The organism is Mycobacterium sp. 852013-50091_SCH5140682 (assembly GCF_001665685.1).
In the GTDB taxonomy this organism is placed as follows: Bacteria; Actinomycetota; Actinomycetes; order Mycobacteriales; family Mycobacteriaceae; genus Mycobacterium.
Genome location: NZ_LZTB01000018.1, coordinates 113,629 through 171,299 on the forward strand (window position 1 = coordinate 113,629; position 57,671 = coordinate 171,299).

The following is a 57,671-nucleotide window of genomic DNA, read 5'->3' on the forward strand; positions in this document are numbered from 1 at the left end:
CGGGCTGATGGACGCCCGTCTGCTCGGCTCAGCCTCCGCACGCCAACGCCTGGCCGCGGTGAGCTGGTCGGACGTACAACCCGCCCTGCACCGCGCCATCATCACCAGCGCGCTGACCGTCAGCCACTCCGGCGCCTACGCACCCGTCATGACCGAAGTACAGGCAGTACAAGAGGCCGACCCGATGTTGCGCTGAGCCACGCTGCTTTACAAATTATCCAACAACTGTCACGCTGAATTTCGTTGCCGCCCCGCGGAAGGAATGCACGTGACCGTTGCCGGATCGCCGCAGGCACGCGAATACAGCCTGTTCGACATCACGTCCCACGACTTCTGGAGCCAACCGTTCGCCGAACGTGACCACACCTTCGCCCGGTTGCGAGCAAGTGACGGATTGAGTTGGCACCAGCCGCTTTCGACGCTTTTCGACATCTCCGAACCCGGGTTCTGGGCGCTGACCCGCCGCGCCGACATTCAGTTCGTGAGCCAGCGCCCCGAACTGTTCACCTCCGCGCAAGGGGTAGCGCTGGACCCGATGCCCGCCGACGTGCAGCGGTTCGCGTCGTTCTTCCTGACCATGGACCCGCCCGAGCACACCACCTACCGCCGGTTGATCAGCTCGGCGTTCACGCCCCGCAACGTACGCAGGATCGAGGAGCAGATCCACCGCAATGCCGTGGCGGTGGTCGACGACCTGATCGGGGCAGGGGATGTGGACTTCGTCGAGGCCTGCTCGGCGCAGCTGCCGATGAGAACCATCTCGGACATGCTCGGGGTACCCGCGGCCGACCAACCCGCACTCGCCAAGGCCGCCGAGAAGTTGTTCAGCATGAGCGATGACGAGTACTCCAGCATCGAAGAACGCGCTATGGACACCATCAACGAGATCATGCTCATTTCGTCCACGGGCGTCGAGCTGGCGAAGTTCCGCCGGGCCAATCCGGGTGACGACCTGATGACCAGCATCGTGGGCGCCGAAGTGGATGGTCACCGGCTCACAGACGAGGAGATCGGGGCATTTCTCATCCTGCTCGCCTCGGCAGGCAACGACACCACGAAGCAGACCACGACCCACGCCATGATGGCCCTGGCCGCCCACCCGGACCAAAAGGATTGGCTGCTAGAGGATTTCGACGGGCGGATCGGACTGGCGGTCGAGGAGTTCGTCCGGTGGTCGACGCCGGTGTTGCAGTTCGCGCGATTCGCCACCGAGGATGTCGAGATCGCCGGCCAGACGATCAGTGCCGGGGACAAAGTCGGCCTGTTCTACTGTTCGGCCAACCGGGACGAGTCGGTGTTCACCGATCCGCAGCGGTTCGATCTGAGCCGGTCACCGAATCCGCAGATCGGCTTCGGGGGCGGCGGGCCCCACTTCTGCCTCGGCAACCAACTCGCCAAGACCGAACTGCGGAATCTGTTCCGCGAGTTGCTGACCCGCATCGAGACCATCGAATTCGGGGAGCCCGAGCTGCTCTACAGCAGCTTCGTCCACGGCATCAAGCGTGTGCCCGCCCACGTCCGATAGGGGCACTTTTTCCCGCCGAGCAGACGCCAAAGTTCGCGAAACGCGGCGTGTCGCGGACTTTGGCGTCTGCTCGCGCTAGGAAAGGTGGGCGCTAGGAAGATGGGCGCGGGCGGACCAGGACGGCCTGCTGGATGGCGCCCACGGCGCCGGTCTGGTCGAAGAGCGTGCCCACCGTGGTGCCGATGCCGTCGGGCCCGTAGTTGGTGTCGGCCCTGATGCCGATCCAATCGCCTTCGGGTAGCCGGTGCACGTGCACGACGAGATCGGTGTTGAGGAACGTCCACGCGCGGATGTCGATCTTGGAACCGATACCGTTGGCGTCGTCGGCGACGGTGAACAGCCGCTGCAGCGGTGTGAGGGCTTCGCCTTTGACCAGGTCGACCGTGGGCTTGAGCCACGATTCGCCGGGCCCGGGCGCCTGCGGCACCGTCAGCCACCGCCAATCCAGGCTGTGCAGGTAGTTGGGCTCCCAATTCTTGGCCAGGTCGCGGCGGCGGGCCTGCTCCACCGGGGGCAGTGGCGCGGCACACGCCTGCGTCAACACCGTGGTGTCCAGCTGCAACATCCGCCAACTGCTCGCGCGCGCAACGGTTCTCGGCGTGCCGTCGGGCGCGGGCGCGAGCATCTCGGCGCTTACCAGCTCGATCTGCCTGCCAGGACGCTGCACCTGTGCCGTCACCCAGAGATCGCCTTCGGACGGCACGCCACCCATCAGGTCGACCACCACCCGGCTGCACCGCGTGTCCGCACGCGGCTCGCAGCGCTCCAGCGCCCGCACCAGCAGGGCTGATACCGGTGCAGCGTGTTGGATGGCGGCCGACCACGTGCCGCGCACCATGTCGGTGGCCCGGAACTTCTCGCCGAGCTGATCCTCGTCGATCAGCTCGTAGTACGAATCCGACATGACGGCCCTGTTAGTGGTGGTGCCCGTGGTGGTGATCGCCCGGCGCGGGCACATCGACCACGAGCGCGTCGACACGGGACAGTTTCGTGCCGATCAGCCGTTGCGGATACGCGTCGGTGGTGGTGACCAGGAACAGGGTGCGTCCCTCCGGGCCGCCGAGCGCACACGCGATGGCAGTGCGCTCGCCGACGTCGACACGGTCGGTGACAACTCCACCCTCGACGATGCGCTGGAACTCGTGCGCGAGCGTCAACGCGGTCCACACACCGCCTTCGGCGTCGATCGCGATGCCGTCCGGCGGCCCGTCGAGCCCGTCGGCGAAGGCCCGGCGGCCGCTGAGCGTGCCCTCGGCGTCGATGGTGAACGCGGTCAGCCGGCGTCCCGTGGATTCCGCGACGATGAGGGTGCTCCCGTCGGGCGTGATGGCCATGCCGTTGGGAAAGTCGAGCGCATCGGCGACGACGTGCACCGTGCCGTCCGGGTCGACGCGGACGATGACGCCGCCGCGAGAGTCCCCGTCACTGCGTTGGCTCCCGAGTCGTGCTTGCGAGCCGACGTATGCCCGGCCGTGCTCGTCGATCACCATGTCGCCGAGTGCGGCCGGGGCCACGGCGCTGAGATCGGCGAGCAGCTCCACGCTTTCGCCGTCGTAGGCCAGCACCTGTCTGCGCTCGGTGGACACGATCAGCAGAGTGCCATCGGGCCGAAAACCCAAGCCGGAGGGCGCATGTCCGGGCAGCGGCAGCGTCGTCAGCGCGCCGCCCAGGGTGACAGTGTGTACGGCCTCGCCGAGCATGTCGGAGAACCACAGCAGCCCTTCGAACCAGCGTGGACCCTCGCCGAAACAGAATCCGGTGGCCAGTTCTGTGGTTCGAACCAGCCCGGCTTCCACCGTCATTCCCACCCACCTTTACAAAACACGCCTAGAGTGTCACGCTCGCAGGGTGTTGCTGTCAACCACGGGTGCGCGTCGATGACGAAGTTCGCGGAGATCGTCACCTGGATGAACGTCGCCCCCGCACCCCCGTCCCTGCAGTAGGCGTGCGATGACCCAGTCGGACTTCGCCTACGACCCGTTCGACCCCGAGGTGATGGCCAACCCGCTGCCGTACTACCGGACACTTCGGGACGAATACCCCGCGTACTACATCGACAAGTGGGACACCTACGCGCTGTCGCGATTCGACGACATCTGGACGATGCTGGGCGTCACCGACGGAACGTTTGTCGCGTCCGAGGGCACCCTGCCCGCCGCCACCGTGCTCGCCCACCACAACGACGGTCCGGTGGCCGACCCGCCGTTGCACCCCATGCCTTTTCACGCCAACTTCGATTCGCCGATCTACGAGAACGTGCGGCGGTGCACGTCGGCGCCGTTCCGGCCACGTTCGGTGACCAAGCTTGCCGACCGGATCCGCACCCTGGCCAACGAGCGCCTCGATGAATTGCTGCCGCGTGGCCGGTTCGACCTCACCCAGGATTACGGGGGCATCGTCGCGGCCGCGATGGTGTGCGAATTCGTCGGATTGCCTGCCGATCTCGCGCCCCAGGTGCTGGCCACGGTCAACGCGGGCAGCTTGGCGCAACCGGGGGAGGGCGTCGAGATCGGCAATGCCCGCCCCGGCTACCTGTCCTATCTGGCCCCGGTCGTCGAACGCCGGCGTGCCGATGGTGCAGACGGGAGCGTGCCGATCGCCGACAGTCTGATCGGCTTCAGATTGCCCGACGGCTCGGCCCTCACCGACATGGAGGCCGCCGTGCAGATGCTCGGGGTGTTCATCGGTGGCACCGAAACCGTGCCGAAGATCACCGCGACCGGGCTCTGGCAACTGCGTCGCCACCCCGACCAATTGGCAGCCGTACGTTCCGATCTCGCCGGCAACGTGCCGATCGCCCGCGAAGAGATCATCCGGTACGGCGCGCCGGCGCAGTGGTTCGCGCGAACGGTTCGGCGTCCCTACACCATTCACGACACCACCATCAAACCCGGCCAGCGCGTCATCACGTTGCTGGCCTCGGCGGCGCGCGACGAACGGGAGTATGACCATCCGGATGACTTCATGTGGAACCGACCCATCGCGCGGCTCTTGTCGTTCGGACGGGGACAACACTTCTGCCTCGGTGTGCACATGGCGCGCCTTGAGATCACGATCATGATCGAGGAATGGCTCAAGCGGGTACCCGACTATCGCATCGACGAACAGGCGGCGTCGCGCCCACCGTCGAGCTTCCAATGGGGCTGGAACAGCATTCCGGTGGAGGTCTAGCTATGTGGTGTCATCGCTTGGTCGCGCCGTACACCTTCGAACGCATCGACATCGAGGAGCCTGCCGCGGATTCGCTCGCCGAGGGGCAGGTGCTGCTGGATTTCCTGGCCGCCGGGATCTGCGGCAGCGACCTGCCCGGCTTCCGCGGCACCCAGGGCAAACTGCCGGGCGACACCGGCCGTAACGTCGCCGGGATCAACGGTTTTCCGGTCCACGAGATTGTCGGGGAGGTGCTCGCGAGCCGACATCCCGAGCATCGGCCCGGCGATCGGGTGGTCGGCTGGGCGTCCGGTTTCGACGGGCTCATGGGCCGCGTGGTCGCCGACGGCAACGGCCTGGTGTCCTACGACCCGGCTCTGAGTCCAGCCTCGGCAGTCGGACTGCAACCGTTGGCATGCGTGCTCTACGCCGTTGAGCAGCTGCCGCAGCTGGCGGGCCGGCATGTCGCGGTCATCGGTCAGGGTTCGATAGGCCTGCTGTTCTCCTATGTGGCAAAGGCTTTCGGTGCCGCGGACGTCACGGGTGTCGACCCGGTCGACCGGTCCGGGCTCGGCACGCGGTTCGGGGTGGACACCGCGGTGCGTGCCACCAGCGACCGGTGGGTCACCCACCTCGCCGGCGCAGACCGGGCCGATGTCGTCGTCGAAGCCGTCGGGCATCAGGTCGCGACGCTCAACCACGCGCTGACGGCCGCGGCGTTCGGCGGCACGGTGTTCTACTTCGGCGTCCCCGACGACGACAGCTACCCGATCAGTATGCGAACCATGTTGCGCAACAACCTCACGCTGAAATCCGGTGTGACACTGGACCGTCGACGGATGCTCCAGCGGGCCGGGGAATTCGCCGCCGCCCACCCCGACCTGCTGCCCGGCTATGTCACCCACACGTTCGGCATCGACGGCGTGCAGGACGCCTTCGAGTTGGCCTGCAGGCCGGTGCCCGGGCGGATCAAGATTGCGATCGCGGCATGAGTGGATTCTCCGACGCACTGGCCTCACATACCCACATCTGGGGCGGCTGGATCGTGGGCCCCACGATCATCGGTCCCGAAGAATTCGCCGCCGCCGGCTACCACTACGTCGGATTCGACGTCCAGCACGGCTATCTCGACGACGCCGATGTCGCGATGCTGCTGCGCCGCACCGAGCATCTGCCGATCGCGACCGCGGTGCGGCTACCCTCGGCCGAGCCCGCCCCGATCGGCCGGGTGCTCGACGCCGGGGCCGACGCGGTGATCGTCGCCATGGTGGAGAACCCCGACCAGGCCGCCCGAGCGGTGGCCGCCACGCGCTACGCGCCCGCAGGCGTGCGTAGCTTCGGCCCGTTACGCGCGAGCCTGGGCCACGATCCGGCCGCACTGCAAGCCCGGGTCAGCGTGTTCGCGATGATCGAGACGGCGCGGGGACTCGAGGCCCTTGACGAGATCTGTGCGGTGCCCGGCTTGGCCGGCCTCTACGTCGGGCCCGCCGACCTGGCCATCTCACTGGGTTTCGGGCCCGCCGACGCGTGGACGCATCCGGACGTCCGCGCCGCGATCGCCGAGGTGCGGCGGAGCGCCACCGCGGCGGGGCTGGTGGCAGGCATCCACGCCGGGACAGGGCAGCTCGGAAACATGTTCGCGCAGGACGGCTTCCGGATGATCACGCTGGCTTCGGAGTCCCAGGCGCTGCGCCGCGGCGCGGCCGACCACCTCAACGAGGCGGTCGGTGAGACCGGCCGCAGTGCCGAACGAGGAGGCTACAACTGAACGCCACAGCAGCTGACCAGGTCGCCCTGGTGACCGGTGCCGCCCGCGGACAGGGTGCGGCCATTGTGCGCCGGCTGGTGTCCGACGGCTACCGGGTGACCGCAGCTGACCTGTTGTTCGACGAATTACGGTCAAACACAGAGGAATTCGGTGACGGGGTACTCGCGGTCGAGTTGGATGTGACTTCGCCCGAGCAGTGGCGGGCGGCGGTCGACGCCACGATTGTCCGGTTCGGTGCGCTGAGCGCCCTGGTCAACAACGCCGGTGTGCTGCACCGGTCCTCGATCGCCGACGAGACGCCGGGAGCATTTGAAAACTCGTGGCGGGTCAACTGTCTCGGCCCATTCTTGGGCATCCGTGCCGCACTGGAGCCGCTGCGGCGGGCCCGCGGAGGCGCCGTCGTCAACACCTGCAGCACCGGGGCGATCCGGCCGTTTGCGCACCACGCGGCGTACGGCTCGTCGAAATGGGCGCTGCGCGGGCTCACCCAGGTGGCCGCCGCCGAACTGGGTCCCGACGGCATCCGGGTCAACGCGGTGTTCCCGGGCCCGGTCCAGACACCGATGCTCGACGAGACCACCCAGGCGCGGCTCGCGCGGCGGGCCACCCTGGGCCGGCTGGGGCAGCCAACCGAGATCGCCGACGCCGTGGCGTTCTTGCTCTCCGAACAGGCCTCGTTCATCACGGGATCCGAGCTCGTCGTCGACGGCGGCCAATGCCTGCAGATCGGCTGACGCGGATGCCCACATCGCCGTCGATCGGGATCATCGGCGCCGGTCCGGGCGGGCTGGCGCTCGGAATCCTGCTGAAGAAAGCAGGTTTCGACAACTTCACCATCTTCGACCGGGAGGACGGCGTCGGTGGGACGTGGCGCATCAACACCTACCCGGGGCTGGCGTGCGATGTGAAATCGCACCTGTACTCCTACTCGTTCGATCTCAACGCCGGCTGGTCGCGGCTGTGGTCGGGTCAAGCGGAGATCCTGGCCTACTTCGAGCGCAGCGCACGGCGCCACCGGCTGGCCCGACACCTGAAACTCAATACCGAAGTGACTGCCGCACAGTGGGACGCCGCCAGCGGCACCTGGCGGCTGACGACCGCGACCGGCGAGCAGTACCGGTTCGACGTCGTGATCTCGGCGGTCGGGTTGTTCACCCGCCCGGTGATGCCGAATCTCGTCGAAGAAGAACCCTTCACCGGCACGGTCATGCACACGGCCCGCTGGGACCACGGCGTACGGCTGGACGGGGCGCGGGTCGCGGTGCTCGGTACCGGATCGACTGCCGCGCAACTGCTACCGGAACTGGCCAAGGTAGCCGCCAAGGTGTACTCCGTGCAGCGGTCACTGACGTGGATCCTGCCCAAGCCGGACCGCGCCTATACCGACCGTGAGCGCTGGCTGTTCGCCCATGTGCCGTTCGCCAAGAAGGTCTACCGGACCCGGCTGTGGCTGCGCAGCGAGGCCAACATCTCGGTCATCGAGCACGGCAGCGACAAGACCAAGGAGTTCCGCGACGTCGCGCTCAAGATGCTGGAAACTGTTGTCGCCGAGCCGGACTTACGCTCCGCGCTGACCCCCGATCATCCGCTGGGCTGCAAGCGGCTGGTGTTCTCGTCGGACTTCATCCCCGCCCTGACGCGTCCCAATGTAGAGGTGGTCGCCAGCCCCGCCCGCGCGCTCAAGGCGCGGTCGCTGGTCACAGCCGACGGCCGCGAACTCGATGTCGATGTGGTGGTGTGCGCCACCGGTTACGCGGCCACCGACTATCTGGGGCAGATCGAGGTGGTCGGGGAGCGCGGCACCCGCCTGTGCGACACGTGGCGGGACGGCGCCTTCGCGTATCTGGGCATGGCTGTGCCCGGCTTCCCGAACTTTTTCATGCTGTACGGGCCCAACACCAACGTCGGCTCCAACAGCGTCATCTTCGTGCTTGAGGCCCAGGCGCGCTACGTGGTGCGAGCACTGAAATACCTTCGGCGCAAACGTAAACCGTACGTAGCGGTGACGCCCACGGCGACGGCGCGGTTCATCGCCGACATCGACCGGTGGATGCAGGGCACGGTGTGGCTGACCCGATGCAGCAGTTACTTCCGTGCACCCAGCGGACGGGTGGTGACCCAGTGGCCCCGCAGCGCTCGGGCGTTCTGGACGATGACGCGCCGATTCCGGCCTGCTGATTACACTTTCGACCCGCCCACCGCGTGGCCCACCGCGGTCGCGGACAGCACGTCCGTCGGCGCCCAGGGATAGTCACGTGTCCTGGCTCCGCCGCCTCGACCCGGCGCTGCATCACCTCGCCGGGGCCCGCACCGGTCTGTCGGTCGAGCATCTCGGCGCTGTGCGCGCGGCGCTGGATCAGCGGCGGCGCGCCACTGCACGAACGCTGGACACGCGGGGCGTCGCGATCACCGGTGCCCGCATCTCGGTCGGACGACGGGCGCTCCCGTTGCGCATCTACCGAGCCGGACCGTCGCCTGCGCCCGCGGTCGTCTACTGCCATTCCGGGGGTTTCGTCCTGGGCAACCTCGACACCGACCAGGTTCAGTGCGTCGAGCTCGCCCGACAGGGCCGCTGCACCGTGCTCGCCGTGGACTATCGGCTGGCGCCCGAACATCCGTTCCCGGCCGCACTCGACGACGCCATGGCGGCGCTCGCGTGGGTCAGCACGCATGCGACCCAACTCGACGTGGACGCCACGCGCATCGCGGTGGCAGGCAGCAGCGCCGGCGGTGCCCTGGCCGCAGTGCTGGCTCAACGGTCTGCCGCAGGAACAGCGCCGCCCATTGCGTTCCAGATGTTGCACCAGCCCGTACTCGACGACCGGCCGACCGGTTCGAAGACCGAGTTCGGCGATACTCCCGGCTTCGACGGGTCTGCCGCCGCCGCGATGTGGCGGCACTATCTCGCCGGACGGCCCGCGCAGGCCGCGGCGGTGCCTGCGCGGGCCACCACGCTCGACCGACTCGCGCCGGCATTCATCACCTGCTCGGAACTCGATCCGCTGCGCGACGAGGCGCTCGACTATGCACGACGTTTGCTGTCGGCCGGCGTACCGACGGAGGTCGAGGTGTTTCCCGGCACCTGTCATGGCTTCGATTCGCTTTTGCCGGACTGGGAAATGAGCAGGCAATTGCACGCCATGCAGGGCGCCGCACTGACGCGCGGGCTGTCGTGATCTCGAACCCAAGGCCGGTCGCCAGGTGGCGTTCGGTTAACGGGCTGGACAATAATGTGTCAACTACGCCGTGGGACGATGCGTCTGGCGCGACAGCCCGCCTGACCGATTGAGAGGTAGCTATGTCGGCCGACAACGACCGGCTCGGGTACTCCCGCGACCCCAAACACGCCAAGGAACCCGCACCCTACGGCGAGACCGATGCCCTGTTCGGTGGGTCTGTCACGCCGCTGACGGGTGGCGGGTCCCGGCGTGGTGACGCGCCCATGGGAGCCCCGCCGGTGATCCAAGCGCCGACCCTGTCTGTCGTGGCCCCGGACCCGACCGAGGCCGAAATCACCGCCAAGCTTCAGCCGATCCCGCCGCGGCCGCCGTGGCCCTTGCAGGACGGCCTGCAATCGGTCGACGGTTGGACCGGCCCCACCAGCGGAGTCGGCCTGAGTGAGCACCGCGCGGTCGACAATCTCGCGCGCGTCGGCGTGCGCCCGACCGTCAAGATGCACTCCCAGCGTGGCTGGCGCGGGCTGCTGTACCGCACCACCCGGCTGAATCTGGGCCTCTCGCGCGACGAGCTCTACGAACTCGAGCTGTATGCCCGCATCCGTCGTAACGCCCGGGACTCGTACCAGATCGGCGTGTTCGGCCTCAAAGGCGGTGTCGGGAAGACGGCCGTTGCCGTCGCGCTCGGTTCCACGTTGAGCAAGGTGCGCGGCGATCGGGTGCTTGCCATCGATGCCGACCCTGCCAGCGGCAACCTGGCCGACCGCGTCGGGCGGCAGTCGGCGGCGACCGTGTCGGATCTGCTCGCCGCCGCGGACCTGTCGCGCTACAACGACGTCCGCGGGTTCACGAGCATGAACGAGTCGAAGCTCGAGGTGCTCTCCGGCCTCGAGTACAGCGCTGCGTCCCGGGCCTTCAACGACGCCGACTGGAAGGCCGCCACCGACATCGTGTCGCGGCATTACAACCTGGTGATCGCCGACTGTGCCGCGGACATGTTCCAGCCCGCGGCCCGCGGTGTACTGAGCACGGTCTCGGGCGCGGTGATCGTGGCGAGCGCGTCGATCGACGGAGCCCGCCAAGCCGCGGTGACGCTGGACTGGCTGTGGCAGAACGGCTACCGCGACCTGCTCAACCGCACGTGCGTGGTGGTCAATCACGTCGGCTCACGACGGCCCAACGTCGACACCGGTGCGCTCGTGACGCAGTTCCAGAAGCACCTGCCTCCCGGTCGGGTGTTCGTGCTGCCCTGGGACAAGCACATCGCAGGCGGCACCGAGATCCACCTCGACCTGCTCCGACGGCGGTTCCAGCGGCGGATGCTGGAACTCGCCGCCGCGCTGTCGGACGATTTCGACGGTCCCGTCGCCACCTAGTCCGCGGCGAGTTCCCGCGCCACCGCGGCGTGGTAGGCGTCGATGTGAGCCGGGTTCACGATCCGGAAGAAACCGTCGGGCAGCGGCGCATGCCGGTGGGCCTCGATGGTCATGGTGCGGGTGAACAACGTCAGATCTTCGCCGGGCCGGGTGAAGTGGTACTCAACCGTCATCCGACCTTCCAGCCCGCCGGCGCCGTTGCTGTCGACGCCCAGCCGCCCCACCGACGTGAAGACCCAACGCCACGGGCGGGTCGCCACCCCGAGTTGCCAGGTGAAGATGCGATCGGCGCTCGGATGAGCCTCCTGCCAGGTGTCACCGACCCGCAACGGCAGGGCGGATGGCAGGCCGCTGATCCGAGGCTCGCCCGGGTAGGTTCTGGTCCAGTTGGCCGGATTGGTGACGAAGTCGTACACGGTCTCCGCGCACTGCCGATACACCGTCTCGGAACTGGTGGTCACGATGCCCACATATCTGCCTTTCCGTTTGTCAGAATTCGCACCCGCACGCCGTGGCGTCGCCCGATCCCGGCAGCTCGGCGAGTACCTGCACCTTGGTGGTGTCGAAGCTCAGAAACCCTTTGATGGGCAAGGACTCTGGCGGTGGATCGGAATAACTCCAGGCAACGTCGGCGATCACGGTCGCGCCGAGTGCCACCGACCAGTAGTCGGCGGTGCCTTTGTAGTTGCAATAGCTGATGCTCTGGCTGCGGTGCAGCAGGTCCATGCGGACCAGCGCCGGATTGACGTAAAGCCTTGGCGCCAAGGCGGTTTCGAACAGGATCACGGTGTCGGCGGTGTCGACCAGGACGGTCTGCTCGACCGTCACCCGGAGCCGACGGCTGGTCTGCAGGCAGTCGATGCGGTGGTACGGGTTGGGCGGATAGTGCACCAACCGGCGACCCTCCTCGAACCACGCGTCGACGGCATCCCACGGCACTGCCACATATCCGGGAGCTTCGGCAACCGGGTGGCTGGGCAGGCCGACGACCTCTTCATGGGGGAACGCGTAACTCAGTGCGTGTCCCGCGCGGTGCACCAGCACGGCGTGTTCGGTGTCGATTCTGGCGTCCCCACCGACAAACGCCTGAATCCGCCGCGGATGCGGCTCGATGTAGACCACCGGGCCGGGCAGCGGGGGAGTGAACCATCCGGCAGGCTGGCGGCCCAACGGGCCATGTCCGGCCACAAGACTCACTGGGGCACCTCCTTGCAGACACGGTTCGGACGAGGATCGCGCAGACCGATAGGAGCTTTACAGATTGACTGGAAAATGTCACGCTGTTGGATGACGGGCGACACAGCCGGAGGGTGACGAATGACGGTGAGGCCATGACGCTGTCCGATATGCCGATCGCAACACGATCACGACTACGGGTCGCCCGCGCGCTGCGATACGAACTGAACGTGGTGGCTCAGGACGCCGCCGACGTCGTCGCGAGCGTCGGCGGCTGGCTGTTCGACCGGCAAATGGCAGGCTGGGCCGTCACCGTCGCGCTGCCGGACCGTCGCGACGAGCGTGCCCTGCGCATCCTCGGCGTCAAAGCCGTTGAGCGGGCAGGGGTATGGCCCTCGACCACGTATGAGCGGATCGTGATGACGGTGGTCGCGCCGGACCTGTTCGACGTCGACGGTGACGTGCGCTCGCAGCTCTTGACGTCCATGCGGCGCGGTGACGGCGACATCGCGTTCTGGGGCTCACCTGCGCCGAGTCGATTCGGCCAGGGCCTGTGTGCCACGCAGTACCGGCTCAGCGCGGCAGCGCAGGCGTTCAAAACGCATGCTCTTGCGGCAGTGGGTAATTCGGACACGGCCGGCGGCTCGGTAGAGACACTTCTGGTGGGTGGTCGTCAGGCAAGGTTCTTCAACGGCGACCTGGCCGTCATCGGTTGACGACGGCTCGGCGGGGCGCAAGCCGCGCGGGTGCGCTCAGGTCAGCGGATCCAGCCGCGGCGGCGCAGCCACCAGTCACGACCGACCAGGAACAGGATCAGGGCCGCGAACCCGATGAGGAACCAGTCTTCGACGTGACCGACGTGGTTGCCCCGCATCATCACCAGCAGGAAGAGCGCGGAGAGCACGCCACCGATGTGGATGACCTTGATGTTCTCCTTGGACCAGCCCCATGCCGCAGACGGGACGTCCTCGACGTCGACGCCGTTGTGTCGCTCCACTTCGGTGCTGGCCACGGTTGCTCCTCACAGTCGGGCAGGGACTGCAGACATTCTGGCATACGACACTGCGTCGTATGTCGACCGGCACCGGTCATCTCAACTGCTGGTATCGGCGCAGCGCCTCGAGTCGCTCCTCGGCGTGATCGACGATCGGGTCAGGGTAGTCCGCCGGGCGTGCAGCGCCGAGCTTGTGCACGTCGGCGACCTCGGCGAGCTCGGGCACCCACCGCCGGATGTACTCCCCGGCAGGATCGAACTTCGCGCCCTGCACGGTCGGGTTGAACACCCGGAAGTACGGCGCGGCGTCGGTGCCGCACCCGGCGACCCACTGCCAGCCGTGCTGATTGTTGGCGACATCGCCGTCGGTGAGCTGGTCGAGAAACCATCGCGCACCCCACTGCCACGGCAGGTGCAGGTCTTTGACCAGAAATGACGCCGCGATCATCCTGACCCGGTTGTGCATGAAGCCGGTCCGGGCGAGCTGACGCATCCCGGCATCGACGATCGGGAACCCCGTCACCCCGGCGGTCCAGGCGTCGAACATCCGCTGCGCGTCGGGGCCGTCGTCCACCTCGATCGATGCCAGCCCGCGGTTCCAGCTCTGCCAGGCGCTTTCCGGCCAGTGATGCAGCACCGTGGCGTAGAAGTCGCGAAAAGCCAACTCCCGCAGATATGCATCGGCGTCGGCGCCGAGATCGACCGCCATGGTGCGCGGGTGGATGGTGCCGAACTTCAGATGGGCCGACATCCGGCTGGTGGTGTCGAGGTCGGGACGGTCGCGGTCGGTGGCGTAGCTGGGCAGCGACGTCCCGACGAACGCCCGCCACTGCGCCATGGCCGCGCGCTCACCTGCCGGCGCGTCAAGCTCGCTGGTGTCCGGGATCTCGGTGGCGCCCGGCAGCCCGGCCGGGTCGATCCACCGCGCCGAATCGGGACCCGAGGCAGCAGGTGCGCGCCACCCGTGGTCGCGCCAGGCCCGGTAGTACGGCGTGAACACCTGATACGGCGTCCCGTCCTGCTTGCCGATGCGCCCTGGCGCAACCAGATAGGGCGAACCCGTCGCGCACAGCGGTACGTCGCCGAGTGCGGTTCGCACGGCGTCGTCGCGACTGCGCCCGAATGGCGAGAAGTCCTGCGAGATGTGCACCGCAGCCGCGCCGACAGCCCGGGCGAGGCGCGGGATCTGCTGCTCGGGCCTGCCGTGCACCACGAGGAACTTGCCGTCGAGGCGTGCCCGCAGCTCGTGCAGCGACCGGTAGAGGTAGCGCAGGCGACGGCTTCCCGACGATGCGATCAGCCGCGGGTCGAGCACGTAGCACGCGAGCACCTCGCCGTCGTCTTGCGCGGCTGCCAGCAGGGCGGGGTGGTCGGACAGGCGCAGATCCCGCCGGAACCACAGCAAGGTGGGCATGCCTCCGATGGTGCCCGAACCGATGGGTCTGGAGCTCCGGGCAGCCGCCCCGCACCACGGTGACACTTGCGGTGACATCAAAATGATGTCACCATGACACCATGGATTTGCAGCCATATGTGGACGCCGTCCGGCACGAACTGGCCGTGGCGGCCGCCGCGGGCGGCGCCGATGCCGAGGCTCTCGCGCAGCGGCTGACCGCGCCCCTGGACTCGGCCTTGCGGCTCGCACTGCTCGAAGCGCTCTCCGAGGCCGCCGAACAGATCACCCGCGACCTCGCGCCCGGAGCCGTGCATGTCCGACTCAACGGCAGGGATCCGGAATTCGCGGTCGAACTCCCCGAACCCACCGAGTCGGCCACGCCCACGGCGCCCTCGGCCGCCGACATTCCCGACGACGACGCGGGCGGCACCTGGCGCGTGACCCTGCGGCTTCCCGAGAACCTGCGCGCCGGCGTGGAGGCCGCGGCGCGCGGCGAAGGCATCTCGGTGAACGCGTGGCTGGTGCGCTCGGCGAGCGCGGGCCTCGGTGGATCCGCCGGTCGAACCCGCAGCGGCGGCAAATCTTTCAGCGGCTGGGTCCGCTGAATCCAACCCGATAGGAGATCGAAGTGACCACATTTCACACACCAGAACCCATTTCGGCCGACGTCGAGGTGGTAGCCGGCGTCGTGCGCGTGAGTGCCTCAGACCGTGACGACACCATCGTCGAGGTCGCGCCCCGCGACCCGAGCCGGCCCTCCGACGTCCGGATCGCCGAACAGGCACGCATCGACTACCGCGACGGCGCCCTGACGGTCAGCGCGGGCCGGCGAATCCTGTCGCTCGGGCGCGGGGGAGCGGTACGCATCGACATCGCCCTGCCCGCCGGGTCCCGGCTGAAGGTATCTTCGGCGTCGGCCGACACCGAGGCCGACGGCAGCTACTCCGACTGCCGGTTCGCCACCGCCAGCGGCGACGTGCGCGTCGACACCGTGAGCGGAAACCTCAAGGCGGACAGCGCATCCGGCGACATCGCGATCGGCAGGCTGGTGGGTGACGCGCGCATCGCGACAGCGTCGGGCGACGCGCGCATCGACCACGTCGAGGGCGACGTGACATTCCAGGCGGCCAGCGGCAACCTCGGCGTCGGGACGTTACGCGGCAACCTGAAAGTCCGCGCGGCATCGGGATCTGTGACGGTCACCGTTGCCGCCGCCGGTGCGCTCGACGCACACACCAGCAGCGGCGAGGTCGAGGTCGGCATCCCGGAGGGCACCGCCGCCCGACTGGAACTCACCACCGGATCCGGTGCCGTCGACAACCGACTGGCGGCCTCCGACGGACCGGCCGCCGGCGATGAAACCCTGATCGTGCACGCCCGCACCGGCTCCGGTGACATCTCGATCCGCCGCGCGACGTCCGCGCCTGCCGGGCTCAACCCCTAGTCCGGGTCGAACCGGAACACCGTCAATCGTCCTGCCAGCGCCTCGAATTCGTCAGGTGTGCCGTCGACCACCAGGCCGCTGCGCTTGGCGAAACCGACGCCGACCGGCACCTTCACCGCGAACGTGCGCAAGATCGGGCGGGCCTCTGCGGGGCTGAGCTCGACGATGCGGACCCGGCGCGAACGCCGTCCTCGGGTGAGGGTGCCTGCCCCGGCGGCCCTGGCGTTGGCCGCCCAGTCCGACCCCGGATAGCCGGCCACGGTGTACAGGTCTCCGTCGTGGTCGAACGGGGTCATCGGAGTGCTGCGGGGTTGTCCGGTGCGGCGGCCCGGCACGGTCAGCACCATGGCAGGCCCGGTCGGAATCCCCAGGCGTTGCACCGCCATCATCACCTTGTTCATCGGCTTGAGCCAGCGGGGTGGGTTGGGTTCGGACATCGTCGCTCCTCTACTCGGAGATGAACCGGTCGCGGTTGTCCGCGGCCCAGCGGACGAAAGGTGTTGCGGGACGGCCGAGAATCTTGTCCACCTCGTGGGTGACCAGAGCCGGCCTGCCGACGGTCTCGGCCAGCAGCGCCAGATACGCGTCGGCGAACGCGGCCGGGAAGCCGACCGCGCGGAACCGATCGCGCACCGCGGCGGGCGGCACCTCGTGGTAGCGCAGCGGCCGGCCCAGCGCCGTGCCGAGGGCGACGACCAGCTCGGCGTTGGTCAGCGCTTCCGGCCCGGTCAGCGGAATACGTTGCCCGACAAGGTCGTCAGTGATCAGGGCGGTTGCCGCGACGGCCGCGATGTCGGCATCGGCGATCACGGCGATCGACGCGTCGGCATAGGGCCCGCTCACCACATCGCCTGCGGCGAGCTGCGGCGCCCACATACCCGCGAAGTTGGACGCGAAGATCGTCGGCCGCAGGCTCACCCATTCCAGGCCCGACGCCACCGCCACGTGTTCGCATTCGCGGTTGCGGTCGCCGCGCACCCGAGACGGCTGGCGGGCATCGTCGTCATCGGCATTGATCGCCGACAGTGCGACCAGCCGACGTACGCCCGCGGAGCGGGCCTGTTCGACCGTCGCGGCGAGCTCGGCGCCCAGCGCGCGGGAATTGAGAAAGACGGCGTCGGCCCCGGCGAGCCCGGCCGCCGCCGTCGGCACCACCTCGACCGCCGCGGGAAAGCCCGCGGTCGCCGGATGCCTGCTGACGGCGCGTACCCGTGCGCCCGCGCTGACGAGTTCGGAAACGAGTGGACGCCCGACGTTGCCGGTGGCGCCCGTGACGAGAATGGTTGTGTTCATGCGATCAAGGACGGGGCGGTTCCCGGAAAAGTTACAGCGCCGCGGGCGTAACTTTCCGGGCAGGCATTTCGTCGTAACGGCATGAACGATGCACTGATCGAGGCGGCGTGGCGGGAGCACCGCCCCTACCTGATCAACCTCTGCTACCAGATGCTCGGCGACATCGGTGAGGCCGAAGATGTTGCGCAGGAAGCGTTTCTGCGGCTGGCGCGCAGAGACGCCGGGCAGCTCGACGACATCCGCGCCTGGCTGACCGTGGTTGCCGGACGACTCTGCCTGGACCAGGTGCGCTCGGCGCGGGCGCGTCTCGAGCAGCCCGGGCCGGTCGAGACGACCGCATCGTCGGAGCCCGACCCGGCCGACCGCGCCACGCTCGACGACCAGGTGCGCACGGCGTTGTTCGAGGTTCTCAACCGGCTCAGCCCGGGGGAGCGGGTCGCGTTCGTGCTGCACGACGTGTTCGCGGTGCCGTTCGACGAGATCGCCGAAACGGTCGGCAGGCCGGTCGGGACGTGCAGGCAACTGGCCCGGCGGGCCCGGATCAAGTTCGCGGATGTCGCACCCCATCGGGCCGACGACTACGCCGAGGCAGGCATCACCGTCGACGAGCACCGCGTCGTACTCGAGAAGTTCATCGCCGCCTGCGCCAACGGCGACGTCCTGGCGCTCGGCGCCGTGCTCGACCCCAGCGTGTGGGGAGTGGGCACCATCCTGGCCGATCCCGCGCCGCCGCAGCAGATCAACCATGGTCGCGACGCCGTTGCCACCAACCTGCTGCTCTACCTCGGACCCGGCGCCACGCTTGTCGGCGGCCCCGCGGGCGAACCGGTGCTGCTCGCGTACGCCGACCGCAGGCTCTTCGCGGTGGTCGTACTGACAATCCGGGACGGCCTGGTGCTCAAGATCGACGCGACTGCCGACCCGTCGGCGCGCAACCGGTAGCCGGTGGTTGGGGCAGGCACCTGCGGCGCGGCACAATGTAGCGGTGACGGGATCCGGCGAGCAGGAGCGAAGCGACCAGGGGAATACGGCGCGGCTGCGCGTGCTGGTTCTCGGCAGTACTGGGTCTATCGGCACACAGGCACTGGAGGTCATCGCCGCCAACCCCGACCGCTTCGAAGTGGTGGGCCTGGCCGCAGGCGGCGGTAACCCCGAGTTGCTCGCGGCGCAACGCGCCGCAACAGGCGTCACCAGCGTCGCTGTCGCCGATCCGGCCGCCGCGGCGCACATCGGTGACGTCACCTACAGCGGCCCCGACGCCGTCACCCACCTCGTTGAGAACACCGAGGCCGACGTCGTCCTCAACGCACTGGTCGGGGCGCTCGGCCTGAAACCCACGCTGGCCGCGTTGGCCACGGGCGCCCGGCTGGCGCTGGCCAACAAGGAGTCGCTGGTAGCAGGCGGTCCGCTGGTGCTCAAGGCGGCCGCGCCGGGCCAGATCGTGCCGGTCGACTCCGAACACTCGGCGATGGCGCAGTGCCTGCGTGGCGGCGCCCCCGAGGAGGTCGCCAAGATCGTGCTCACCGCCTCGGGCGGTCCGTTCCTCGGCTGGTCGGCGACCGACCTCGACGGCGTGACCCCTGAACAGGCAGGCAAGCATCCGACCTGGTCGATGGGGCCGATGAACACGCTCAACTCGGCGACCCTGGTCAACAAGGGCCTGGAACTCATCGAGACCCACCTGCTGTTCGGCATCGACTACGACCGCATCGAGGTGGTGGTGCACCCGCAGTCGATCGTGCACTCGATGGCGACGTTCACCGACGGCTCCACCCTGGCCCAGGCCAGCCCGCCGGACATGAAACTGCCGATTGCGCTGGCCCTCGGCTGGCCGGCCCGGGTACCCGGCGCGGCAGCCGCCTGCGATTTCACCACTGCGTCGACCTGGGAGTTCCTGCCGCTGGACAACGAGGTGTTCCCCGCCGTGGACCTCGCGCGGCACGCGGGCAAAGGTGGTGGCTGCCTGACCGCGGTCTACAACGCGGCAAACGAAGAGGCGGCCGAGGCGTTCCTGGACGGACGCATCCGGTTCCCGGCGATCGTGCAAACCGTCGGTGACGTGTTGCACGCTGCCGACCAGTGGGCCGCCGAACCCGCTACCGTGGAAGACGTACTCGACGCACAACGCTGGGCCAGGGAGCAGGCGCAGCGGGCCGTCGAGCGGGAATCCACCAGAAGAGGTCTCGTCAACAAATGATGTTCGCACTGGGTATCGCGGCGTTCGCGCTGGCCATCCTGGTCTCGGTGGCCCTGCACGAATGCGGCCACATGTGGATCGCGCGGGCCACCGGGATGAAGGTCCGGCGGTACTTCGTCGGCTTCGGCCCCACGCTGTGGTCGACCAAGCGTCCCAACGCGCTGGGCGAGACGGAATACGGCATCAAGGCCATCCCGCTGGGCGGATTCTGCGACATCGCCGGTATGACGTCGATGGACGAGATCGCGCCCGAGGACCGGCCGTACGCGATGTACCGGCAGAAGGTGTGGAAGCGCGTCGCGGTGCTCTTCGCCGGGCCCGCCATGAACTTCATCATCGGACTGGTGCTGATCTACGGCATCGCGGTGGTCTGGGGCCTGCCCAACCTGCACGCGCCAACCGGTGCCGTCGTCGGTGAAACCGGCTGTCTGACAAGCGAAGTCAGCAAGGGACACCAGGGGCCCTGCATCGGCCCCAGCCCAGCCGCGCAGGCGGGTATCAAGCCCGGCGACACCGTGGTCAAGGTCGGCGACCAGGACGTGAAGACCTTCGCCGAGATGGCCGCCGCAGTGCGCAAGGCCACCGGCCCGACCCAGATCACCGTGGAACGCGACGGCAAGCCGATCACCACCACCGTCGACGTCGCCCAGACCCAGCGCTTCATCGCCAAGGACGGCTCCAGCGAGGCGACCCCGGCCCAGGTCGGAGCCATCGGCGTGAGCGCGGCCCAGTTCGGCCCCACGCAGTACAACGCGCTGTCGGCGGTTCCCGCGACGTTCACCTTCACCGGCGACCTCTCGGTCGAGCTGGGCAAGTCGCTGGCGAAGATCCCGACCAAGGTCGGCGCGCTCGTGCACTCCATCGGTGGCGGGCAGCGCGATCCCGAAACCCCCATCAGCGTCGTCGGCGCGAGCATCATCGGCGGTGAGACCGTCGAGGCCGGGCTCTGGGTGGCGTTCTGGTTCTTCCTGGCCCAGCTGAACTTCGTGCTGGGCGCGGTGAACCTGGTGCCGCTGCTGCCGTTCGACGGCGGGCACATCGCCGTCGCCACTTACGAGAAGCTCCGCAACATGATCCGTTCGGCTCGCGGCAAAGTCGCCGCCGGGCCGGTCAATTACCTCAAGCTCATGCCTGCCACGTACGTGGTGCTCGCGGTCGTGGTCGGCTACATGCTGCTGACCGTCACCGCGGACCTGGTCAACCCGCTCAGCATCTTCCAGTAAGAGAGGCACCGTGACATCGATCGGTTTGGGTATGCCCGCCCCGCCACCGCCCGTGCTTGCGCCCCGGCGCAAGACCCGCCAACTCATGGTGGGCAACGTCGGCGTCGGGAGCGATCACCCGATCGCCGTGCAGTCCATGTGCACCACCAAGACCCATGACGTCAACTCGACACTGCAGCAGATCGCCGAGCTGACCGCGTCGGGCTGCGACATCGTGCGGGTGGCCTGCCCCCGGCAAGAGGACGCCGACGCGCTCGCCGAGATTGCCCGGCACAGCCAGATCCCGGTGATCGCCGACATCCACTTCCAGCCCAAGTACATCTTCGCCGCGATCGACGCGGGGTGTGCGGCCGTCCGCGTCAATCCGGGCAACATCAAGGAGTTCGACGGCCGGGTCAAGGAGGTCGCCAAGGCGGCAGGCGACGCGGGCATCCCGATCCGCATCGGGGTCAACGCAGGCTCACTCGACCCGCGGTTGCTGAAGAAATACGGCAAGGCCACCCCGGAGGCCCTGGTCGAATCCGCGTTGTGGGAAGCCTCGTTGTTCGAAGAACACGGCTACGGCGACATCAAGATCTCGGTCAAGCACAACGACCCGGTGATCATGGTGGAGGCCTACCGCCAGCTGGCGGCGCAATGCGATTACCCGCTGCACCTCGGCGTCACCGAGGCGGGCCCGGCATTCCAGGGCACCATCAAGAGCGCGGTGGCGTTCGGAGCGCTGCTCAGCGAAGGTATCGGCGACACCATCCGCGTGTCGCTGTCGGCTCCGCCCGCCGAAGAGGTCAAGGTCGGCAATCAGATCCTGGAGTCGCTCAACCTGCGGCCGCGCGGCCTGGAGATCGTGTCGTGCCCGTCGTGCGGGCGAGCGCAGGTCGACGTGTACACGCTGGCCAACGCGGTGAGCGCGGGCCTGGACGGGCTCGAGGTGCCGCTGCGGGTGGCCGTGATGGGATGTGTCGTCAACGGCCCCGGCGAGGCGCGCGAGGCCGACCTGGGTGTGGCGTCCGGCAACGGCAAGGGCCAGATCTTCGTCAAGGGCGAGGTCATCAAAACCGTGCCAGAGGCACAGATCGTCGAGACGCTGATCGAAGAGGCGATGCGACTTGCCGAGCAACAGGGTTCGGGTGATGCGAGCGGTTCCCCGGTGGTGACCGTAAGCTGAACGTGACCTTGTGAGCAGGGTCACCACCGCCCCGGGTTGAGCAGAGAGAATCGCCGATGTCGGCTCCGCCAATTTTCCGCCTCGTCGACGAGCGACGGGTATCGGTAGCGCGCGATGCCGCCGCCGTGCTGCAGGTGCTCGACGAAGATCCGGTCGGATCGTGCATGGTGGCCTCGCGCGTCGCCGAGTTCGGGGTCGAACCCGGCGCGATCGGCGGCGAGCTGTGGACGCGGCGGCATGTCACCGAATCACTCTGTTACGCAGGCCCCAATCTGATCCCGTTGCGCGGCAGCCTCGATGACCTCAAGGCGTTTTCCGACAAGGCGATGAGTGTGCCGCGCCGGTGCTCGTCGCTGGTGGGGCACGCACAGTTGGTGTTGCCGATGTGGCAGCGTTTGGAATCGGTGTGGGGTACCGCCCGCGACGTGCGCGAGCAGCAGCCGTTACTGGCATTGACCGCCATGCCGCAGTGCCCGATCGACCCGGCGGTGCGGCCCGTGCGGATGGAAGAGCTCGACGCCTATCTGGTGGCCGCGATCGACATGTTCATCGGTGAGGTCGGTGTCGATCCGCGGTTGGGCGACGGCGGCCGCGGATATCGCCGTCGCATTGCGGGGCTGATCGCGGCGGGGCGGGCCTGGGCCCGATTCGAACGCGGCGAAGTGGTGTTCAAGGCCGAAATCGGTTCGCAGTCACCAGGTGTCGGTCAGATCCAGGGTGTCTGGGTGCGCCCGGATTGGCGCGGTCACGGCCTGGGCACCGCGGGCACGGCAGCGTTGGCCGCAGCGGTGGTCGCCTCGGGTCGCATCGCCAGTCTCTACGTCAACGACTACAACACGGTCGCGCGCGCCACCTATGCGCGGATCGGTTTCGATCAGGTCGGCGTTTTCGCGACCGTGCTGATGGACTGAGTTTCAGCCGCTCTGATCGCATCTGCCACGCCTGCACCCGCCGCGACACGCCCGCGGACGACGTCGCAACAGTGAGCTCACATACGCGTCTCGGTTCGATTACGGTGCGCCTCCAACCATTCCGGTCTGCACGTTCATAACATCAGCCTCAATGGCAACGCGAACATCATCAGTAACACGGACCGCCGGCCTGCTGACCGTGGCAACGGTTGTGGCGGCCGTCGCGCTCAGCGGGTGTACGCCGCGGCCGGACGGACCTGAACCGGCCGCCGAGAAGTTCTTCGCAGCACTGGCCACCGGCGACGCCGCGGCGGCAGCGGCACTGTCCGACAAACCGCCCGAGGCCAAGACCGCATTGACCGAGGCGTGGTCGGGGCTGCAGGCGACGCGGCTCGACGCGCAGATCGTGGGGTCGAAGTACGCGCAAGACACCGGCAGTGTGAACTACCGCTACACGTGGCATCTGCCGAAGAACCGCACCTGGACCTACGACGGCCAGCTCAACATGGTGCGCGAAGAGGGGCGCTGGGAAGTCCGTTGGAGCGCAACAGGATTGCACCCTCGACTGGGCGAACACCAGACCTTCGCGCTGCGGGCCGACCAGCCGCGCCGCGCGTCGGTCAACGAGCACGGCGGCACCGACGTGCTGGTTCCGGGCTACCTCTACCACTACGGGCTGGACGCCAGATCCGCCGGCGTCGCGCTGATGTCGACGGCCAAGGCGGTCGCCGACGCGCTGCGCCCGTTCGACCCGACGTTGGACGCCCAGCAACTGGCCGAGCAGGCGAGCTCGTCGGCTCAGCCATTGAGCTTGATCACGCTGCGCCAATCCGACCATGACCGCGTCGCCCCGGCGATCGCTGCGCTGCCCGGCGTCGTCGTCACGCCGCAGGACGAGATGTTGCCCACCGACGAGACGTTTGCGCCGGCGATCGTCAACGAGGTCAAAAAGGCCGTGGTCGACGACCTCGCGGGGCAGGCAGGCTGGCGGGTCGTCACCGTCAACCAGAACGGCGTCGACGTCGACGTCCTCAACGAGGTGCCCGGCAACCCGGCACCGTCGGTCACCATCAGCCTCGACCGGGCCGTGCAGAACGCCGCGCAGAACGCGGTGAACACAACCGGGCGCAAGGCCATGATCGTCGCGATCAAACCGTCGACCGGAGAAATCCTGGCCGTCGCACAGAACGCGGCCGCCGACGCCGATGGGCCCATCGCCACCACCGGTCTCTTTCCGCCCGGGTCGACGTTCAAGATCATCACCGCGGGTGGCGCCATCGACCGCGACATGGCCAACCCGAACACGCTGCTCGGCTGCCCCGGCACCTTGGAGATCGGGCACCGCATCGTCACCAACTACGACGCGTTCGACCTCGGTGTCGTGCCGATGTCACGCGCTTTCGCCAATTCGTGCAACACCACGTTTGCCGAGCTGGCCAGCAGGATGCCGCCGCGGGCGCTCAACGAGGCTGCCAAGCAGTACGGCATCGGCCCCGATTACCACGTCGACGGCATCAGCACGGTGTCCGGCTCGGTCCCTCCGACCGTGAGCCTCGCCGAACGCACCGAGGACGGTTTCGGTCAGGGCAAGGTGCTGGTCAGTCCGTTCGGCATGGCGCTCGCGGCCGCGACGGTGGCGGCGGGCAAGACGCCGGTGCCGCAGTTGATCGAAGGGCACCAGACGACCATCGACGACGCGGGCGCCCCGATCTCGCAGAAGATGATCGACGGGCTGCGCCCGATGATGCAGCTGGTGGTCACCAACGGCACGGCCAAGGAGATCAACGGTTTCGGCGACGTGCGCGGTAAGACCGGTGAGGCCGAATACAACGGCGGGTCCCACGCCTGGTTCGCCGGCTATCGCGGGGACCTCGCCTTCGCGGCCCTGATCGTGGGCGGCGGCAGCTCGGAGTACGCGGTGCGGATGTGCAAGACGATGTTCCAGGGCCTGCCGCCCGACTATCTGGCGTGATCTGCGGTACCTGCGGTAGCACCAATCCCGGTAACCTGGACGGGTCATGACCGGGATCAATGAGCAATCGGTGGAGCTGCGCGTCTCCGACGCCGACCGCAACGGCACGTTGCGGCGGCTGCACAACGCCGTCGCGCTCGGGCTGATCGCCATCGACGAGTTCGAGGAGCGCTCCGCGCTGGTGTCCCGGGCGCGGCTGCAGGCCGACCTCGACGCACTGGTCGGCGACCTGCCCGGGCCGGGAGCGATCGTCACCTCCGCGGCCGACCGCGTCGAGCTGCGAGGCGTCATGGGCTCGCTCAAACGCCAGGGCGAGTGGACGGTCCCGACGCGCCTCGCGCTCGTGCGCCGGATGGGCTCGGTGGAGCTCGACCTGACCCGGGCCCGCTTCGCAGGCCCGATCGTGGTCGTCGAGCTCGACCTCAAGTTCGGTTCGCTGGAGATGCGCCTGCCCGACGGTGCGAGCGCCTCGATCGACGATGTCGAGGTGATCGTCGGCAGTGCCACCGATCGCCGTCGCGACGCACCGGCCGACGGAACTCCGCACGTCATCCTCGCCGGCCGGGTGGTGTGCGGGTCGGTCGACATCCGCGGTCCGCGCAAGGGGTGGTTTGGCCGCGGCCAGCGCAGCTAGCGTCGGTATCGCGGGTCCACTGGTGACTCGCCCGGTGCGGCCGGTCGGTACCCTGACGCGTATGTCTGTTCGTGCTGCCCTGCGTCCCGGCGTGCTGTCACCGACCCTGCCGGTGCCCAAGTCGATCCCGCGTCCCGAGTACGCCTGGAAGCCGACCGTGCAAGAAGGCAGCGAACCGTGGGTACAGACGCCCGAGGTGATCGAGAAGATGCGGATCGCCGGGCGCATCGCGGCCCAGGCGTTGGCCGAGGCGGGCAAGGCCGTCGCACCCGGGGTGACCACCGACGAGCTCGACCGGATCGCCCACGAGTACATGATCGACCACGGTGCCTATCCATCGACGTTGGGCTACAAGGGGTTTCCGAAATCCTGCTGCACGTCGCTCAATGAGATCATCTGCCACGGCATCCCGGATTCGACCGTGATCGAGGACGGCGACATCGTCAACATCGACGTCACGGCCTACATCGACGGCGTGCACGGCGACACCAACGCCACCTTCCTGGCCGGCGACGTATCCGAGGAACACCGGTTGCTCGTCGAGCGCACGCACGAGGCCACGATGCGCGCCATCAAGGCCGTCAAGCCGGGACGTGCCCTGTCCATCGTCGGGCGGGTGATCGAGTCGTATGCAAACCGGTTCGGCTACAACGTGGTTCGCGATTTCACCGGCCACGGCATCGGCACCACTTTCCACAACGGCCTGGTGGTGCTGCACTACGACCAGCCCGCTGTGGAGACCGTGCTCGAGCCGGGTATGACGTTCACCATCGAACCGATGATCAACCTCGGCGGCCTGGACTACGAGATCTGGGACGACGACTGGACCGTGGCCACCAAGGACGGCAAGTGGACCGCGCAGTTCGAGCACACGCTGGTGGTCACCGAGGACGGCGCCGACATCCTCACCTTGCCGTGACCCGGCCCGCGTGAGCGGCGCACTGCTGGTCGCCGGAACCACATCCGACGCGGGCAAGTCGATGGTGGTCGCGGGCCTGTGCCGGCTGTTGGCGCGCAGGGGAGTGCGGGTCGCGCCGTTCAAGGCGCAGAACATGTCCAACAACTCGGCGGTGACCGTCGACGGCGGTGAGATCGGCCGGGCCCAGGCCATGCAGGCGCGCGCGGCGGGGCTCGAACCGCACACCCGGTTCAACCCCATCCTGCTCAAGCCCGGGTCCGACCGGACCTCTCAGCTGGTGCTCCGTGGCCGCGTCGCGGGCTCGGTGGCCGCAGGCGACTACTTCACCCACCGCGAGCGGCTCGCGGCCGTGGTGGCCGACGAATTAGCCTCGCTGCGAGCCGAATTTGATGTGGTCATCTGCGAAGGCGCCGGATCGCCCGCCGAGATCAACCTGCGCGCAACGGATCTGGCGAACATGGGTCTCGCGCGCGCAGCGGATCTGCCGGTGATCCTGGTCGGCGACATCGACCGCGGCGGGCTGCTGGCCCACCTGCACGGCACCGTCGCGGTTCTCGAACCCGCCGACCAGGCCCTCATCGCCGGATTCGTCGTCAACAAGTTTCGCGGCGACCCGACGCTGCTCGAACCCGGCCTGCGGCAGTTGCACGCGCTGACCGGCCGCCCGACCTACGGCGTGATCCCGTTTCACGACGGCATCTGGCTCGACACCGAGGATTCGGTGTCGGTGCGGGCGGGCGGACTCGTCGGGCCGCCTCAGCCACCGCGCGGTGAGCAGACCCTGACGGTCGCGGCCATCCGGCTGCCCCGCATCTCCAACTCCACCGATGTCGAGGCGCTGGCCTGTGAACCCGGGGTCGACGTGCGGTGGGTGGCCGACGCGGCCGACCTCGCCGGCGCCGACGTCGTCGTGATCCCCGGTAGCAAGGCCACGGTCAGTGACTTGGCCTGGCTCACCGAGCGGGGTCTCGCCGAGGCGATCCGCACGCACGCCGCGCAGGGCCGCGCCGTGCTCGGGGTGTGCGGGGGATTCCAGATGCTGTGCCGCCGGATCGACGACTCCGTGGAGTCCCGGGCAGGCACTGTCGCGGGACTCGGGCTGCTGGCCGCGGACATCGTGTTCGATCCCGAGAAGACGTTGCGCCGCTGGCAGACTCCGCTGTATGGCTACGAGATCCACCACGGCCGGGTCGTCGGGAGTGAGGAACAGGACTGGCTGGGCGTGGGTATCCGGCGCGGTGCCGTTTACGGCACGCACTGGCACGGCCTGCTGGACAACGACGCGGTCCGCAGGTCGTGGCTCACCGAGGTCTCGCACGCCGCAGGACGCACCGGATTCGTCGTTGCCGACGACGTCGACGTGGCCGCCCGCCGCGATGCACAGCTCGACCTGATGGCCGATCTGCTGGCCGAACATCTCGACATCGACGCGGTCTTGGATCTGCTCGCACGCGGAGCGCCGAGCCGACCGACCATGAAGACGGCGCTGGACGGGCCGACTGGGTAGCCTGGGCCCATGATCGGGGCTCGGGTGGCTGTGCCGTTGCTGGCCCTTCTGCTCACCGGATGTGCGACTGTCGTGTCCGGGACGCCGACCTGGCCGGGCGCCACCCTGGAGAAGGTGCTGCTGACCGCCGCCGATTTCCCGGCCGGCGTGCAATACGACCGCATCGTCGAAAAACCCGGCCAGCCGGACGGGACGGGTGCGCCGCCGTCGATGCTGTCGAATCCGCAGGGCTGCTCCGACGGCCTCACCCGGGTGATCGCCCGCTCGGCCGACCGCGGCCCTGGCAGTGCGGGCAAGTACGTGCTGTCCTACGACGGTGCCCGCATGGTCATCACCGTGCTGACCTCGCCGCTGCCATTGGACCAGCTCGACGCGACCGCGCAGCGATGCGCGCAATTCCGGACGTTCTTCGATCCGGGCGACGCAGGCATCCCGATCACCACCACCAAGCTGGCGACGCAACGGCCCGCGGAGTTGGTCTACCAACAGACGATGCAGCTGAGCGGGTCGGACAGCAGTGCCTACTTCGCGTTCGAGAACATCGGATCGTGGTCGGTGTTCGGAGTGACCTTCCCGACGCAGAACCCCGCCATACCCGTCAAAGCCACCCTGCCGCAGACCTTCCTCGACGCGTTCGACCAGCAGGTGCACCGCATCCAAGCGCGTTGACATCACCGCTGACAGAACCGTTTACGCTCGCGTCAAGGACCCGTTGATTTCCGCCCGCTCGCCGCATGCTGGCGGTAGGTTGTCCCAATGCTGACCACCGTGCCGACCATCGACGGGTTCTCTGTGCCCGTCGATGTGGCAGGCCCCGACAAGGGTTCGGTAGTCGTGCTGCTCGGCGCCGGCCATCACGGTCCCGCAGCCTATGGCGCGGTATGTCAACGGCTGCACACGGCATCGCTGCGAACCGTCATCATCGCGCCGGATCCGCGGCTGACGGCCAAGTCGGTCGTCGGCATCCTGGATGCCGTGGACGTCAAATGGTCGGTGCTGGTCGGGGACCGCCTCGGTGGCGAGCTGGCCTGGGAATTGGCGGCGACGCGGCTGGACCGGTTCACCAGCCTGGTGGTCGTGGATCGCGGACACCCGCGCGTCGCCGATCTCACCGGGGCGATCCGCGACGAGGACTGCCCCGCAGTGGAGATGAACACCACCGCCCTGGTCAGCACGCCGGCAGCCCGCGCGGTGGCCAAGGCCAGTCAGCGCTACGTCTACGGCGACTTCCGCTTGGTGGAGATGCTCGGCCGCCGCAACGCGCAGGAGTCCACTGCGCAGCTGGCCGCCGAGATCGTCATGCGCACGAGCACCTGGTAGCCCGGCGGCTCGGTCCTCACGCCGTCGGTGACGGCGTCCACGCCTGCGGCAGACCCGGTTGCCCGGGGAACAGGTAGTCGACGAAAGCTGCTGCGGTGGGCTGTGGTTCGTGATTGGCCAGCCCGGGCCGCTCGTTGGCTTCGACGAACACGTAGTCGCGGCCTGCCACATCGGGCACCAGCAGGTCGATGCCCGTGACCGGGATACCGATGGCCTGGGCCGCCGTCACCGCCACGCGGCACAGTTCGGGGTTCACCTCGGCGGTGACGTCGTGGATGGTGCCGCCCTGATGCAGGTTCGCCGTGCGGCGCACCCGCAGCCGTTCGCCCTCGGGCAGCACGTCGTCGAGCGACCAGCCGGCCTCGGCGACCGTGCCCGTGGTGACGTCGTCCATCGGGATGCGCGACTCGCCACCGGTCGCCGCTGCCCGGCGGCGGCTCTGCGCCTCGATGAGCTCGCGGATGGTGTGCGCGCCGGTTCCGGTGACCTCGGCCGGGCGGCGGATCGCGGCCGCCACCACCTTGCCGTCGATCACGACCAGCCGAAGATCGTCGCCGGGCGCGCGCTGCTCGATGAGCACCTCGGGGTGCTGCTCGCGTGCCCGCTCCAGGGCCGCATCGAGTTCGGCGTCGCCGTCGACGCCGACGGTGATGCCCTTGCCCTGCTCGCCACGCGTGGGTTTCACCACGACATCGCCGACCTCGGCGAGGAACTCGTGATCACCCTGGTCGAATGTGGCCAGCCGACCCTTGGCGACGGTGATGCCCGCCTCGGACACGATGCGCCGGGTCTGGCGTTTGTCGTCGCAGCGCGCCATGGCCACCGCGGAGGTGAACTCCGACAACGACTCTCGCGTGACGACGCTGCGGCCGCCGTGTGACAGGCGCATCTCACCCGCGCCGGCGTCGAGCACCTCGACCCAGATGCCGCGCCGCATCGCCTCGTCGGCGATGATGCGGGCGTACGGGTTCAGGTCGTCGACGGTCTCCGGGGGATGAGTGAACAGCGGCTCGTTGATGGCGTTCTTGCGTTTGACGGCCAGCACCGGCACCCGCTGAAAGCCGAGCTTCTCGTACAGCGCGATCGCCGCGGTGTTGTCGTGGGCCACCGACAGGTCGATGTAGGATCGTCCCCGGTCGCGGAAGATACCGGCCAAGGTGCGGGTCAAGGCCTCGCCCACCCCGGGCAGCCCGGCGGTCGGATCGACGGCCAGCGACCACAGGCTCGACCCGTTCTCCGGATCGCTGAAGAGCTTGTGGTGATCCACCCCGGTCACGGTGCCGATCACCGAGCCGTCGTCGTCGCGCACCGCCACCAGGTAGACCGCCGAACTGCGGATGTGGTTGTCCCAGATGACCTCGACCGGAGCGGGCACCATGCCGCACCGCACATAGACCCGGTTCATCTCGTCGGCGTCGTCGCGGACCCGCAGCGTGCGGATGGTGAACCCGATGGGTTCGGGCGCGGTGAAATCGTCGGTGAACCGCAACCGGTAGGTGTGGCTCGGATCGATGAACAGCTCGGCAGGCGAGCGGGCGATCAACACGTGCGACTCGCGCGCGTAGATGCAGATGTCGCGCCGACCCGGGCCCTCGTGGCCCAACACCTCGGCCAGCTTCTCGGGATCGGCGAAGGTCTGCCCGAAAATCAGCCGGCCCCAACCGAGTTCGAGGACCACGTCGTCGGCCATGGCATCGACGAGATGCTGTGGCGACGCGTCGTGCAGGCCGAGTGTGATGGCCTCGGTGTGGTCGTCGTCGGCGTGCACGCCCGCGCGATTGCCTGCGTCGGGATCCACGCTGGTCATGCGGCCGCCCCCGTGATGCCGTGCCGCTGCAGCCAGAGTTCCAGCAGGGCGATCTGCCACAGTTCGTTACCGCGCAGCGGCGTGAGCCTGCCGTTCGGATCGGCCAGCAGCCGGTCGACGGCTTCCGGTCGGAACAGCCCGCGTTCCTTGGCTTCCGGTGCGTAGAGCGCGTCGCGGACCATGTCGAGGTAGAGACCTTCCAGGTGGGTCAGGGCAGGCACCGGGAAGTAACCCTTGGGCCGGTCGATGACCTCGGCCGGGATCACCCGTCGCGCAGCCTGTTTGAGCACGCCCTTGCCGCCGTGCGCGGTCTTGAGCTCGGGCGGGCAGGTCGCCGCCAGCTCCACCAACTCGTGGTCGAGGAAGGGCACCCGGCCCTCCAGCCCCCACGCCATGGTCATGTTGTCGACGCGTTTGACCGGATCGTCGACCAGCATCACCGTGGTGTCCAGGCGCAGGGCCCGGTCCACGCCGGTCTGCGCGCCGGGCGCGGCGAAGTGCTCGGTGACGAACGCACCGCTGGGATCCGCGGTCGCGGCCCGGTACGCCTCGCTGATCAACGCGTTCACCCCGATGGTGTCCCGGTCGAAGAACGCGCCGCGGTAACTGGCCACCGCACCGTCGAGCGTCGCCGCCCCGGGCTCGGCCATCGGGGGATACCAGTGGTAGCCGGCGAACACCTCGTCGGCGCCCTGTCCGGACTGCACCACCTTGACGTGCTTGGCGACCTCTTGGCTCAGCAGGTAGAACGCCACGCAGTCGTGGCTGACCATCGGCTCGCTCATCGCGCCGATCGCGTCGCCGAGGGCGGGCAGCATGCGGGCGGTGTCGATGCGGATCTGGTGGTGCGCCGTACCGAATCGGTCGGCGATGATGTCGGAGTACTTGAACTCGTCGCCCGCGACACCGCCGACGGACTCGAATCCGATTGAGAAGGTGGCCAATCCGTGTTGGCCGGCCTCGGCGAGCAACCCGACGATCAGGCTCGAGTCGACGCCGCCGGACAGCAGGCAGCCCACCGGGACGTCGGCGACCAGCCGGCGCTCGACCGCCTGCCGTAGCGACTCCAACACCGCGTCTTCCCAGTCCCGTTCGGACCAGTCGGCGCGGTCGGCACGGCGGCTGAAGTCCGGGGACCAGTAGGTGGTGGTGCGGACCGCGCCGTCGGGTTCGATGGCGACCACCGACGCGGGCGGCACCTTGCTGACGCCGCGCAGGATGGTGCGGGGCTGCGGCACCACCGAATGGAAGGTCAAGTAGTGGTGCAGCGCGACCGAGTCGATCCGGGTGTCGACGCCTCCGCCGGCCAGCAGTGCCGGCAGGGTCGACGCGAACCGGATCCGGTGCGCGTCCTGCGTCAGATACAGCGGCTTGATGCCGAGACGGTCGCGGCCCAGCAGAACCCGGCCGGTGTCACGTTCGGCGATCGCGAACGCGAACATGCCCTTGAGGTGTTCGACGAAGCGGTCACCCCAGTGGTGGTACGCCTTGAGCAGCACCTCGGTATCGCTGTGCGAGAAGAACCGGTACCCGTGTCCGGACAACTCGCGGCGCAAGTCCCGATAGTTGTAGATGCAGCCGTTCCAGCTAAGAGCCAACCCCAGTTCGGGGTCGACCATCGGCTGGGCGCCTGCCTCGGTCAGGTCAATGATTTTCAGTCTGCGGTGGCCCAGGGCGACCCGACCTTGCGACCACACACCGGCCGCGTCGGGACCCCTGAGCGCCATCGCCTCTGCCATGGCCGACACCGCTGAAACATCCGGTGTACGGCCATCGAGGCGCACCTCTCCGGTGGCTCCACACATCAGTTCGACCCTACAAGGATTACGCGCCGGTGTCTCACTCGCGGCGTGTCGCGCCTCGTCTCCGCAGGTCAGAAACATGCGTATCGGGTACGCACCGAGCTTGTGAGTTCAGTGCGTACCCGGGTCCGTCAGACTTTCGGAGTCTCCAGCTGCTTGATGGGTCCGGTGAACCAGTGCTTGACCGACACGTGCCAGTAGACGAACAACAACAGCAGCACGCCGCCGACGAGCAGCGGGGTGTAGTTGACGAACTTCCACTCGAAGCTCGGGTCCCACGGCATACCGCCCAGCGAAGTCGGGAACATCGCGATGATCGCGGTCACGATGATCTCGGCAATGGCGACCGGCGCCATCCACTTGTAGTTGCTGCCCAGGTTCCACCGACCCTGCTCGAACGAGTCGCCTGCCTTCCACCGGTAGTAGATCGGCACGGCGAAGCACAGGTACAGGCCGACCACACCGATCGAGACCACCGCGAAGAACGCGACCGGTGACGGCACCTCGACGCCGTTCACGGGAATCTTCACCGGCACGATCGCGGGCAGCGTGATGATGGCCGCGATGGTCGCGGTGATCATGACGGCATTGGCGGGCACCCTGGTGGCGTTGACCTTCGACCACAACTGATGTCCCGGCACGGCCCGGTCGCGGCTGAACGCGAAGAGCATGCGCGAGGCGCTGGTCTGGCAGGCCGTGGTGCAGAACAACTGCCCGGCGGTCGAGATGAGCAACACGGCGCCGGCCCACTTGGAGCCCAACGCCTGGGTGAAGATCGTCGCGACCGCGCCGCCGTTGGCCGACACCTCATCGGCGTTCTGCACGGCAAAGAGGAAGGACAGCAACAGGATCCAGCCGCCGATCGCCGAGTAGAAGATGGACTGCCAGATGCCCTTGGCTGCGGCGTTCGCGGCGCTCTTGGTCTCCTCGGACAGATGGGCGGACGCGTCGTAGCCGGTGATCGTGTACTGCGTCAGGATGGCGCTGATCGGCAGCACGAACAGGAGCCAGCCCCAACCGGACGTGGAGCCCGAGAAGATGCCGGAGTTGTTGATCGTCTTGGCGAACACGTCGGAGACGCTGGCGTGCTGCGCGGGCAGCAGCCACAGGATTGCGATGACCGCGGCCGCACCTGCGACATGCCACCACACCGAGATGTTGTTGATGACCGCCAGCAGGTGCGACGAGAAGATGTTGATGACCGCCGAGACCACCAGGATGATCAGGAACATGATGAACACCCGGGTCAGGCTGTAGCCGGCGAGCCAGCTTTCGCTGAACGTCCCCAGGGTGAGATCCAGGAAGGTCGCGCTGCCATAGGCAACCGACGCCAGGATGGCGATCAGTCCGATGAGGTTGAGCCAGCCGGTGTAGAACCCCGCTTTGGGGCCACCGAGTTTCGAGGCCCACCAGTAGATGCCGCCGGACGTGGGATAGGCCGAAACCAGTTCGGACATGCACAACCCGATGATGAGGATGAAGGCCGAGACGATCGGCCAGCCCCATGCGATGGCGGCCGGGCCGCCGTTGTTCCAGCCGAGCCCGAACGACGTGAAACACCCCGCCAGGATCGAGATGATCGAGAACGAGATGGCGAAGTTGGAGAAACCAGACCAGGACCGATGGAGTTCCTGGACGTAGCCGAGCTTCGCGAGATGTTTTTCGTCGTCGGTGAGGTCTTCGGTGAGTTCTTCGTGCCCCTCGGGCATGGCGCCTCCTCATGGCAGGGCGGTGGGCGGTATTCCAGGACAATAAAGCTTTATTGGTCTGTTGTCCTACCTTTCGACTGGAAAATCGTGCATATTAAGGAGGCGATCGACCGTCCGTCGTGATCGCAATGGTCGACTTTCCGTCACGTAACCGACGGGCAGGAAGGTGCGCAATGAGCCCCAACCGCGGCATGCTGGCACAAGGCGATCTGGAGCAAATGGTTGCCGCCGGTGAGATCGACACCGTGATCCTGGCGTTCTGCGACATGCAGGGACGGCTCACCGGCAAGCGGGTGTCGGCGCGGCTGTTCGTCGAGGACGTCGCCGCCCACGGCGCCGAGTGTTGCAACTACCTGATGGCCGTCGACGTCGAGATGAACACGGTGTCGGGCTATGCCACCTCCAGCTGGGAGACCGGCTATGGCGACATGGTGATGCGGCCCGACTTCGCCACCTTGCGGTTGATTCCCTGGCTGCCGGGCACCGCGCTGGTGATGGCGGATCTGTTCTGGCTCGACGGGCGCCCGGTCGCCGCGGCGCCGCGTGCCATCCTCGACCGCCAGATCGATCGGCTCAGCGAGCGTGGACTGGTGCCCTATGCGGGTACCGAGCTCGAATTCATGGTGTTCGACAACAGCTTTCGCGAAGCCTGGGCAGCGGGTTATCGGGGCCTGACGCCGGCCAGCGACTACAACATCGACTACGCCATGCTCGCGTCGACCCGGATGGAGCCCTTGCTGCGCGACATCCGCCTCGGCATGGAAGGCGCGGGCATGTACTGCGAGGGCGTCAAGGGGGAGTGCAACCTGGGCCAGCAGGAGATCGCGTTCCGCTACGACCACGCCAGGATCACGTGCGACAACCACACCATCTACCGCAACGGCGCCAAGGAAATCGCCGATCAGCACGGCAAGAGCCTGACGTTCATGGCGAAGTTCGATGAACGCGAAGGCAACAGCTGCCACATCCACATCTCACTGCGGGGGGATGACGGCAGCGCCGTGTTCGCCGACAGTGCCGACCCGCTCGGCATGTCGCCGATGTTCCGCAGCTTCATCGCCGGCCAGCTCGCGACCATGCGTGAGCTGACCTTGTTCTACGCGCCGAACATCAACTCCTACAAGCGGTTTGCCGACGGCAGCTTCGCGCCGACCGCCGTCGCCTGGGGGTTGGACAACCGCACGTGCGCGTTGCGGGTGGTGGGTCACGGCCACGGCATGCGCATGGAGAACCGGGCGCCCGGCGGCGACGTCAACCAATATCTGGCGATCGCCGCGCTGATCGCGGGCGGCCTCTACGGCATCGAGCGGGAACTCGAACTGCCGGAGGCATTGGCGGGCAACGCCTATGCCAGCGGTGCCGAGCGGCTGCCGACCACGCTGGCAGAAGCGGCCGGGTTGTTCGAGAAGTCCGAGATCGCCCGCGAGGCGTTCGGCGACGACGTCGTCGAGCACTACCTCAACAACGCTCGGGTGGAGTTGGCTGCCTTCAATGCCGCGGTGACGGACTGGGAAAGGGTGCGGGGTTTTGAACGGCTCTGACGCTCACCCGCAGGCTCGCCCCGTGATCGGCGTGAGCACCTACCTGCAGCAGGCGCGGACCGGGGTGTGGGACGTCCACGCCAGTTTCCTGCCTGCCAGCTACATCGAAGGCGTCAACCGGGGCGGCGGCACCGTGGTGTTGCTGCCGCCGCAACCCGACGGCGCGGCGGTGGCCGACCGCGTGCTCGACGGGCTCGACGGGCTGGTGATCAGCGGCGGGCGTGACGTCGACCCGGCCGCGTACGGTCAGCCTCGTCACCCCCTGACCGACGAACCCGTGGGCTACCGCGACGAATGGGATTTCGCCCTGGTGCGCGCGGCGCTGCGGCGCGGGTTACCGCTGCTCGGAATCTGCCGCGGCGCACAGGTACTCAATGTCGCGCTCGGTGGCACGCTGCACCAGCATCTGCCCGACGTGCTCGGGCATACCCATCATCAGCGGGGCAATGCGGTGTTCAGTACGTCGTCGGTGCAGACGGTGCCGGGTACCCGGCTCGCCGCGCTGATCGGGGATCACTCCGACGCGCAGTGTTACCACCACCAGGCCATCGACCGGCTCGGCGACGGTCTGGTGGTCAGCGCCCGCGACACCACCGAGGGCGTCATCGAAGCCGTCGAGAGGGATCCGGCACTGCCGGGTGACGCGTTCGTGCTGGCGGTGCAATGGCATCCCGAGGAACGTCTCGATGACGTCCGGCTGTTCAGCGGCCTGGTGGAGGCCGCCAAAACGCATGCTACAGAGAGGGTTTCATGAGCACTGCGCAAGTCATCAACCCGGCCACCGAGGAGGTGCTGCGTACCGTCGACCTGCTCGACGAGGCGGCGGTCGACGACGCGGTGGCCCGCGCCGGGGCCGCACAACGGCGCTGGGCGCGGTTGGCGCCTGCGGAGCGGGCCGGGGCCTTACGGGCCTTCGCCGCGGCCGTCGACGCCCATGTCGACGAACTCGCAGCGCTCGAGGTGGCCAACTCCGGGCATCCGATCGGACAGGCCGAATGGGAGGCCGGCCATGTCCGCGATGTGCTGCAGTTCTACTCGGCGACCCCGGAGCGGTTGAGCGGCAAGCAGATTCCGGTGGCCGGTGGCCTGGACGTGACGTTCCACGAGCCGCTCGGCGTCGTCGGGGTCATCACGCCGTGGAATTTCCCGATGCCCATCGCGGTATGGGGCTTCGCCCCCGCACTCGCGGCGGGTAACGCCGTGCTGCTCAAGCCTGCCGAATGGACCCCGCTGACTTCGATCCGGCTCGGTCAGTTGGCTGCCGCGTCCGGTCTGGATCCGGATCTGTTCCAGGTGCTGCCCGGCAAGGGATCTGTGGTGGGGGAGCGCTTCGTCACCCACCCCGGCGTGCGCAAGGTCGTGTTCACCGGTTCCACCGAGGTCGGCACACGGGTGATGGCGGGAGCCGCGGCACAGGTCAAGCGCGTCACGCTGGAACTGGGCGGCAAGAGCGCCAACATCGTCTTCGACGACTGTGACCTCGAGCGTGCGGCCGCCACGGCGCCGTACGGGGTATTCGACAACGCCGGTCAGGATTGCTGTGCCCGCAGCCGGATCTTGGTGCAGCGCAACGTCTACGACCGTTTCATGGAATTACTGGAGCCCGCGGTCAAGGGTGTGGTGGTCGGTGACCCGGCGCAACGTGGCACCGAGATGGGACCACTGGTGTCGCGTCCGCACTGGGAATCGGTGGCCTCCTACGTGCCCGACGACGCCCCCGTGGCATTCCAAGGGTCCGCTCCTGACGGCCCCGGATTCTGGTTCCCGCCGACGGTGTTGACTCCGCAGCGCTCCGACCGGACCGTCACCGAGGAGATCTTCGGTCCCGTGGTCACGGTGCTGCCGTTCGACGACGAGGCAGCCGCCGTCGAGCTCGCCAACGACACCCGCTACGGATTGTCGGGTTCGATCTGGACCGACAACCTCTCGCGCGCCGTGCGGGTGTCCCGCGCGGTCGAAGCGGGCAATCTCAGCGTCAACTCGCATTCGTCGGTGCGCTACAACACCCCCTTCGGCGGCTTCAAACAGTCCGGTCTGGGCCGCGAGCTCGGGCCCGACGCGCCACTGTCTTTCACCGAAACCAAGAACGTCTTTTTCGCAGTAGAAGATCGAGCAGAGGAGCTCTAGATGGACCTGACTCAGCGTCTGGCAGGCAAGGTCGCCGTCATCACCGGAGGTGCCAGCGGTATCGGCCTGGCCACCGGCAAGCGGCTGCGGGCCGAGGGCGCCACGATCGTGGTGGGCGATATCGACCCCGCCACAGGCAAGGCCGCCGCCGACGAGCTCGAGGGCCTCTTCGTCGCCGTCGACGTCGCCGACCAGGCCGCGGTGGACAACCTGTTCGACACGGCCGCATCGACTTTCGGCAGCGTCGACATCGCGTTCAACAACGCCGGGATCTCGCCGCCCGACGACGATCTCATCGAGAGCACCGAACTGCCGGCGTGGCAGCGCGTGCAGGACGTCAACCTCAAGAGCGTGTACCTGTCATGCCGCGCGGCGCTGCGGCACATGGTGCCCGCGGGCAAAGGATCGATCATCAACACCGCGTCGTTCGTCGCGGTGATGGGCTCGGCCACCTCACAGATCTCCTACACCGCGTCCAAGGGCGGCGTGCTGGCGATGTCGCGGGAGCTCGGCGTGCAGTATGCGCGCAGCGGCATCCGGGTCAACGCCCTGTGCCCCGGCCCGGTGAACACCCCGCTGCTGCAGGAGCTGTTCGCCAAGGATCCTGAACGCGCGGCGCGGCGTCTGGTGCACATCCCGCTGGGCCGGTTCGCCGAACCGGAGGAGCTGGCGGCGGCGGTGGCGTTCCTGGCCAGTGACGACGCGTCGTTCATCACCGGCTCGACATTCCTCGTCGACGGCGGCATCAGCTCGGCCTACGTGACACCGCTGTGACACGCTGATAGCTCGTTATGACAGCCGACCCGGACCCGCAGCAGTCGACCGCCCCCACTGTGGAGACGGCCGACGCTCTGCTGCGGCCGGTCCGGCTGGGCAATGCGTTCGAGGACACCGTGGGCCGGCTCCTGGAGACCATTCGCCTCGGCGTGCTGGCCCCCGGCGAGTCGCTGCCGCCGGAACGTGAGCTCGCCGCGCGGCTGGGGGTCAGCCGCGACACCGTGCGGGAGGCGATCAAATCGCTGGCCGATGCCGGTTACCTGGTGTCGCGGCGGGGCCGCTACGGCGGCACGTTCCTGTCCGAGCAGCTGCCACGGCACACCACCGAGGCGGCTCGGCCCAGCCGGGAGGAGATCGACGACGCGCTGCGGCTGCGCGAGATCCTCGAGGTGGGCGCGGCCCGGATGGCAGCCGGGCGCACGCTCAGTGCAGCCGAACGCGACGGTTTGTTCTCCAGACTCGCCGATGTCCGGGATGCGGCGCCGGACGACTACCGCAGACTGGATTCCCGCCTGCACTTGGCGATCGCCGAGGCGGCGGGCTCGCCGTCGCTGGTGCCGCTGGTCGCGGAGAACCGGATGCGGCTCAATGCCCTGCTCGACCAGATCCCGCTGCTGGCGCGCAACATCGCCCATTCCGACGAACAGCACGAAGCCATCGTCATCGCGATCCTGGCCGGTGACGCCGACGGCGCCGCAGACGCCATGCTGGCCCATGTCGCCGGATCGGCCGCGCTGCTGCACGGCTTCTTGGACTGAGCACGCAGCACCGCGACTGAGCGTGTCTGTTGCGCGGCACGCCGCAAAACGGCGGCATTCTGCGCACGCTCGCGCGGGGCTAACTGTGGTTCGCCTTCCAACTACGATGGCGCATCGCGGATTTCCGTGCTGCCTTGGCGAGCTTGCGGTCTGGATGGTGGCGACCGAGCGTGTCGAGCACAGCCTCAGTGTATGGAGAGGGGTACCGCCACATCTGATCCAGCGCGTCATACTGGTCGGCGGTATTCGGCGCCTCGGAGAATAACTCGCACAGCTCGTCGGGATTGTCGAGCGAGGCGGCAAGCACGTCAATGAACTCCCCGATACCGATGCGGTCGCCGACTTCAGTCTCGTCGGCCAATCCGCGGGACAGCAGATACAGCGCTGCGTGACCCCCGGCCGGGCCATCGAGGAGGACCCGCACGGCCAGCCCGACGTCGTAGGAGTCGAACGAGTCCAGCGTTGCAATGCCCTTGAGCCGCAGGGCTGGACCATCGGTCGACCCAACAAAGTCAACGATCTGACGGATGCGGTCGGCGACATCAGCGGAAGGTTGCCAAGCGTCGATCACTGACTGCCGCTGTTCGTCGGTCACCATGTCCAGCGTCGCGATCAGAACGTGCGCGGGAGCGTCGGCGATGTCGTCGACACGCCGCAAGTGATAGCCGGCCTCTTCGAGGTGGCGGGGCACCACGTGACGGCCGAGCGCTGTGAGGCGGATGACTCCACCGGTCCGATACGGCGTGAAGCTGCCGGATACCTCGCGGCGGCCCGTCCACTCGACGACGCCGGCGTCCGCGAGGGTTTGGAAGATGCGGCTGACGTCGGACCGTGCCAGTTTCTCAATGCTCTTCCACTGCGGCCAATAAGGTTCGATCTGGTCGCGAAGCATCGGTGTGACGAGTTCGACCAACTCATCGACATCGCCAGCCCCGCCGGGGCCGAGGATGCCGGCAAGCCAATGCACGACCCCAGAATCGAGCAATTCGGCGATCAGTTCGAGAACCTCATAGCCGGGACGGCGGGAGCTGAGCGGTCCAAGCTCGATGATCGCGTCATAGATCGCCGTCGCCTGATCAGTCACGGACTTGCGGGACCAGTTTTTCAGCCCAACCAGGCGGCCCTTGTGAACGCGGACGGCACCGGCTTCTTTCGCGATGTCGACGATCGAGGTCAGCCCGGGAAGATGCGCTGTCGTGCTGGTCCGGAAAATCTGGTCGCCGATTTGGGGGTCCATCTGGTCGCCGGTGTCGAGCAGCGCGATGAGTGCCTTACCGTCCGCCCGTTTGATGTTGCCGCGGTCGGTGAGCGGCTTCCCTGCTGAGCCGAGGTAGTCTCGCAGCGCTCCGATCGTGCCCAGCAACGGCGCGGCAGCGGCGACGGATTCGACCTCGGAGGCCGGTGGTGGCACGTACACGAACGGGAGCTCGGCCGGTTCGTCGACGACAACCCCGTCTATGGCCGGTGCCTGCTCGTCGGCGAGCTGTGTTTGGAATTCGGTCATTCGGGACAGCAGCTCGGCTTCCAGTTTGTCTGCCGGCATCTGCTCGGGTTTCGCAAGTAGTTCGAGATAGGTCGGCTTGCCTTTCGGGTTGAAGCCGGGATGGTACAAGATCGTTTTGGGGTCGATCGCCGAATCAGCCATGAAGGTGTGAAGGGCGGACGCCAGGCTCGTGGCTAGGTGGCTCAATCCGACACCGCGCCGGTGTCCGCCGTTCAACCTCCCGGTGTCACCGAGGAATTCGAGAAATGCACCTATCGAGAAGCAGAATGTGGATGCCTCCTCGGCCGATATCGGCTGTGAGTTTTCGGGAATCCAACCGAGCAGGAACTCGACGATGTCGTCGTTGTTGACGGTGCTGAGAGCGTCGGCCGAGCGCGCTTGATGCCAATTGACGAAGACGCCGGCGTTGGTCGAGGTGTCGGCGGGGTAGGGGTCGCCGGCCGACCTCATGAATGACTCGAACTCAGCAAGCAACTCGTCAGCGGTCGTGTTGAGGTCGTCCAACAGTGTCCATTCGGCGGTTGATCGGGTCCCGCCCTTAACCTACGCCCCGTGTCCAGGTGAGCGCTGTCGGCTCATTCCTGGGCTACATTCAAATCGTGGACCAGCTCGAATCCCAGGTGCAGGTCGAGCGGGCGGCCTCGGCGCTGGCCGACGTCGACACCGCGGGCTGGGCGCGCCGCTTCGACCTCCTGTCGGATCCGCACCGGCTGGAGATCCTGCTGTGCCTGCACCGAGCGCCCGGTATCTGCGTCGGTGACCTCGCCGCCGCGCTGGGACGTTCGGAAAATGCTGTCTCCCAGGCGCTTCGGGTGCTCCGCGATCAGGGCTGGGTGAGTTCCGTCCGGGTGGGGCGGATGGTCAGTTACCGCCTGGAGGACGAGGTCGTCCACGATCTGCTGCACTGGCTCGGCGCCCGGCACGGATGAATTATCTGTTTATCTAGACAGATGAAAAGGTGAGTTCTACGCTCGGGCGATGAGCGTCGGCACCTTGACCGAGAGCACCACCACCACCACCCGCTTCGACCGCGCCGACTGGATGTCGATCGCCGCCACAGGCGGATTCGTGGCCCTGCTGCACATCGTCGGCTGGGGTGTACTCGTGGTCGGTGTGGCACCGCAACACATCACTCTCGGCTCGGCCGGGGTGTTCGGTGTCGGCCTCGGTGTCACCGCGTACCTGCTCGGCGTCCGGCACGCCTTCGACGCCGACCACATCGCCGTCATCGACAACACCACCCGCAAACTGGTCGGGGAGGGCACCCGGTCGCTGTCGGCGGGTTTCTGGTTCTCACTTGGGCATTCGAGTGTGGTGTTCGGCCTGGCGTTGCTGCTGGCGCTGGGCGTGCGGGCACTGGTCGGCCCGGTGCAGGACGAGGGCTCGCCGATGCTGCAGACCCTTGGTCTGATCGGCTCACTGGTCGCCGGAACGTTCCTGATCCTGATCGGGCTGACGAATCTTGTTGCCGCAGTGGGCATCGCCAAGGTGTTCCGGGCAATGCGCACCGGCGAACTCGATGAGGAAGAGCTCGAACGGCAGCTCAACCGGCGCGGTTTCCTGGCCCGCCTGCTGGGCCGCGTGATGGGGCGGGTGAACAAGCCGTGGCATCTGTACCTGGTCGGCTTCCTGATGGGGCTGGGTTTCGACACGGCCAGCCAGGTGGCGTTGTTGGTGCTGGCGGCCGGGACGGCGGCATTCACCCTGCCGTGGTACGCGGTGCTGGTGCTGCCGGTGCTGTTCGCCGCGGGCATGAGCCTGTTCGACACCCTTGACGGCATCTTCATGACACGGGCCTACGGCTGGGCGTTTCTGCAGCCGGTCCGCAAGGTGTACTACAACCTCACGGTCACGGTGCTCTCGGTGATCGTCGCTCTGGTCGTCGGCGTCATCGTGCTGGCCGGACTGCTGGTGGACCGCCTCGGCATCACCTCGGGTCCGCTCGCGCTGATCGGGTCGGCCGACCTGGAATTCGCGGGCTTCGCCATCGTCGGCATCTTCGTGGTGAGTTGGATTGCCGCCCTGGCGATCTGGCGGTTCGGCCGCATCGAGGAACGCTGGAGCACCCAGACCTAGTCGGCGAGTCCCAGCAGCGCGTTCTCGATCACCTCGGGTAGGGCCGGGTGGATCCAGTACTGCCCGTGGGCCACGTCGCGGGCGGTCTGGCCGAAGCTCATCGCCTGGATCAGGGGCTGGATGATCGACGACGCCTGGTAGCCCATGATGTGTGCGCCCAGGATTCGGCCGGTGCCGCGTTCGCCGATCAGCTTCGCGATGCCGGTGGTGTCCTCCATCGCCCAGCCGTAGGCGGTGTCGCCGTAGTTCTGCACCTTGATCACGATGTCGTGGCAGGCTTCCCGGGCTTCGGCCTCGGTCAGGCCGACGGTGGCGATCTGCGGTTCGGTGAACACCGCCGACGGCACGAACCGGTGGTCGGAGGCCACCAGCGTGGCGGTGTCGTCCCAGTCGCGCAGCAGGTTCTCCTTGACCACTCGGGCCTCGTGATTGGCGACGTGCTTGAGCTGGTATTCCGACGACACGTCGCCGAGCGCGTAAATGCCATGCGCCGTAGTGCGCTGATACTCGTCGACCACCACCCGGCCGTCGTCGTCGACCTCGACCCCGGCCAGCTCGCAGTCGAGCCCGTCTGTGCTGGGCACTCGGCCGGTGGCGACCAACAACATGTCGGCGGGCAGGGTTTCGCCGTCGTCGAATTCCAGAACGATGGTCTCCCCATCCTGATGGGAACCGACCACGTTCTCGTGCGTTCGCACGTCCCACTTCGCCGCGGCCAGCTCGCTGAACCGGTGGCAGATGGTCTCGTCGGTGTGGGTCAGCAGCCCCGCACCGCGCACGACGATGGTGATCCGCACGCCCAACGCCGAGAAGATGTGCGCGAATTCAGCGGCCACGAACCCGCCGCCGACGATCACGAGATGTTCGGGCAGCGCCGGGATCCGCATGATGTCGTCGCTGGTGTAGTACGTGACGCCGCACTGCGCGATGGCCGGCGGGATGAACGTGCGTGAACCGGCGGCGATCACCACCCGATCGCTGCTGAACTCCTCCCCGTCCTCGGTGCGCAGGGTGTAACGACCGTCGGGCAGCTTCGGGCCGAACCGCGTGTGGCTCGCGTACACCGTGATGTTCTCGGCGGAGCGGCGATAGTCCTCGCCACCGGCCGCGATCGGATCGATGCGGCCGAACACCCGGGACACGATCTCTGGCCAGCGCACCTTGTCGATGTGGGAATCGATGCCGTACTTCGCGCTGTCGCGGATCGTGTGGGCGACCTCGGCGGCGTAGACGAACATCTTGGTGGGGATGCAGCCCACGTTGAGACACGTGCCGCCGAAAGTGCCCTGCTCACAGATCGCGACCTTCTTGCCGGCATAGCGCTCGTCGAGAACGCTGTTGCCCGATCCGGTGCCGATGATCGTCAGATCGTAGTGTTTCACGTGAGCCTCTATCCGGAAGGTGTTGTGCTGGAGTTCAATTGCGAACTCAGGTAGCCGTCCAGCCACCCGTTGAGTTCGCGGTATGCCGCCGCGCGCGGTTCGGCCAGCGACAGGAAGACGTCGTGTTTGGCGTCGACGATCGGGACGATGGTGCTGCGATTGCCCACGCAGCCGGCCCAGCGCGCGATTTGACCGACGTCGAGTACCGCGTCGCCGCGCTGGATGGCCGCGGGATCGGGGGTTTCGGCGACGCTGTGGTCCGAGCGCAGGATCAGGTTGGGTACGCCGACGTCCAGGCCGCGATGCAACCGGGCCTGCCCGCGCCGGATCGCGTTGATCCACCCGATCGTGATGGGGAAGCCGCCCAACGGCTTCCAGTCGAGGTTGTAGTCGAACTCACCGCCGTACTCGCGGTGCAGGCTGGTGCCGTAGCCACCCTCGGTGGGCTTGCGGACCACGCTGAGCTTGCGCACCCGGGCCAGTGCGATCAGTGCGGCCGACGTGGGGGCGGTCCGGAGTATCGCCGGGCCGTGCAGATCCAGGAACGGGCTGTTGAGGATGAGGCCGCCCACGTTGTGCGTGGTCAGCCCGCCGCGTTGGCGCAACCGGTCGGCGAACAGCGTGACGATCAGGCCGCCCGCCGAATGGCCGGACAGGCAGACCCGGGCCCCATCCGTGTCGGCGGCGACGATCTGCAACGCGCGGATCAGTTCGGTGTCGTAGTTGGCCAGGTCGGTGGTGAAGTGTGGCGTCTGGCCACCACGGCGGGACCGGCCGCACTTGTGCAGATCGATCGCGTAGAACGCGAACCCGCGCTGCGCGAAGCGGTCGGCGAGTTCGGTGTGGAAGAAGTAGTCGGTGTAGCCGTGCAGAGCCAGCACCGCATGCTCGGCGGGACCGCCGTCACCGCGGCGCACCAGAGTGGCGACCAGATCGCCCTCGCCGTCGGGATCCGGGCCGAGCGTGATGGTCTGTTGCCAGAAGCCGGGTAGCACATCCGGCACCCAGGCGGGTTCCCGTGACGTCACAGGTTCACCCTAACCGGCGGTTGCGGTCACCCGGGTGACCAACAGCACTGGTACGCCCGCTCACCGGCCGACGGGGCCACGATAATCTTGGCAGAAGGACAGCCGTCGACGATGACGGGCGCTGCGAACGAAGGACGTGCGATTCAGGTGTCTGACGCAAAGGTAGCTGGGACTGAGAAAACCGACGTCGTCCTGGTGGGTGCGGGGATCATGAGCGCCACGCTGGGTGCGCTGATCCGCCTGCTGGAGCCGGACTGGTCCATCACCCTCGTCGAGCGCCTGGACGCTGCCGCCGCCGAGAGCAGCGATCCGTGGAACAACGCGGGCACCGGGCATTCGGCGCTGTGTGAGCTGAACTACACCCCGGAGAGCACCGGCGGCACCATCGACATCAGCAAGGCCGTCACCGTCAACGAACAGTTCCAGGTCTCGCGGCAGTTCTGGGCCTACGCCGCCGAGAACGGCGTGCTGACCGACGTCCGCAGCTTCCTCAACCCGGTTCCGCACGTCAGCTTCGTCCACGGGGCCGAAAACGTCGGCTACCTCAAGCGCCGCTACGACGCCTTGGTCGGCAATCCGCTGTTCGCAACGATGGAGTTCATCGACGACAAGGACGAGTTCACCCGACGGCTGCCGTTCATGGCCAAGGGTCGCGACTTCTCCGATCCGGTCGCACTCAACTGGACGCAGGCCGGCACCGACGTCGACTTCGGCTCGCTGTCGCGTCAGCTCATCGGATATACCGCCCAGCGCGGCATGGACACGCTGTTCGGCCACGAGGTCGAGAACCTGCGCAAGGAATCCGACGGCAGCTGGACGCTCAAGGTGACCAACCGCCGCACCGGCCTCAAGCGCAAGATCAACGCCAAGTTCGTGTTCGTCGGCGCAGGCGGTGGGGCGCTGCCGTTGCTGCAGAAGGCCGGCATCCCGGAGGCCAAGGGCTTCGGCGGGTTCCCGGTCGGTGGAGCATTCCTGCGGACCAACAACCAGGAGCTCACCGCCGGACATCGGGCCAAGGTGTACGGGTTGCCGCCGCTGGGTGCCCCGCCGATGTCGGTGCCGCACCTGGACACCCGCGTGATCAAAGGCAAGCAGTGGCTGCTGTTCGGCCCGTTCGCCGGATGGTCGCCCAAGTTCCTCAAGCAGGGCAAGGTCACGGATCTGCCGTTCTCGGTCAAGCCCGACAACATCATGTCGATGCTCGGCGTCGGGCTCACCGAGATGGGTCTGGTCAACTACCTCGTCGGCCAGCTGTTGCTCAGCGAGGCCGACCGGGTCGACACGTTGCGTGAATTCGCCCCCAGCGCAGTCGATTCCGATTGGGAGCTGGATGTCGCGGGGCAGCGCGTGCAGGTCATCCGGCGCAAGGGCGCAGGCGGTGTGCTGGAGTTCGGCACCACGGTGCTCTCGGCGGCCGACGGCAGCATCGCCGGGTTGCTCGGCGCATCGCCCGGCGCGTCCACCGCGGTGCCTGCCATGCTCGATGTGCTCGAGCGGTGCTTCGCCGACCGGTACGCGGGCTGGACACCCAAGCTCAAGGAGATGGTCCCGTCGTTGGGCACCAAGCTGTCCAACGAACCCAAGCTCTATGAGGAGGTGTGGGCATGGGGCACCCGGGCATTGAAGCTCGACGCCCCGGCCGGCGTGTGACGGCGGCGGGCATATGACGGTCGCGCCGCGCCGTAGTTGGGCCAAAGATCTCGACGCCGCAACGCTTTACGAGTTGCTCAAGCTGCGCATCGAGGTGTTCGTGGTCGAGCAGGCCTGTCCGTATCCGGAGCTGGACGGTCGTGATCTGCTGGCCGAGACCCGGCACTTCTGGCTCGAAGGGCCCGACGGTGAGGTGATCTCCACGCTGCGGCTGATGGAGGAACATCCCGGCGGGGAGAAGGCTTTTCGCATCGGCCGCGTGTGCACCAAACGTGACGCGCGCGGTCAGGGCCACACCACCCGCTTGATGCAGGCCGCGTTGGCCGAGGTCGGCGACTACCCGTGCCACATCGACGCGCAGACCTATCTCGAGGACATGTACTCGCGGCACGGGTTCATGCGGGACGGTGACGAATATCTCGACGACGGCATCCCACACGTGCCGATGGTGCGCCCCGGAGCGCGAACCGACGAACGCTCACGCGAGGAGCCGATGTGACGATCCGCGAACGTTTGCGCGAGGAGCCGGCCTCCTACGCCTACCCGTTCAGCGCGATCGTCGGGCAGGACCGATTGCGGCTGGCCCTGGTCCTGTGCGCCGTGCGGCCCGAGATCGGCGGCGTCTTGATCCGCGGCGAGAAAGGCACGGCCAAGTCGACCGCGGTGCGGGCGTTGGCGGCGGTGTTGGCCGCGGTCGACGACGATGCGCGGCTGGTCGAACTGCCGATCGGTGCGACCGAGGACCGCGTGGTCGGCTCGTTGGATCTGCAGAAGGTGCTGCGTGACGGCGAGCATGCGTTTTCGCCCGGCCTGCTGGCGCGCGCGCACGGCGGGGTGCTCTACGTCGACGAGGTCAACCTGCTGCACGACCATCTGGTCGACGTGCTGCTCGACGCCGCCGCGATGGGTCGGGTGCACGTCGAGCGCGACGGCATATCGCACTCGCACGAGGCCCGGTTCGTGCTGATCGGCACGATGAACCCCGAGGAGGGGGAGCTGCGGCCGCAGCTGCTCGACCGGTTCGGGCTGACCGTCGATGTCGCGGCCTCACGTGAGGTCGACGTACGGGTCGAGGTGATCCGGGCCAGGATGGAATTCGAGGCCGACCCTGAGGGTTTTGTGCGCCGCTACGCCGACGCCGATGCCGAGGTGTCCCGGCGGATCGCCAAGGCGCGGGCCGCGATCAGCTCAGTAGTGCTGCCCAACAACGAGTTACGGCGTATCGCCGCCCTGTGTGCGGCCTTCGACGTCGACGGCATGCGCGCGGATCTGGTGGTGGCGCGTACCGCGGTCGCGCACGCCGCGTGGCGGGCGGCCTCCACCGCCGGGGCGAGCGACGCGACGGGACAACTCACGGTCGAGGAAGAAGACATCCGGGTGGCCGCCGAGCTGGCGCTGCCGCACCGTCGGCGCCGCGACCCGTTCGACGATCCCGGGCTGGACCCCGAGCGCCTGGACGAGGCCATGGACCAGGCGGCAGAAGCGGCGGCCGAGCCGAACGCGGATAACGATCCCGAGTTCGACCCCGACCCGCCCGGCGGTGGCGGCCAAGCCAGCTCCCCTCCGGAAAGCCAAGGATCCCAAGGTAATTCGAAGGCCACGCCGAACCGTCCCAGTGCGCCTCCCGCGGCGGTGTTTCGCACGAAGGCGCTGGTGGTGCCGGGTGTCGGTGAGGGCGCGCCGGGCCGGCGCTCTCGCGCACGCAACCGCACCGGCACGCCCATCGCGGCCACCGCCGAATCCGGTGCGGGGCACGGTCTGCACGTGTTCGGCACGCTGCTGGCCACTGCAGGCCGCCAGACCCAGCCGGGCCGGCCCCGCCCCGCGCCCGACGACGTCCGGCGTGCGATTCGCGAAGGCCGGGAAGGCAATCTGGTGATCTTCGTCGTCGACGCATCCGGGTCGATGGCCGCGCGTGACCGCATGTCGGCGGTCGGCGGCGCCACGCTGTCGCTGCTGCGCGATGCCTATCAGCGCCGGGACAAGGTCGCGGTGATCACGTTCCGGCAGCAGGATGCGCGGGTGCTGCTGCCTCCGACGTCCTCGGTGCACATCGCCAGCAGGCGGTTGGCGCGGTTCGACACCGGCGGGAAAACCCCACTGGCGCAAGGCTTGTTGGCTGCCCGCGATGTGGTGGTGCGGGAGCGCGCCCGGGACCGGGCGCGCCGTCCGCTGGTCGTGCTGCTCACCGACGGGCGGGCCACCGGCGGCCCCGACCCGCTGGGCCGTACCCGCGCGGCCGCGGCCCTGCTGGTCGCCGAAGGAGCCGCGGCTGTTGTCGTCGATTGTGAAACGTCTTTTGTGCGGCTGGGTTTGGCGGAGCAACTGGCCCAACAGCTCGGTGCCCCGGCAGTGCGCTTGGAGCATCTGCACGCCGACAGTCTGACCCGGCTGGTCACGGCGCGGGCCGACGCCGCTTAGCGCGAAAGAGAGGACCAGCCATGCCACAGGGCCAGCCGCTGACCGTTCCCGACGACGGGCTGACCACCAAAGCCCGGCGCAATGCGCCGCTGCTGGCCGTGCACACCGGGCCGGGCAAGGGCAAATCCACCGCCGCGTTCGGCATGGCCCTGCGAGCCTGGAATCAGGGTTTCCGGGTCGCGGTGTTCCAGTTCGTCAAGAGCGCGAAGTGGAAGGTGGGGGAGGAGGCCGTGTTTCGTGAGCTCGGCCGACTGCACGACGAGCATGGCACCGGCGGGCCGGTGGAATGGCACAAGATGGGTTCGGGATGGTCGTGGACCCGCAAGCACGGGTCTGACGTCGACCACGCCGCCGCGGCCGCCGACGGATGGGCGGAGATCACCCGTCGGCTCGCCGCCGAGCAGCACGACTTCTATGTGCTCGACGAGTTCACCTATCCGCTGAAGTGGGGGTGGGTGGACGTGGCCGATGTCGTCGCGACGCTCACTGCGCGTCCCGGCACGCAGCATGTGGTGATCACCGGTCGCGACGCGCCGCAGGACCTGATCGACGCCGCCGACCTGGTGACCCAGATGACCAAGATCAAGCACCCGATGGATGTCGGCCGCAAGGGGCAGAAGGGCATCGAGTGGTGACCGTGGCCCACCTTTCTTGCGCGAGCAGTCACTCAGGTACCCCGACACGCCGGTTTTCGGGTACCTATGTGTCTGCTCGGCCGGGAAAGTGACCACCACCCCGGCGGTGGTGGTCGCCGCACCCGCATCGGGCAGCGGGAAGACCACGGTGGCAACGGGTCTGATCGGGGCACTGCGCCGGGCCGGAAACACCGTGGCGCCGTTCAAGGTCGGCCCCGATTTCATCGACCCCGGCTACCACGCGCTGGCCGCAGGCAGGCCGGGGCGCAACCTCGATCCCGTGCTGGTCGGCAACGACCTGATCGGCCCGCTGTACCGGCACGGCAGCTCCGGCGCTGACATCGCCGTCGTCGAGGGCGTGATGGGCCTGTTCGACGGGCGCATCGACGACCGGATGCACGGCACACCGCGGGGCTCCACGGCACAGGTCGCCGGGCTGCTGGGCGCTCCCGTGGTGCTGGTGGTCGACGCGCGTGGGCAGAGCCACAGCGTCGCAGCGCTGCTGCACGGCTTTGCGACGTTCGACCCCGATGTGCACATCGCGGGGGTGATCCTCAACCGGGTCGGCTCGCCCCGGCATGAGGAGGTGCTGCGGCAGGCCTGTGAGCACGCCGGCGTCCCGGTTTTCGGGGCGATCCCGCGCGACGACGAACTCGCTGTTCCCTCAAGGCATCTGGGCCTGGTCACGGCGGTCGAGCATGGCAGGCGGGCGGCCGCTGCGGTGGCCGCGATGACCGCCCTGGTGGCGCGCCACGTCGACCTGGCGGCGGTGCAGGCGGCCGCGGCCGCCCACGTGGCGGCCCAGCCGTGGTCCCCGGACGGCGCCGGTTCGGTGGCCGAGACCACGGTCGCGCTGGCGGCGGGCAAGGCGTTCAGCTTCGGCTACACCGAGCACGGTGAACTGCTGCGCGCGGCGGGTGCGGTGGTGGCGGAATTCGACCCGCTGATCGATCCGTTGCCGGCGGGCACCGACGCGCTCGTGCTACCGGGCGGTTTCCCCGAGCAGTTCACCGCCGAGTTGTCGGCCAACGATGTTGTGCGCGAGCAGATCCGCGCTCTCGCCCGCCGCGGCGCACCGGTGCATGCCGAATGCGCGGGCCTGACCTATCTGCTCGACGATCTCGACGGGGCACCGATGTGCGGGGTGCTGCCCGGCTCGGCGCGGTTCACCGAACGACTGACGCTCGGGTACCGGGACGCCGTCGCGGTGGTCGACTCCTCGCTGCACGTCGCGGGGGACCGGGTCACCGGGCACGAATTCCACCGCACCGCAGTCACTTTCGCTGACAAGCAGGATCCGGCGTGGGCGTTCACCGACGCGCAGCGCCGTCCCGTCACCGACGGTGCGGTACGAGGCGGGGTACATGCGGGCTACCTGCACACCCACCCTGCCGCCCACCCGCAGGCCATCACCCGGTTCGTGGTGGCGGCGGCACGCTCTAAGCTCGGCGGGTGATGCGGACGCGAGGAGCAGTTGTGATGGGCGAGCGCGGGCGCGAGGAGGCGAAATGACTGACAACGCCTACCTCGTCGGCCTGCGCCTGTCGGGCAGAAAGGTGGTCGTCGTCGGCGGCGGAACCGTCGCCCAGCGCCGACTGCCGCTGCTGATCGCCAACGGCGCCGATGTACACGTCATCGCCCGCGCCGCGACCCCGGCGGTGGAGGCCTTGGCTCAGGCCGACCCGGGCATCACCCTTGCGCTGCGCGACTATCAGTCCGGCGATCTCGACGGCGCCTGGTACGTGATCGCGGCCACCGACGATCACGACGTCAACACCGCGATCTCCGACGAGGCTCAGCAGCGCCGCATCTTCTGCGTGCGCGCCGACATCGCCCGCGAGGGTTCAGCGGTGACCCCGGCCACCTTCGATTACGACGGACTGTCGGTGGGCGTATTGGCTGGGGGCGAACACCGTCGTTCGGCGGCCATCCGCTCGGCCATCCATGAGGCGCTGCAGCGCGGCGTGATCACCGCCGAGGCGACCGGCGAGGCACCGAGCGGCGTGGCGCTGGTGGGCGGCGGCCCCGGCGATCCGGAACTGATCACGGTGCGCGGTCGGCGGTTGCTGGCCCGCGCCGACGTCGTCGTCGCCGACCGGCTGGCGCCACAGGATCTGCTCGCCGAACTGGGCCCGCACGTCGAGGTGATCGACGCGGCGAAGATCCCGTACGGGCGCGCGATGGCGCAGGACGCCATCAACCAGGTGCTCGTCGAGCGGGCCCGGGCCGGAAAGTTCGTGGTGCGGCTCAAGGGCGGTGACCCGTTCGTGTTCGCGCGGGGCTACGAAGAGGTGATCGCGTGCGCCGACGCCGGCATTCCGGTGACAGTCGTGCCGGGTGTGACAAGTGCCATAGCAGTTCCTGCGCTGGCCGGCGTTCCGGTCACCCACCGGGGCCTGACGCACGAATTTGTGGTGGTCAGCGGGCATGTTGCGCCCGGGCACCCGGAATCGTTAGTGAATTGGAATGCGCTGGCCCAGATGACCGGCACCATCGTGCTGCTGATGGCCGTCGAGCGCATCGAGTTGTTTGCCAAAGCTCTTCTCGACGGTGGACGACCTGCGGATACGCCTGTTCTGGTGGTGCAGCACGGAAGTACGGTGGCACAGCGGACGTTGCGGGCCACTCTCGGTGACGCGTCGGAAAAGATCCGCGAAGACGGCATCCGACCTCCCGCGATCATCGTGATCGGGGCCGTGGCGGGCTTCGCCGGTTAAAGGATTCTTAAGATTACTGTAAGGTAACCGGCTATGACGGCTCTCAATGACGCAGAGCGCGCAGCAATGGACCGCGATGCCGGGGAGGATCGGGTTTTGCCGATGTACCAGGCTGCAGGCAACGACGGTGACCAGCGTGACGGGATCGCTTCACGGCTCCCGGCATGGGTCCCGTCGTGGGGTTTTCTGTCGGCGGTCATCGCCATCGCAGGCATGCAGCTGCTCGCCACCATGGACAGCACCGTCGCGATCGTCGCGCTCCCACGGATCCAGGACGAGCTCGGCCTGTCCGACGCCGGCCGCAGCTGGGTCATCACGGCCTATGTGCTGACCTTCGGCGGTTTGATGCTGCTCGGCGGACGCCTCGGCGACACCATCGGCCGCAAGCGCACCTTCATCGTCGGTGTCGCGCTGTTCACCATCGCCTCCATCCTGTGCGGCAGCGCATGGAACGAGGCCACGATGGTGACCGCGCGGCTGCTGCAAGGCATCGGCGCGGCGATCGCATCGCCCACCGGCCTGGCGCTGGTGGCCACCACGTTCCCCAAGGGCCCGGCTCGCAACCTGGCCACCGCGGTGTTCGGCGCGATGACCGCCATCGGCTCGGTGATGGGTCTGGTGGTCGGCGGGGCGCTGACCGAGGTGTCCTGGCGGTGGGCCTTCATGGTCAACGTGCCGATCGGTCTGGTGATGCTCTACCTGGCCCGCACCGCCCTGCGCGAGACCAACCGCGAGCGCATGAAGCTGGACGCGGCCGGTGCGCTGCTGGCCACCCTGGCCTGCACCGCGGCAGTGTTCGCGTTCACCCAGGGCCCTGAGCGCGGCTGGCTCTCGCCTGTCACGCTGGGTTCGGGTGCGGCCGCGGCGGTCTTCGGTCTGGCCTTCCTCATCGCCGAACGCAACGCGGAGAACCCCGTCGTCCCGTTCGATCTGTTCCACGAGCGCAACCGCGTCGCCACCTTCGCCGCGATCTTCCTGGCCGGCGGCGTGCTGTTCACCCTGACCGTGCTGATCGGCCTGTATGTGCAGGACATCCTCGGCTACAGCGCCCTGCACGCCGGTGTCGGGTTCATCCCGTTCGTGGTCGGCATGGGCATCGGCCTCGGCGTGGCCTCGCAGGCAGTGCGGTTCTTCTCACCGCGGGTGCTGGTCATCGCGGGCGGAATCCTGGTGCTCGGCGCGATGCTGTACGGCTCGACGCTGCACGCGGGCATCCCGTACTTCCCGAACCTGGTGGTTCCGATCACGATCGGCGGCATCGGTATCGGCATGATCGTGGTGCCGCTGACCCTGGCCGCCATCGCCGGGGTGGGCTTCGACAGGATCGGTCCGGCATCGGCCATCGCGCTGATGCTGCAGAACCTGGGCGGCCCGCTGGTGTTGTCGGTGATCCAGGCCGTCATCACGTCGCGCACGCTGTACCTGGGCGGCACTACCGGCCCGGTCAAGAACATGAACCCTGCGCAGCTGGCCGCGCTGGACGCCGGCTATACCTACGGCCTGCTGTGGGTGGCTGCGGTGGCGGTCCTGGTCGGCGGGGCGGCCCTGTTTATCGGATACACCGCTGAGCAGGTGGCCCACGCGCAGGACGTCAAGGACGCGATGGACGCCGGCGAGCTCGACGTCGAATGACGCCGTGAGCCGTCCGACCCGTCAACAGATCTCCGACGCCGTCGGAGAAATGGGGTGGCGCCTGATTCTCGGGGCGGTCTACACGGAGGTGCTGACGCCGTCGATGGCCGACGCCGTGACCGCCGCGTCGCACGCAGTTGAAGCGGCCGGCTCCGATGCGTCGAACCATCTCACCGTCGACATCCGGGCCGACCGGGCAGTGCTGCGGCTGCAGTGCACTCAAAACCGCTGGGTCACCGAGCGCGACATCGAGCTGGCAGCCGAGGTGTCGCGGGCACTGGCCGGCAGGGGGTTCGAGATGACCACCGGCGGGGCTGTGCAGGCCTTGGAGATCGCCATCGACGCGCTGGACATCGCTGCGGTGCGGCCCTTCTGGAAAGCCGTCACCGGATACGATGACGAGCTCGACTCGTCTGACCTCAACGCAGGCCTCGTCGACCCGTTCGGCCGTGGGCCGGCGATCTGGTTTCAACAGATGGATGCGCCGCGGCCCCAACGCAATCGGATCCACCTCGACATCGACGTCCCGCATGACGTGGCGCAAGCCCGGGTCGATGCGGCACTGGCCGCGGGTGGCACGCTGCTCAGCGACCGCCAGGCTCCGCGCTTCTGGGTACTGGCCGACGCCGAGGGCAACGAGGCGTGCATCTGCACCTGGCAGGGCAGGGACTGAGCACCACGCCTTAAGGTTGTCGCCTGTGATCACCCGTATGTCAGAGCTGTTTCTGCGCACCCTGCGCGACGACCCCGCCGATGCCGAGGTGCCCAGCCACAAACTGCTGATCCGGGCCGGATACGTACGCCCGGTCGGCCCCGGCATCTACAGCTGGCTGCCGCTGGGACTTCGGGTTCTGCGCCGGATCGAGAAGATCGTCCGCGACGAGATGAATGCCATCGGCGGCCAGGAGATCCTGTTGCCCGCCCTGCTGCCCCGCAGCCCGTATGAAACCACCAACCGGTGGACCGAATACGGCGACACCCTGTTCCGGCTGCAGGACCGCCGAGGCAACGACTATCTGCTCGGGCCCACCCACGAGGAGATCTTCACGCTGACGGTCAAGGGGGAGTACTCCTCCTACAAGGACTTCCCGGTCCTGCTGTACCAAATCCAGACCAAGTACCGCGACGAGGCCCGGCCGCGCGCGGGCATTCTGCGCGGCCGTGAGTTCGTGATGAAGGATTCGTACTCGTTCGACGTGGACGACGACGGGCTCAAGAACGCCTACCACGCCCACCGCGAGGCCTACCAGAAGATCTTCGGACGGCTGGGCGTGCGCTATGTGATCGTGTCGGCGGTGTCGGGCGCGATGGGCGGCAGTGCCTCCGAGGAGTTCCTGGCCGAAAGCGAAGTCGGTGAGGACACATTCGTGCGCTGCCTGGAATCCGGGTACGCCGCCAACGTCGAAGCCGTCGTCACGCGGGCCCCGGCGCCCCTGCCGATCGAGGGACAACCCCCGGCAGTGGTGTACGACACCCCCGACACCCCGACCATCGCGACACTGGTCGACTGGGCCAATTCAGCAGGCCTGGAACAGTTCTCGGGCCGAGCGGTCACTGCGGCCGACACCTTGAAGAACCTTCTGCTCAAGACCCGCGAGCCCGGTGGCGACTGGGAGCTGCTCGCGGTGGGCGTGCCCGGCGACCGCGACATCGACGAGAAGCGGCTGGGCGCGGCCCTGGAGCCGGCTGAGTTCGCGCTGCTCGACGAGGCCGACTTCGCCAAGAACCCGTTCCTGGTCAAGGGATACGTCGGCCCGAAAGCCTTGCTGGAGAACGGTGTTCGCTACCTCGTCGACCCCAGGATCGTGGAGGGTACGGCCTGGATCACCGGCGCCGACGCGCCCAACAAGCACGTCGTCGGCCTGGTCGCCGGCCGCGACTTCACCCCGGACGGCACCATCGAAGCCGCCGAGGTCCGCGACGGCGACCCGTCGCCCGACGGCGCAGGCGTGCTGACCTCGGCGCGAGGCATCGAGATCGGCCACATCTTCCAGTTGGGCCGCAAGTACGCCGACGCTTTCACCGCCGACGTGCTCGGTGAGGACGGCAAGCCGGTCCGGTTGACCATGGGTTCCTACGGCATCGGCGTGTCCCGCATGGTCGCCGTGATCGCCGAACAACAGCACGACGAGCTGGGGTTGCGCTGGCCCGCTTCGGTGGCCCCGTTCGACGTGCACGTCGTGGTGGCCAACAAGGACGAGGCGGCCCGGGCGGGTGCCACGGAGCTGGTCGCCGGACTGGACCGGCTCGGCCACGAGGTACTCTTCGACGACCGCAAGGCCTCGCCAGGGGTCAAGTTCAAGGACGCCGAGTTGCTCGGCATGCCGTGGATCGTCGTGGTCGGCCGCGGCTGGGCCGACGGCACCGTGGAACTGCGTAACCGGTTGACGGGCGAGAACCGCGAAATCGCCGTGGACGACGCTGTCACGGAGATCTCGGCGGCGCTGGCCGGCTAACGCGCACGCGAGGAGCAATAGCAGCCGCGCGCCCGCGGCGGCACCGGGTCAGCTGGACTCGGTGCCGCCCGGGAAGGCGACGGTCACCGGCCAGGCATTGAGCTGGGCGCGCCATTTCGCGGCGGTCACCGCCGACTGCGTCAGGGCTGTCACCGCGAAGGCGCGGTCACTGTCGGTGGTGGCCTGCTCGAGCACGGCGCGCCAGGCCACGGCGGCGTCCTGTTCCATGCGAACGGCGAGGTTCGCCGCGTCGGTGGGGTTGGCGACCGGTATCGGCACCTGATATCCGGCCGCCGGCAGCGGCGGAGACACCGACCGGGCGCCCAGCATGGCGATCGCGGCTTCGCGGCGATCGCGATGCTCGGCCATGGCGGCCGCCACCAGCGCGTTGTCGTCTGGCGTGGAGTGCGCGGAGACCAAGCCGTAGCCGTAGACGATGCCGTGCTCGGCGGCGACGGCGTCGAACAGGGCACGGTCGGCCGGATCGGCCGGGCGCGCAGGTC

General features: G+C 68.0%; 54 protein-coding genes (2 of these 54 only partly in view). 39 read left to right on the top strand and 15 right to left on the bottom strand.

The window, feature by feature from the left end:
• A protein-coding gene (locus A5784_RS07370; protein WP_064943783.1) for a carbohydrate kinase family protein crosses the window boundary here: on the top strand, window positions 1-196 show its end. Its footprint begins 752 nt before the window's first position; 196 of the gene's 948 nt are visible here — the last part of the coding sequence; its start codon lies off the left edge, out of view; it ends in the stop codon at window positions 194-196.
• 66 nt (window positions 197-262) lie between these two features.
• Complete coding sequence (locus A5784_RS07375; RefSeq protein WP_064943785.1) at window positions 263-1,525, top strand: cytochrome P450; 1,263 nt, start codon at window positions 263-265, stop codon at window positions 1,523-1,525.
• 91 nt (window positions 1,526-1,616) lie between these two features.
• On the opposite strand, the gene A5784_RS07380 is transcribed toward A5784_RS07375, so the two are convergent.
• Window positions 1,617-2,429 (bottom strand): thioesterase family protein, encoded by an 813-nt coding sequence (locus A5784_RS07380; protein ID WP_064943908.1) that lies wholly within the window; start codon window positions 2,427-2,429, stop codon window positions 1,617-1,619.
• 10 nt (window positions 2,430-2,439) lie between these two features.
• On the bottom strand, window positions 2,440-3,327 hold the full coding sequence (locus tag A5784_RS07385) for an SMP-30/gluconolactonase/LRE family protein (RefSeq protein WP_064943787.1): 888 nt from the start codon (window positions 3,325-3,327) through the stop codon (window positions 2,440-2,442).
• Between the two features lie 148 nt (window positions 3,328-3,475).
• Between A5784_RS07385 and A5784_RS07390 the strand changes: the two genes are divergently transcribed.
• The 7 genes from A5784_RS07390 (at window position 3,476) to A5784_RS07420 (ending at window position 10,995) form a co-directional block, all read left to right on the top strand.
• Window positions 3,476-4,696 (top strand): cytochrome P450, encoded by a 1,221-nt coding sequence (locus A5784_RS07390; protein ID WP_064943789.1) that lies wholly within the window; start codon window positions 3,476-3,478, stop codon window positions 4,694-4,696.
• 2 nt (window positions 4,697-4,698) lie between these two features.
• Window positions 4,699-5,667, top strand: coding sequence for a zinc-binding dehydrogenase (locus A5784_RS07395; RefSeq protein WP_064943791.1), 969 nt, complete (start codon window positions 4,699-4,701; stop codon window positions 5,665-5,667).
• Window positions 5,664-6,443 (top strand): HpcH/HpaI aldolase family protein, encoded by a 780-nt coding sequence (locus A5784_RS07400; protein ID WP_064943793.1) that lies wholly within the window; start codon window positions 5,664-5,666, stop codon window positions 6,441-6,443. The genes A5784_RS07395 and A5784_RS07400 overlap by 4 nt, the downstream gene beginning before the upstream one ends.
• 29 nt (window positions 6,444-6,472) lie before the next feature.
• Window positions 6,473-7,177: an SDR family NAD(P)-dependent oxidoreductase gene (locus A5784_RS07405; RefSeq protein ID WP_232005968.1), complete on the top strand. Its 705-nt coding sequence runs from the start codon at window positions 6,473-6,475 to the stop codon at window positions 7,175-7,177.
• Entirely contained in the window at window positions 7,159-8,694 is a 1,536-nt protein-coding gene (locus A5784_RS07410; RefSeq protein ID WP_064943797.1) for a flavin-containing monooxygenase, read from the top strand. The genes A5784_RS07405 and A5784_RS07410 overlap by 19 nt, the downstream gene beginning before the upstream one ends.
• 4 nt (window positions 8,695-8,698) lie before the next feature.
• Window positions 8,699-9,619 carry an alpha/beta hydrolase gene (locus tag A5784_RS07415; RefSeq protein ID WP_064943799.1) on the top strand — a complete coding sequence of 307 codons (921 nt, stop codon included), beginning with the start codon at window positions 8,699-8,701 and terminating at the stop codon, window positions 9,617-9,619.
• A 122-nt stretch (window positions 9,620-9,741) separates the two neighbouring features.
• The gene (locus A5784_RS07420; RefSeq protein ID WP_064943801.1) at window positions 9,742-10,995 is read left to right on the top strand and encodes a MinD/ParA family ATP-binding protein; all 1,254 of its coding nucleotides are present in this window, start codon (window positions 9,742-9,744) and stop codon (window positions 10,993-10,995) included.
• On the opposite strand, the gene A5784_RS07425 is transcribed toward A5784_RS07420, so the two are convergent.
• Together A5784_RS07425 and A5784_RS07430 are read right to left on the bottom strand one after the other, a co-directional pair.
• On the bottom strand, window positions 10,992-11,465 hold the full coding sequence (locus tag A5784_RS07425; RefSeq protein WP_064943803.1) for a hypothetical protein: 474 nt from the start codon (window positions 11,463-11,465) through the stop codon (window positions 10,992-10,994). The genes A5784_RS07420 and A5784_RS07425 overlap by 4 nt on opposite strands.
• A 19-nt stretch (window positions 11,466-11,484) precedes the next feature.
• Window positions 11,485-12,192 (bottom strand): DUF427 domain-containing protein, encoded by a 708-nt coding sequence (locus A5784_RS07430; protein ID WP_064943805.1) that lies wholly within the window; start codon window positions 12,190-12,192, stop codon window positions 11,485-11,487.
• A 134-nt stretch (window positions 12,193-12,326) separates the two neighbouring features.
• Here A5784_RS07430 and A5784_RS07435 point away from each other — a divergent pair, with 134 nt between their 5' ends.
• Complete coding sequence (locus A5784_RS07435) at window positions 12,327-12,887, top strand: hypothetical protein (RefSeq protein ID WP_064943807.1); 561 nt, start codon at window positions 12,327-12,329, stop codon at window positions 12,885-12,887.
• Between the two features lie 41 nt (window positions 12,888-12,928).
• On the opposite strand, the gene A5784_RS07440 is transcribed toward A5784_RS07435, so the two are convergent.
• Together A5784_RS07440 and A5784_RS07445 are read right to left on the bottom strand one after the other, a co-directional pair.
• A complete protein-coding gene (locus tag A5784_RS07440; protein WP_064943809.1) occupies window positions 12,929-13,183 on the bottom strand; it encodes a DUF2631 domain-containing protein in 255 nt (84 codons plus the stop codon).
• 76 nt (window positions 13,184-13,259) lie between these two features.
• Window positions 13,260-14,579 carry a cryptochrome/photolyase family protein gene (locus A5784_RS07445; RefSeq protein WP_064943811.1) on the bottom strand — a complete coding sequence of 440 codons (1,320 nt, stop codon included), beginning with the start codon at window positions 14,577-14,579 and terminating at the stop codon, window positions 13,260-13,262.
• A gap of 101 nt (window positions 14,580-14,680) precedes the next feature.
• Between A5784_RS07445 and A5784_RS07450 the strand changes: the two genes are divergently transcribed.
• Window positions 14,681-15,166, top strand: a complete 486-nt coding sequence (locus A5784_RS07450; protein WP_064943813.1) for a hypothetical protein — start codon at window positions 14,681-14,683, stop codon at window positions 15,164-15,166.
• Window positions 15,167-15,189: 23 nt separating this feature from the next.
• Complete coding sequence (locus A5784_RS07455; protein ID WP_064943815.1) at window positions 15,190-16,005, top strand: DUF4097 family beta strand repeat-containing protein; 816 nt, start codon at window positions 15,190-15,192, stop codon at window positions 16,003-16,005.
• On the opposite strand, the gene A5784_RS07460 is transcribed toward A5784_RS07455, so the two are convergent.
• The gene (locus tag A5784_RS07460; protein WP_064943818.1) at window positions 16,002-16,442 is read right to left on the bottom strand and encodes a nitroreductase family deazaflavin-dependent oxidoreductase; all 441 of its coding nucleotides are present in this window, start codon (window positions 16,440-16,442) and stop codon (window positions 16,002-16,004) included. The genes A5784_RS07455 and A5784_RS07460 overlap by 4 nt on opposite strands.
• 10 nt (window positions 16,443-16,452) lie before the next feature.
• Complete coding sequence (locus A5784_RS07465; RefSeq protein WP_064943820.1) at window positions 16,453-17,298, bottom strand: NmrA family NAD(P)-binding protein; 846 nt, start codon at window positions 17,296-17,298, stop codon at window positions 16,453-16,455.
• An 81-nt stretch (window positions 17,299-17,379) separates the two neighbouring features.
• Between A5784_RS07465 and sigI the strand changes: the two genes are divergently transcribed.
• From sigI to A5784_RS07520, 11 genes are all read left to right on the top strand, one after another.
• Window positions 17,380-18,240, top strand: a complete 861-nt coding sequence (sigI, locus tag A5784_RS07470; RefSeq protein ID WP_064943822.1) for an RNA polymerase sigma factor SigI — start codon at window positions 17,380-17,382, stop codon at window positions 18,238-18,240.
• 43 nt (window positions 18,241-18,283) lie between these two features.
• On the top strand, window positions 18,284-19,495 hold the full coding sequence (gene dxr / locus A5784_RS07475) for a 1-deoxy-D-xylulose-5-phosphate reductoisomerase (RefSeq protein WP_064943824.1): 1,212 nt from the start codon (window positions 18,284-18,286) through the stop codon (window positions 19,493-19,495).
• Window positions 19,492-20,718: a M50 family metallopeptidase gene (locus tag A5784_RS07480; RefSeq protein ID WP_064943826.1), complete on the top strand. Its 1,227-nt coding sequence runs from the start codon at window positions 19,492-19,494 to the stop codon at window positions 20,716-20,718. The genes dxr and A5784_RS07480 overlap by 4 nt, the downstream gene beginning before the upstream one ends.
• 31 nt (window positions 20,719-20,749) lie before the next feature.
• Entirely contained in the window at window positions 20,750-21,883 is a 1,134-nt protein-coding gene (gene ispG / locus A5784_RS07485) for a flavodoxin-dependent (E)-4-hydroxy-3-methylbut-2-enyl-diphosphate synthase (protein ID WP_036425901.1), read from the top strand.
• A gap of 56 nt (window positions 21,884-21,939) precedes the next feature.
• Window positions 21,940-22,794 carry a GNAT family N-acetyltransferase gene (locus A5784_RS07490; protein WP_064943828.1) on the top strand — a complete coding sequence of 285 codons (855 nt, stop codon included), beginning with the start codon at window positions 21,940-21,942 and terminating at the stop codon, window positions 22,792-22,794.
• Between the two features lie 151 nt (window positions 22,795-22,945).
• Window positions 22,946-24,766, top strand: a complete 1,821-nt coding sequence (locus A5784_RS07495) for a penicillin-binding transpeptidase domain-containing protein (protein ID WP_064943830.1) — start codon at window positions 22,946-22,948, stop codon at window positions 24,764-24,766.
• Between the two features lie 46 nt (window positions 24,767-24,812).
• Window positions 24,813-25,400: a DUF1707 SHOCT-like domain-containing protein gene (locus tag A5784_RS07500; protein WP_064943832.1), complete on the top strand. Its 588-nt coding sequence runs from the start codon at window positions 24,813-24,815 to the stop codon at window positions 25,398-25,400.
• Between the two features lie 61 nt (window positions 25,401-25,461).
• Window positions 25,462-26,319 carry a type I methionyl aminopeptidase gene (gene map / locus A5784_RS07505; RefSeq protein ID WP_064943910.1) on the top strand — a complete coding sequence of 286 codons (858 nt, stop codon included), beginning with the start codon at window positions 25,462-25,464 and terminating at the stop codon, window positions 26,317-26,319.
• Window positions 26,320-26,380: 61 nt separating this feature from the next.
• Entirely contained in the window at window positions 26,381-27,826 is a 1,446-nt protein-coding gene (locus A5784_RS07510) for a cobyric acid synthase (protein WP_064943912.1), read from the top strand.
• Window positions 27,827-27,835: 9 nt separating this feature from the next.
• On the top strand, window positions 27,836-28,495 hold the full coding sequence (locus A5784_RS07515; RefSeq protein ID WP_064943834.1) for a hypothetical protein: 660 nt from the start codon (window positions 27,836-27,838) through the stop codon (window positions 28,493-28,495).
• Window positions 28,496-28,582: 87 nt separating this feature from the next.
• Window positions 28,583-29,146, top strand: coding sequence for an alpha/beta fold hydrolase (locus A5784_RS07520; protein ID WP_064943836.1), 564 nt, complete (start codon window positions 28,583-28,585; stop codon window positions 29,144-29,146).
• Window positions 29,147-29,162: 16 nt separating this feature from the next.
• Here the strand turns inward: A5784_RS07520 and ngg are convergent, their stop codons facing one another.
• The 3 genes from ngg to A5784_RS07535 all read right to left on the bottom strand — a co-directional run bounded on the left by ngg (window position 29,163) and on the right by A5784_RS07535 (window position 34,464).
• Complete coding sequence (gene ngg / locus A5784_RS07525; RefSeq protein WP_064943838.1) at window positions 29,163-30,953, bottom strand: N-acetylglutaminylglutamine synthetase; 1,791 nt, start codon at window positions 30,951-30,953, stop codon at window positions 29,163-29,165.
• Window positions 30,950-32,758 (bottom strand): N-acetylglutaminylglutamine amidotransferase, encoded by a 1,809-nt coding sequence (locus A5784_RS07530; protein WP_064943840.1) that lies wholly within the window; start codon window positions 32,756-32,758, stop codon window positions 30,950-30,952. The genes ngg and A5784_RS07530 overlap by 4 nt, the downstream gene beginning before the upstream one ends.
• Before the next feature lie 128 nt (window positions 32,759-32,886).
• Window positions 32,887-34,464, bottom strand: coding sequence for an amino acid permease (locus tag A5784_RS07535; RefSeq protein ID WP_064943842.1), 1,578 nt, complete (start codon window positions 34,462-34,464; stop codon window positions 32,887-32,889).
• A gap of 173 nt (window positions 34,465-34,637) precedes the next feature.
• On the opposite strand from A5784_RS07535, the gene A5784_RS07540 reads away from it, so the two are divergent.
• Genes A5784_RS07540 through A5784_RS07560 form a run of 5 tightly spaced genes read left to right on the top strand, consistent with a single transcriptional unit; the run spans window position 34,638 to window position 39,667 of the window.
• Complete coding sequence (locus A5784_RS07540) at window positions 34,638-36,005, top strand: glutamine synthetase family protein (RefSeq protein WP_064943844.1); 1,368 nt, start codon at window positions 34,638-34,640, stop codon at window positions 36,003-36,005.
• A 22-nt stretch (window positions 36,006-36,027) separates the two neighbouring features.
• Window positions 36,028-36,759 carry a gamma-glutamyl-gamma-aminobutyrate hydrolase family protein gene (locus tag A5784_RS07545; protein ID WP_232005969.1) on the top strand — a complete coding sequence of 244 codons (732 nt, stop codon included), beginning with the start codon at window positions 36,028-36,030 and terminating at the stop codon, window positions 36,757-36,759.
• The gene (locus A5784_RS07550) at window positions 36,756-38,132 is read left to right on the top strand and encodes an aldehyde dehydrogenase family protein (protein ID WP_064943848.1); all 1,377 of its coding nucleotides are present in this window, start codon (window positions 36,756-36,758) and stop codon (window positions 38,130-38,132) included. Before A5784_RS07545 ends, A5784_RS07550 begins: the two co-directional genes overlap by 4 nt.
• Window positions 38,133-38,906, top strand: coding sequence for a 3-oxoacyl-ACP reductase (locus A5784_RS07555; RefSeq protein WP_029373334.1), 774 nt, complete (start codon window positions 38,133-38,135; stop codon window positions 38,904-38,906). It begins immediately after the preceding gene.
• A gap of 17 nt (window positions 38,907-38,923) precedes the next feature.
• Window positions 38,924-39,667 carry a FadR/GntR family transcriptional regulator gene (locus tag A5784_RS07560; protein ID WP_064943850.1) on the top strand — a complete coding sequence of 248 codons (744 nt, stop codon included), beginning with the start codon at window positions 38,924-38,926 and terminating at the stop codon, window positions 39,665-39,667.
• 79 nt (window positions 39,668-39,746) lie between these two features.
• On the opposite strand, the gene A5784_RS07565 is transcribed toward A5784_RS07560, so the two are convergent.
• Window positions 39,747-41,675 (bottom strand): hypothetical protein, encoded by a 1,929-nt coding sequence (locus A5784_RS07565; RefSeq protein WP_064943853.1) that lies wholly within the window; start codon window positions 41,673-41,675, stop codon window positions 39,747-39,749.
• A 95-nt stretch (window positions 41,676-41,770) separates the two neighbouring features.
• On the opposite strand from A5784_RS07565, the gene A5784_RS07570 reads away from it, so the two are divergent.
• Both A5784_RS07570 and nicT read left to right on the top strand, forming a co-directional pair.
• Window positions 41,771-42,100, top strand: a complete 330-nt coding sequence (locus A5784_RS07570) for an ArsR/SmtB family transcription factor (protein ID WP_197514658.1) — start codon at window positions 41,771-41,773, stop codon at window positions 42,098-42,100.
• A gap of 49 nt (window positions 42,101-42,149) precedes the next feature.
• On the top strand, window positions 42,150-43,247 hold the full coding sequence (gene nicT, locus A5784_RS07575) for a Nickel transporter NicT (protein WP_064943855.1): 1,098 nt from the start codon (window positions 42,150-42,152) through the stop codon (window positions 43,245-43,247).
• On the opposite strand, the gene mtr is transcribed toward nicT, so the two are convergent.
• Both mtr and A5784_RS07585 read right to left on the bottom strand, forming a co-directional pair.
• Window positions 43,244-44,629, bottom strand: a complete 1,386-nt coding sequence (gene mtr / locus A5784_RS07580; RefSeq protein ID WP_064943857.1) for a mycothione reductase — start codon at window positions 44,627-44,629, stop codon at window positions 43,244-43,246. The two genes, nicT and mtr, sit on opposite strands and share 4 nt — an antisense overlap.
• 8 nt (window positions 44,630-44,637) lie before the next feature.
• Window positions 44,638-45,633: an alpha/beta hydrolase gene (locus A5784_RS07585; RefSeq protein ID WP_064943859.1), complete on the bottom strand. Its 996-nt coding sequence runs from the start codon at window positions 45,631-45,633 to the stop codon at window positions 44,638-44,640.
• A gap of 171 nt (window positions 45,634-45,804) precedes the next feature.
• Between A5784_RS07585 and mqo the strand changes: the two genes are divergently transcribed.
• The 9 genes from mqo to A5784_RS07630 all read left to right on the top strand — a co-directional run bounded on the left by mqo (window position 45,805) and on the right by A5784_RS07630 (window position 57,168).
• A complete protein-coding gene (gene mqo, locus A5784_RS07590) occupies window positions 45,805-47,307 on the top strand; it encodes a malate dehydrogenase (quinone) (protein ID WP_064943916.1) in 1,503 nt (500 codons plus the stop codon).
• Window positions 47,308-47,320: 13 nt separating this feature from the next.
• A complete protein-coding gene (locus tag A5784_RS07595) occupies window positions 47,321-47,806 on the top strand; it encodes a GNAT family N-acetyltransferase (RefSeq protein ID WP_064943861.1) in 486 nt (161 codons plus the stop codon).
• A gap of 14 nt (window positions 47,807-47,820) precedes the next feature.
• On the top strand, window positions 47,821-49,728 hold the full coding sequence (locus tag A5784_RS07600) for a magnesium chelatase subunit D family protein (RefSeq protein ID WP_064943918.1): 1,908 nt from the start codon (window positions 47,821-47,823) through the stop codon (window positions 49,726-49,728).
• A 20-nt stretch (window positions 49,729-49,748) separates the two neighbouring features.
• Window positions 49,749-50,363 (top strand): cob(I)yrinic acid a,c-diamide adenosyltransferase, encoded by a 615-nt coding sequence (cobO, locus tag A5784_RS07605; protein ID WP_064943863.1) that lies wholly within the window; start codon window positions 49,749-49,751, stop codon window positions 50,361-50,363.
• Between the two features lie 88 nt (window positions 50,364-50,451).
• Window positions 50,452-51,819 carry a cobyrinic acid a,c-diamide synthase CobB gene (locus A5784_RS07610; RefSeq protein ID WP_064943865.1) on the top strand — a complete coding sequence of 456 codons (1,368 nt, stop codon included), beginning with the start codon at window positions 50,452-50,454 and terminating at the stop codon, window positions 51,817-51,819.
• A 52-nt stretch (window positions 51,820-51,871) separates the two neighbouring features.
• On the top strand, window positions 51,872-53,080 hold the full coding sequence (gene cobA / locus A5784_RS07615; RefSeq protein ID WP_064943867.1) for a uroporphyrinogen-III C-methyltransferase: 1,209 nt from the start codon (window positions 51,872-51,874) through the stop codon (window positions 53,078-53,080).
• A 102-nt stretch (window positions 53,081-53,182) separates the two neighbouring features.
• Complete coding sequence (locus A5784_RS07620; protein WP_156750437.1) at window positions 53,183-54,712, top strand: MFS transporter; 1,530 nt, start codon at window positions 53,183-53,185, stop codon at window positions 54,710-54,712.
• 49 nt (window positions 54,713-54,761) lie between these two features.
• The gene (locus tag A5784_RS07625) at window positions 54,762-55,385 is read left to right on the top strand and encodes a VOC family protein (RefSeq protein WP_197514659.1); all 624 of its coding nucleotides are present in this window, start codon (window positions 54,762-54,764) and stop codon (window positions 55,383-55,385) included.
• A gap of 25 nt (window positions 55,386-55,410) precedes the next feature.
• The gene (locus tag A5784_RS07630; RefSeq protein ID WP_064943873.1) at window positions 55,411-57,168 is read left to right on the top strand and encodes a proline--tRNA ligase; all 1,758 of its coding nucleotides are present in this window, start codon (window positions 55,411-55,413) and stop codon (window positions 57,166-57,168) included.
• Between the two features lie 48 nt (window positions 57,169-57,216).
• Here the strand turns inward: A5784_RS07630 and A5784_RS07635 are convergent, their stop codons facing one another.
• Window positions 57,217-57,671 carry the 3' portion of a ferritin-like domain-containing protein gene (locus tag A5784_RS07635; RefSeq protein WP_064943876.1) on the bottom strand. 28 nt of this gene lie beyond the right edge of the window, so 455 of the gene's 483 nt are visible here — the last part of the coding sequence; its start codon lies off the right edge, out of view; the stop codon is at window positions 57,217-57,219.

Coding starts and splice junctions, on each gene's coding strand:
- A5784_RS07625 (WP_197514659.1), top strand. CDS start 54,762: ATGGGGTGGCGCCTGATTCTCGGGGCGGTCTACACGGAGGTGCTGACG.
- A5784_RS07530 (WP_064943840.1), bottom strand. CDS start 32,758: ATGTGTGGAGCCACCGGAGAGGTGCGCCTCGATGGCCGTACACCGGAT.
- A5784_RS07450 (WP_064943813.1), top strand. CDS start 14,681: ATGGATTTGCAGCCATATGTGGACGCCGTCCGGCACGAACTGGCCGTG.
- A5784_RS07445 (WP_064943811.1), bottom strand. CDS start 14,579: ATGCCCACCTTGCTGTGGTTCCGGCGGGATCTGCGCCTGTCCGACCAC.
- A5784_RS07620 (WP_156750437.1), top strand. CDS start 53,183: ATGTACCAGGCTGCAGGCAACGACGGTGACCAGCGTGACGGGATCGCT.
- ispG (WP_036425901.1), top strand. CDS start 20,750: ATGCCCGCCCCGCCACCGCCCGTGCTTGCGCCCCGGCGCAAGACCCGC.
- nicT (WP_064943855.1), top strand. CDS start 42,150: ATGAGCGTCGGCACCTTGACCGAGAGCACCACCACCACCACCCGCTTC.
- A5784_RS07490 (WP_064943828.1), top strand. CDS start 21,940: ATGTCGGCTCCGCCAATTTTCCGCCTCGTCGACGAGCGACGGGTATCG.
- A5784_RS07480 (WP_064943826.1), top strand. CDS start 19,492: ATGATGTTCGCACTGGGTATCGCGGCGTTCGCGCTGGCCATCCTGGTC.
- A5784_RS07420 (WP_064943801.1), top strand. CDS start 9,742: ATGTCGGCCGACAACGACCGGCTCGGGTACTCCCGCGACCCCAAACAC.
- A5784_RS07395 (WP_064943791.1), top strand. CDS start 4,699: ATGTGGTGTCATCGCTTGGTCGCGCCGTACACCTTCGAACGCATCGAC.
- A5784_RS07510 (WP_064943912.1), top strand. CDS start 26,381: ATGGTGGTCGCGGGCCTGTGCCGGCTGTTGGCGCGCAGGGGAGTGCGG.
- A5784_RS07410 (WP_064943797.1), top strand. CDS start 7,159: ATGCCTGCAGATCGGCTGACGCGGATGCCCACATCGCCGTCGATCGGG.
- A5784_RS07380 (WP_064943908.1), bottom strand. CDS start 2,429: ATGTCGGATTCGTACTACGAGCTGATCGACGAGGATCAGCTCGGCGAG.
- A5784_RS07400 (WP_064943793.1), top strand. CDS start 5,664: ATGAGTGGATTCTCCGACGCACTGGCCTCACATACCCACATCTGGGGC.
- A5784_RS07390 (WP_064943789.1), top strand. CDS start 3,476: ATGACCCAGTCGGACTTCGCCTACGACCCGTTCGACCCCGAGGTGATG.
- cobA (WP_064943867.1), top strand. CDS start 51,872: ATGACTGACAACGCCTACCTCGTCGGCCTGCGCCTGTCGGGCAGAAAG.
- A5784_RS07550 (WP_064943848.1), top strand. CDS start 36,756: ATGAGCACTGCGCAAGTCATCAACCCGGCCACCGAGGAGGTGCTGCGT.
- cobO (WP_064943863.1), top strand. CDS start 49,749: ATGCCACAGGGCCAGCCGCTGACCGTTCCCGACGACGGGCTGACCACC.
- A5784_RS07495 (WP_064943830.1), top strand. CDS start 22,946: ATGGCAACGCGAACATCATCAGTAACACGGACCGCCGGCCTGCTGACC.
- A5784_RS07520 (WP_064943836.1), top strand. CDS start 28,583: ATGCTGACCACCGTGCCGACCATCGACGGGTTCTCTGTGCCCGTCGAT.
- A5784_RS07375 (WP_064943785.1), top strand. CDS start 263: ATGCACGTGACCGTTGCCGGATCGCCGCAGGCACGCGAATACAGCCTG.
- sigI (WP_064943822.1), top strand. CDS start 17,380: ATGAACGATGCACTGATCGAGGCGGCGTGGCGGGAGCACCGCCCCTAC.
- A5784_RS07595 (WP_064943861.1), top strand. CDS start 47,321: ATGACGGTCGCGCCGCGCCGTAGTTGGGCCAAAGATCTCGACGCCGCA.
- A5784_RS07535 (WP_064943842.1), bottom strand. CDS start 34,464: ATGCCCGAGGGGCACGAAGAACTCACCGAAGACCTCACCGACGACGAA.
- A5784_RS07500 (WP_064943832.1), top strand. CDS start 24,813: ATGACCGGGATCAATGAGCAATCGGTGGAGCTGCGCGTCTCCGACGCC.
- A5784_RS07560 (WP_064943850.1), top strand. CDS start 38,924: ATGACAGCCGACCCGGACCCGCAGCAGTCGACCGCCCCCACTGTGGAG.
- ngg (WP_064943838.1), bottom strand. CDS start 30,953: ATGACCAGCGTGGATCCCGACGCAGGCAATCGCGCGGGCGTGCACGCC.
- A5784_RS07465 (WP_064943820.1), bottom strand. CDS start 17,298: ATGAACACAACCATTCTCGTCACGGGCGCCACCGGCAACGTCGGGCGT.
- A5784_RS07540 (WP_064943844.1), top strand. CDS start 34,638: ATGAGCCCCAACCGCGGCATGCTGGCACAAGGCGATCTGGAGCAAATG.
- map (WP_064943910.1), top strand. CDS start 25,462: ATGTCTGTTCGTGCTGCCCTGCGTCCCGGCGTGCTGTCACCGACCCTG.
- A5784_RS07555 (WP_029373334.1), top strand. CDS start 38,133: ATGGACCTGACTCAGCGTCTGGCAGGCAAGGTCGCCGTCATCACCGGA.
- A5784_RS07385 (WP_064943787.1), bottom strand. CDS start 3,327: ATGACGGTGGAAGCCGGGCTGGTTCGAACCACAGAACTGGCCACCGGA.
- A5784_RS07515 (WP_064943834.1), top strand. CDS start 27,836: ATGATCGGGGCTCGGGTGGCTGTGCCGTTGCTGGCCCTTCTGCTCACC.
- A5784_RS07435 (WP_064943807.1), top strand. CDS start 12,327: ATGACGCTGTCCGATATGCCGATCGCAACACGATCACGACTACGGGTC.
- A5784_RS07460 (WP_064943818.1), bottom strand. CDS start 16,442: ATGTCCGAACCCAACCCACCCCGCTGGCTCAAGCCGATGAACAAGGTG.